Raw genomic sequence first — 46,531 nt, 5'->3', positions numbered from 1 at the left:
CGACTGGCTACACACCTACAATCACCACCGCGGACACACCGCGCTGAAAGGCCAACCACCCGCCAGCCGCGTCCCCAACCTCACGGGTCAGTACATCTAGCCCGGGCCCCGAGGCTCCCCCGGCTCTCAGCCGCTTCCCTACGGGCGAGTACAGTAGCCAGGTCGTCATCACATGCCGTACGGGGGGAAGCCGGTGCAATTCCGGCACGCCCCCTCCCCCAGTGCCCCTAGGGCCCTTCTGATGGATCTCCGTGGAAGACGGAGCGGCGTTCGGTGCGTGCGATCGGCGTGCGGCGTGGAGGGTCATGTGGCGGAGCCACCTGGCCCTTCGCGCCGTGCGGTGAGCGTGCGTGCCGGGCGGCGCGACGCCGCGGAGATCCATCAGAAGGGCCCTAGGGCCTGGGAGACCGGCCGGTGCGCGGCACCGTCGAGGTATACGGAGCCGAGCCGCCCGGGGGTCCTCCCGCGCTGCCCGGCTCCCCGCAGGGAGAAGGGCATCCGCCGATCATGAACGTCCGCCGCAGCGCCGCGGTCCTGGCCGCCACCGTCGTGATCGGCACGGCCACGCCCGCCGTCGCCGCCTCGCCGTCTCCGTCGCCGTCCCTGCCCTCGGGGCTGTACGGCAGCAGCGACCCCACGTACGACGGGGTCTGGCGGCAGTCCCTCGCCCTGATCGCCCTGCACCGGGTGGACGTGGAGCCCGCCGCCGCGGCCGTCGGCTGGCTGGCCGGGCAGCAGTGCGCGAGCGGGGCGTTCCCGGCGTTCCGCGCGGACCCGGCCAAGGCCTGTGACACCAAGTTGATGGTCGACACCAACAGCACGGCAGCCGCCGCGCAGGCCCTGTCCGCGGTCGGCGGGCACGGCACCGCGGTCACGAAGGCGGTGACCTGGCTGAAGTCCGTCCAGAACAAGGACGGCGGCTGGGGCTTCTCCTCCGGCGGGGCCAGCGACGCCAACTCGACGTCCGTGGCGATCGGCGCGCTGAAGGCTTCCGGCGACGATCCCGCCAAGGCCCTCAAAAGCGGCAGGTCGCCGTACGACGCCCTGCTGAAGCTGGCCCTGCCGTGTGCCGACGGGGGCGCCTTCGCCTACCAGCCGGACAAGAAGGGCAGGCTCGCGGCCAACGCAGACGCCACCGCGGCGGCCGTCGTCGGCGTGCTGGGCCAGGACATGGTGTCGGCGAAGGCCGACGGCAAGGCGGCCGCCACCTGCGCCGACGCGGCTCGCCCGACTCCGGGGCAGGCGGCGGCCAACGGCGCGGCCTACCTGGCGAAGGCGGTCGCGAAGGACGGCCACCTGACCTCCGCCCTCCCTGGCTCCGAGAACCAGCCCGACTACGGCAACACGGCCGACGCGGTCGTCGCGCTCGCCGTCCAGGGCGGTTCCGCGGCCGCGCGCGAGCCCCTGGCGTGGCTGGAGCGGAATTCCGCGAAGTGGGCCGAGCAGAACGGCCCGGCGGCATACGCCCAGCTGATCCTGGCCGCCGAGGCGGGTGGCGCCGACCCGCGCGACTTCGGCGGCACGAACCTGGTCGAGCAGCTGACCGCGACGGGACCGGCGCCGGTCACCGCGTCCCAGGACGACTCCGGCATCTCCGTGTGGTGGACGGTCGGCGCGGGTCTCGCCGCCGGCGCGGGGATCGGCTTCCTGCTCAGCAGCCGCAACAAGAGGAAGCAGCCGTGACCCGCAAGGCGGTCCTCCTCTCCCTCCTGACGGGCCTCCTCCTGGCCGCCGTGAGCCCGGCCCACGCCGCCGGGTACCGCTACTGGTCCTTCTGGGACCGCACCGGCACGACCTGGACGTACGCCACCCAGGGCCCCTCCACCGCGGTCCCCTCCGACGGCGACGTCCAGGGCTTCCGCTTCGCGGTGAGCGAGGACTCGGCGGACGCGGACAAGCCCCGCGGGACGGCGTCGTTCACGGCGATCTGCGGAGACACGGCGGCGCGGGACGGCCGTAAGCGCGTGGCGTTGGTCATCGACTTCGGTACGGCCTCGGACGCCCCGTCCGGTGCGAAGCCCCCGGCGAGCCGCACCGCGTGCCCGGTGGTACCCCGCGACGCGACCACGGCGGAAGCCCTGGCGACGGCCGCCAAGCCGCTCCGCTACAACGCCAACGCGCTGTTGTGCGCGATCGCGGGATATCCGGAGACGGGCTGCGGGGAGCAGGTGGCGGGGAAGAAGACGGGCTCGGAGGAGAGCGGGTCGGACGGGTCGGACAGCGAGCCGTCCGTGGGCCTGTTCGCGGGCCTGGGGGCGATCGCCGTACTGGGGGCGGCGGCGTGGCGGGCGAGGGCGAGGCGGCGCGGCAATGCCGCATAGCTCAGCCGGCCGGCCCGTCCCCCTGCACCCCGGCGCCTGGTGGCTCTGGTCCCTGGGCCTCGGCACAGCGGCCACCCGCACCACCAACCCTCTCCTCCTGACCCTGCTCGTCGTCACCTCGGCCTACGTGGTCGCGACCTGCCGCCGGAACACACCCTGGGCCCGCTCGTACACCGCGTTCCTCAAACTCGCCCTCGCCGTCCTCCTCGTCCGTCTCCTCTTCACGATCGTCCTCGGCTCCCCCATACCCGGCACCCATGTGCTCGTCGCCCTGCCCGAACTCCCGCTCCCCGACTGGGCGCAGGGCATCCGCCTGGGTGGCCGGGTGACCGCGGAGTCCCTCGTCTTCGCCCTCTACGACGGCCTCAAGCTGGCCACCCTCCTCATCTGCGTGGGCGCGGCGAACGCCCTCGCCAACCCGCACCGGCTCCTGAAGTCCCTGCCCGGCGCCCTCTACGAACTCGGCGTGGCCGTGGTGGTGGCCCTGACCTTCGCCCCCCATCTCATCGCCGACGTCCAGCGCCTGCGCGCCGCCCGCCGCCTCCGAGGCCGCCCGGACTCCGGGATGCGCGGCCTCCTCCAGGTCGGACTCCCGGTCCTGGAGGGCGCGTTGGAACGCTCGGTCGCCCTCGCCGCGGCCATGGACGCCCGCGGCTACGGCCGTACTGCCGAGGTCCCGCCCGGAGTCCGCCGTACGACCACCGCACTCACCCTCGGCGGACTGCTCGGCGTCTGCGCGGGGACGTACGGACTACTCACCGCCGAGGGCGGCACGTACGGCGTCCCGGTGCTCCTCGCCGGCCTCGCCGCCGCCCTCGCGGGTCTGCGTCTGGGCGGCCGCCGCACTCCGCGCACCCGTTACCGTCCGGACCGCTGGACCGCCCGGTCCCTCCTGGTCGCCGGTTCCGGCGCGGCCGTGGCGGCGGGGATGTTCCTCGCGAGCGCCACCGATCCGGCCGCCCTGCACCCCGGTGTGGTGCCCCTCGTCGCCCCCGCCCTCCCCCTGTGGCCGGCCGCGGCGGTCCTCGTGGGCCTGCTGCCGGCCTTCCTCGCCCCCGCCCCCGCCCCAGCCCTCAAGGAGCCGTCGTCGTGATCCGCTTCGAGGACGTCTCCGTGATGTACGACGGGGCGCCCGAACCCACCGTGCAGGGCGTCGACTTCGAGGTGCCGGAGGGTGAACTCGTGCTGCTCGTGGGCCCGTCGGGGGTCGGCAAGTCCACGATCCTCGGCGCGGTCAGCGGGCTCGTCCCGCACTTCACCGGCGGCACCCTGCGCGGCCGGGTCACCGTGGCCGGCCGCGACACCCGCACCCACAAGCCACGCGAACTGGCCGACGTGGTCGGCACGGTGGGCCAGGACCCGCTGTCCCACTTCGTGACGGACACCGTGGAGGACGAACTCGCCTACGGCATGGAGTCGTTGGGGCTGCCGCCGGCGGTGATGCGCCGCCGGGTGGAGGAGACCCTGGACCTGCTGGGGCTGGCTCCCCTGCGCGACCGGCCGCTGGCCACCCTCTCCGGCGGCCAGCAGCAGCGCGTGGCGATCGGCTCGGTCCTCACCCCGCACCCCCGGGTCCTGGTCCTGGACGAACCGACCTCGGCCCTGGACCCGGCGGCGGCGGAGGAGGTCCTCGCCGTCCTCCAACGCCTGGTCCACGACCTGGGCACCACGATCCTCATGGCCGAACACCGCCTGGAACGCGTCATCCAGTACGCCGACCAGGTGGCCCTCCTGCCCGCCCCCGGGGAAGCACCGGTCTTCGGCACCCCGGCCGAGATGATGGCCGTGTCCCCGGTGTACCCGCCGGTGGTGGACCTGGGCCGGCTGGCGGGCTGGTCCCCACTACCCCTGACGGTCCGCAACGCCCGCCGCCAGGCAGGACCTCTACGAGACCGACTCGCCGCACAGGCACCCGCAGCCGCCGCCGGCGAGACCGGCCCCCAGGTGCAGCGGGCCCGCCGGTTCACCCGCCGCGAGCGCCCCACCCCTGCCGCCACACCCCACCTCGCCGAAGTCACCGCCCTCTCCGTCCGCCGCGCCCACGTCCAGGCCCTGACCCACATCGACCTCACCGTCCGCCCCGGCGAGACCATCGCCCTCATGGGCCGCAACGGTGCCGGGAAGTCCACGCTCCTCAACACCCTGGTCGGCCTGGTGGAGCCCTCCGCGGGAACCGTCCACGTCGGCGGTGCCCAGCCCCACCGCACCGCCCCGCGGGACCTCGTCCGCCGAGCGGGCCTCGTCCCCCAGGAACCCCGGGACCTCCTGTACGCCGACACGGTCGCCGCCGAATGCCGGGCCGCCGACCAGGACGCCGGCGCGGCACCCGGCACCTGCCGTGCGCTGGTCGACGGCCTCCTGCCGGGCGTGACCGACGACACCCACCCCCGCGATCTCTCCGAGGGCCAGCGACTCGCCCTCGCCCTCGCCGTGGTCCTGGCCGCCCGCCCGCCCCTCCTGCTCCTCGACGAGCCGACCCGCGGCCTGGACTACGCGGCCAAGGCCCGTCTCGTCGATCTACTGAGTGAACTCGCCGCCACCGGCCACGCGATCGTGCTGGCCACCCACGACGTAGAACTCGCCGCCGAGCTCGCCCACCGGGTGGTCCTGCTGGCGGAGGGCGAGGTGATCGCCGACGGCCCGGCGACGGACGTGATCACGTCCTCCCCCTCCTTCGCCCCGCAGGTCAGCAAGATCCTCGCCCCGCAGCGGTGGCTCACGGTCGCCGAGGTGAGGAAGGCCCTGTCATGACCCGAGCCGTACCCCTGGGCCCCCGCTCCCTCCTCGCCCTCGCCCTGGTCAGCGCCGTGGGCGTCGTCGCCTTCGGCTGGCCCTTCCTCGCCCCGCCCACCTCCCAGGTCGGCACCCACACCCAGGACGCCCCCTGGCTCTTCGCCGGACTGCTCGTCCTGCTCGTCGCCGTGGTCGCCGCGGCGCTCGCGGAGTCGGGCCTCGGCCCCAAGGCCGTGGCGATGCTCGGCGTACTCGCCGCGACCGGCGCCGCGCTCAGGCCGATCGGCGCCGGCACCGCCGGTATCGAGCCGATGTTCTTCCTCATGGTGCTCAGCGGCCGGGTCCTCGGCCCGGGCTTCGGCTTCGTGCTCGGCAACGTGACGATGTTCGCGTCCGCCCTGCTCACCGGTGGGGTGGGGCCGTGGATGCCGTTCCAGATGCTGGCGATGGGCTGGTTCACGATGGGCGCGGGCCTGCTGCCGGTGCCCGCCCGCGCGCGGGCCCGTACGGAGGTCCGGCTCCTGGCCGCCTACGGTTTCCTCGCCGCCTTCGCCTACGGCACCGCCATGAACATGGCCGGCTGGCCCTTCATGGGCGCCCTCGCCTCGGGCATCGCCTTCGACCCGCACGCCGGTGTTCCCGCCAACCTGTCCCGTTTCCTGGCGTACTGCCTGGCCACGTCGCTCGGCTGGGACCTGGGCCGGGCCCTGGTGACCGTCGTCCTGACGCTCACCCTCGGCCCGGCCCTCCTCAGGGGGCTGCGCCGGGCCACCCGCCGTGCGGCCTTCGAGACCCAGGTCACATTCGAGGCGTCCGAGCGGTGAAGCGCCCCACATGACCCAGCTCACCTACTAACGGGAACAGTAGGAACAATTCCGACATAACGCCCAACCCGCACCCCTCCTGACCTGCGCATTGAGAGCCGGATCACACAGATGCCCTTTCCCGGCGATTCGACCACAACTAGTAAAAGGGGTCATTGCGGACGCCTGCCGAGCCTGTTTCTGTAGACGACGTCGCACGGCGCCGACAAGCCCACGGGCCTCGGCGCCGACGCATGTCCCCCGGGACCGCGAGCGGCACCACCGTCCCCGAAGAAAAGGTTCTCCGTGTCCGTCTCCCGCATCGCCCGCCGCATCGCTTCTCCGAAGAAGGCCATCACCACCGTCGCGATGGCCGCCGCCACCGCCGGCCTGGTCCTGACCGCGGCGCCGGCCCAGGCGGCCACGACCAACTCGTCCGCCCAGGCCAAGGCCATCGCGCACAAGATGATCCCGAACGCCGCGCAGTACAACGCGTTCAGCAAGATCGTCGAGCACGAGAGCGGCTGGGACGTCAACGCCACGAACTCCTCCTCCGGCGCCTACGGCCTGGTCCAGGCCCTGCCCGGCTCCAAGATGGCCTCCGTCGGCTCCGACTGGAAGTCCAACGCCAAGACCCAGATCAAGTGGGGCCTGGACTACATGAACTCCCGCTACGGCAGCCCGACCGCCGCCTGGGCCTTCTGGCAGGCCAACGGCTGGTACTGAGCCGCGTGCATCACCCCCGGACGCCGTCGAAGAACCGCACCACCTGCGGGGCCGACACGGCGAGGGAGCCGAAGTGATCCACGGCTCCCTGCTCGACCACCCGCACCCTCGCTCCCTGACCTGCGAGGGTGCGGGCGCATGTCCGGGTGTTGCCGATGGGCACGTCGGTGTCGCCGGCAGCGGCGTACAGCCTTACCGGCACCTCCGGCTTCCCGTCGCAGGTGTGGTCGGCGGCGCGCATCGCGTCCAGCACGGCGCCGGACGGGTGCCGCAGACGCTCGTAGAAGGCGGGCGTGAGCAGCTGTTTCACCGAGGGCGCGAGCCCTCTGACGACGTCCTCCTGCTCGTGGCTCCCGTCGAGCAGGCCCTCGACCCGGCTCGCGTAGGGCGCGCGGAAGGCGTCGGACGGGTCCTTGTAGAGGGGATGCAGACGGTTCTGGGCGACCAGCCAGTACGCGATGTAGAGGACTCCGCTGGTGTCGTTGACCCGGCCGTCGAACAGCGCGGGCATCTCCTGGCCCTCCAGGTCGTACGGGCCGCTGACCGGGGCGAGTGCCCTCAGCCGGAAGTGCCGGTCGGCGCCCGCGTCCAGCGCCGTGCCGAGCGCCATCGCGACCTGGCCGCCCTGTGAGAAGCCCGTCGCGTACACGTCCCCGGTGAGCGGACGCCCGAGCCGGTCCGCGGCCGTCCGGGCGGCGCGCAGCATGTCGAGGGAGGCGGTCACCGACGAGGCCGTGTCCATGTACGGGTGCCGGCCCGGGCCCCTGCCGAGGCCGAGGTAGTCGGGGGCGGCCACGGCCCGGCCCGCGCTCGCGTTCAGATACGACGGCACCCGCCCGAAGTCCTCGCTCGCCGAGGGCGCGTAGTCGCGGTGGACCATCGTGCCGTGGGTGTCGGAGACCAGGTCAAGTCGGTGGCCGCCGCCCTTGGGGAGCGTCAGCAGCCCGGTCGCGGTGGTGGGCCTGCCGTACGGATCGACGGTCCGGTACGTCAGCCGGTAGGCCCGTACGCCGTACCGCACGGAGCCGGTGGCGACGTCCTGGCCGCCCAGGAACGCCCGGACGGCCCCCGCGTCCCGGTCGGCGACCGGGGTGACGGCGACCAGGTCGCCGCGCCCGGCCTGATGCGTCCGCCCGGCCTGATGCGTCCGCCCGGCCTGATGCGTCCGCTCATCGGCGGCCGCTGCCGCCGGGACCGCCGCGAGCCCGGCGAGCAGCAGGGCCGCCGCTGCGGCGAGCCCCCTCCGGGTGCGCCGACTCGCCCTTGTTCCACAGGGTTTGCGCGTCTCATCACTCATGTCCTCGACGCTACGGACGCGCGGGTCGCCCCGACATCCGAGAATCCCCCGCCTCCGTGGTGGACTTGGGTGCACCCCGTCCGTCCGGCCGTCCGGAGAATCGATGAGCGAACAGAGCGGCACCGACACGAAGGCGGCCGGCGATCCCGAGGCGCGCGGGCTGCGCCTGGTGGCCGTGCTGCTGGGGCTGACGGTGGTCAGCGGACTGATCGACGCCGTCAGCTATCTCGGCCTCGAACACGTCTTCACCGCGAACATGACCGGCAACGTGGTCGTGCTCGGGTTCGCCGCGGCCGGGGCGCCCGGCTTCTCGGTGGAGCACACCCTGACCTCGCTGGCGTCGTTCGTGGTGGGCGCGGTGGCGGGCGGCCGGGTCGCCGTACGGCTCGGCTCCGGATCCCGCCGCACCTGGGCCCGGCTCACGCTCGCCGCCGAGGCGGTGCTCCTGGGGGTGTCGGCCGTGGTCGCCTTCGCCGCGCCCGGCGCCACGGCCACCGCCTACACCCTCATCGCCGTCACCGCCTTCGCCATGGGCCTGCGCAACGCCACGGTCCGCAGGCTCGGCGTCCCTGACCTGACGACGACCGTGCTGACCATGACACTGACCGGCCTCGCCGCCGACTCCCGGGCCGGCGGCGGCCCCGGCACCCGCTCGCCGCGCCGTACGGCGTCCGTGATCGCGATGGTCGCCGGGGCCGCACTGGGCGCGTGGCTGGTGCTCCACCACGGCCTCGGCATTCCGCTGGCGATCGCGGCGGGGCTGGTGGCCCTGCTGGCGGTGACCGCCTCGGGGCGCGAGTGAGCCCCCGCTTCTCCAGGGACCCTCCAGGGGCTACTTGGCCAGGAAGGCCAGCAGCGCCGAGGTGACCTCCTCCGCGTGGGTCCACAGCAGGCCGTGCGGGGCGCCCTCGATCTCGACGTACTCGGCGGCGGGCAGCAGGGCGTGGAAGGGCCGGCCGGTCGCGTCGATCGGCAGGATGCGGTCGCCCGTGCCGTGCAGGATCAGCGCCGGTACGTCGATCTTCGCCACGTCGGCCCGGAAGTCGGTGATCCAGGTCGGCACGCAGGCCACCGACGCGTGCGCCGAGGCACCCGCGGCCACGTTCCAGCTGCCCCGCACGGCCGCCTCGCTGATCCGGCTCCCGAGCGTCTCGTCCAGGTTGTAGAAGTCCTGGTAGAAGGCGTCGAAGTAGGCGTACCGGTCCTTGGTCACGGCCTCCAGGATGCCGTCGAAGACCGACTGGTCCACGCCGGTCGGGTTGTCGTCGGTCTTCAGCAGGAAGGGCTCCAGGGAGGCCAGGAAGGCCGCCTTCGCGACCCGGCCCGAGCCGTACGTGCCCAGGTAGCGGCCCACCTCGCCGGTACCCATCGAGAAGCCGACGAGCACCGCGTCGGTCAGGTCCAGGGTCGTGAGCACCTTGTCGAGGTCGGCGGCGAAGGTGTCGTAGTCGTAGCCGGTGGTGGGCTGCGAGGAGCGGCCGAAGCCGCGGCGGTCGTAGGTGATGACCCGGTGGCCGGCCTCAAGGAGCGCGGGCAGCTGCTTCTCCCAGGAGTGGCCGTCGAGCGGGTAGCCGTGGATCAGCACGACGGGCTGTCCGGTGCCGTGGTCCTCGTAGTAGAGCTCGATCGGCGCGCTGTTCTCTTCGCCAACGGTGATGTACGGCATGTCGTTTCGTCCTCTCGAAATGGAGTCTCCAGCTCACCACGGGTCGCGGGGGGCCACCAGGCAGAAGTGCAGGCGGAAGTAGAGAGCCCTTGTTCTAATTGTCATGATGACCAGTCACACCTCTCCCCCCGCGACCCCCTTCGGCGGCACGCTCCGCTCCCTGCGCCGGGCCGCCGGGCTGACCCTGGAGGAACTCTCCGCAGCCTCCGGAGTCAGCGTCCGCGCACTCGGCGACCTGGAGCGCGGTCGCAGCCGCGGACCGCAGCGCCGTACCGTCGACGCCCTCGCCGCCGCGCTCGGGCTCGACGACGAGCAGCGCGAGCGCGTACAGCGGCTGGCCGGCACCGGCCGGGAACGCGGCGGGGCACCGACGCCGCCGTACCTCCTGCGGACCGTCCCGGACTTCACCGGCCGGGAGCAGGAGCTGGCGGAGCTGGAGTCGCTGGCCACGGGCACGCGCACCCGTGCGGCGGTGCTGTTCGGGCCGGGCGGACAGGGCAAGACGACGCTCGCGGCGGAGGCGGTACGACGCCTGTCCGGCGCCTTCCCGGACGGCAGCGTCTGCGTCCAGCTGCACGGCATGAGCGACTCCCCGCTGCCGGCCGCCGAGGCGCTGGTCCTCCTGCTGACGGCACTGGGGCACCCCCCGGACCGGATCCCGGTGGACCCCGTCGCCCGCGAGGCCGTCTACCGGGCCGCACTCGCCGGCCGGCGGGCCCTGGTCGTCCTCGACGACGCGGCCGACGAGACCCTGACCAGGCCGCTGCTGCCGGACGCCGAGGGCAGTTTCGTGCTGGTCACCAGCCGGCGTCCGCTGGCCGGTCTCGAAGGCGTACGCCGGATCAGACTCGGCGGCCTCAGCGGCGGGGAGTCGACGAGGCTGCTGGAGCGCATCCTCGGCACCCCGCGCACCGACGGCCAGTCCGAGGCGATCACCCGGCTGACCGAGCTGTGCGGCCACCTGCCGCTGGCCCTGCGCATCGTCGGCAACCGCCTCTCCAGCCGCCCGAGCTGGACCCCGGCCCACCTGGTGGACCAACTCGCCGACGAGGGGCGCCGGTTGAGCGGGCTGGTCGCGGGCGACCTCGCCGTACGCGGCGCCCTCGCCCTCTCCTACGGCCAACTCACCGAACCGCACCGGCTGCTGCTGCGCCGGCTCTCGCTCACCCCCGGCCATGACACCGGCCCCGACCTCGCCGCCGTGCTGACCGGCGGGGACCCGCTCACCACCGGGGATGTCCTCGACCTCCTGGTCGACCGGGGCCTGCTGGAGGAGACCGCACCCGGCCGGTACGCCCTCCATGACCTCGTACGGCTCTTCGCGCGCGAGCGACTCGACGCCGAGGAGCCCGAGTCGGTGGCCGGGGAGGTTCACCTGCGCATGGCGGACTGGCTGTTGCGGTCGGCCTCGGCGGCGGGCCGCCTGTTCGAGGCACCGGGCGCGCCCGAGCCATGGGCGGGGACGGTCCCCGCGTTCGCCCCCGGGTCCGCCGAGGCGGCGGAGGAGTGGCTCATCGCCGAACGGTCCAACTGGGCCGGCGCCCTGCCCCTGATGTACGCGGCGGACCGGCACGCGGAGATCCTCCACACCTCGCGCACCCTGTACTGGTTCTCCGACCGCTGGAGCCAGTGGCCCGAGTGGCGGACCCTCTTCTCGTACGGCGCCCGGTCCGCGGCGGCCGTCGGTGACCGGGCGGCCGAGGCCCACCAGCTCAACTGTCTGGCCTGGGCCCACGGGGTCGGCGCGTCCCAGTACGAACAGGCCGAGCAACTCGCCCGCCAGGCCCTGGAGTTGGCGATCGAGACCGGTGACGAGGGCCAGCAGGCCTGGGCCTGGTCGTACATCAGCGGGGCCTGTCTGGGTCTGCGTCCCGCGGAGGCCGCGGAGGCCGCCGCCAAGGCCACCCGGCTCTTCGAGGCCGTCGGCGACAGCGCCGGGAAGGCGGTCTCCCAGCGGGTCCTCGGCAGGGCGCTGCGCGAGTCCGGCCGTGCCGAGGAGGCGCTGGCCCTGCACCGGGCCCTGCTCGACACCTCCGCCGGGGATGTTCCCGGCCTGAACGAGTTCATCCAGGTCCTTCTCCGCCAGGAGATCGCGCATGATCTGCTGGCCCTCGAACGATGGCCGGAGGCGGTGGCGGCCTACCGCACCGTCACCACCCCCCTCGCCCGCGGCGACCTCGACCGCTTCCTGCCCCGGGCGCTCACCGGTCTCGCCACGGCCCTGCGCCACTGCGGCGAACTCCCCGAGGCCCGCGCACACCTCACCCGGGCACAGGAACTGTTCACGGCAGCCGGCGACACGGCGTCCGCGGCGGAGGCGACGGCGGCGATCGAAGGCCTCGGGTAGCTCCGCGCCGCCGACAGTGTTCTCGGCGACACCTCGACGTGGCGGCCTGGACGGCGAAGGCCCAGCCCTCGACCGTCCCGGCGCGCACCACCGCGTCCACCGAGCGCCGCAGGAAGCCGAGTTCCTCCACCGCCTCGACGTCCAGGTCGTCCAGGCCGAACTCCGTCAACCGCCTTCGTCAACTGGACGTCGACTACAACCGCTGAATGATCGTCCCGGTGGCCAGCGCCCCGCCCGCACACATCGTGATCAGCGCGAACTCCTTGTCCGCGCGCTCCAGTTCATGCAGGGCCGTCGTGATGAGCCGTGCCCCCGTCGCCCCCACCGGGTGGCCGAGTGCGATCGCGCCGCCGTTGACGTTGACCTTCTCCAGGTCCTGTTCGAAGACCTGGGCCCAGCTGAGCACCACCGACGCGAAGGCCTCGTTGATCTCGACGAGGTCGATGTCCTTCAGGGACATGCCCGCCTTGCCGAGCACCGCGCGGGTCGCGTCGATCGGTCCGTCGAGGTGGAAGTGCGGGTCGGCGCCGACCAGCGCCTGGGCCACGATCCGGGCCCGCGGCCTCAGCTTCAGCGCCCGCGCCATCCGCTTCGACGCCCACATGATCGCCGCGGCGCCGTCACTGATCTGGGAGGAGTTGCCCGCCGTGTGGATCGCCGCCGGCATGACCGGCTTGAGGCTCGCCAGTGCCTCCATGGACGTGTCGCGCAGTCCCTCGTCGCGGTCGACGAGCCGCCACATGCCCTGCCCGGCCCGCTGTTCGTCCTCGGTGGTCGGCACCTGGACCGCGAACGTCTCCCGCTTGAAGCGCTCCTCGGACCAGGCGACGGCCGCCCGCTCCTGCGAGATCAGACCGAGCGAGTCGACGTTCTCCCGGGTCAGCCCCCGGCGCCGCGCGATCCGTTCGGCCGCCTCGAACTGGTTCGGCAGGTCGACGTTCCACTCGTCCGGGAACGGTTTGCCCGGCCCGTGCTTCGAGCCCGACCCCAGCGGCACCCGGGACATCGCCTCGACACCGCAGCTGATGCCGACGTCGATGACCCCGGCCGCGACCATGTTGGCGACCATGTGGGAGGCCTGCTGCGAGGAGCCGCACTGGCAGTCGACCGTCGTCGCCGCGGTCTCGTACGGCAGCCCGACGGTCAGCCAGGCCGTGCGCGCGGGGTTCATGGACTGTTCTCCGGCGTGGGTGACCGTGCCGCCGACGATCTGTTCCACCGCGTCGGCGGGGATGCCGGCGCGGCCGAGGAGCTCACGGTAGGTCTCGCCCAGCAGATAGGCGGGATGCAGATTGGCGAGCGCGCCGCCGCGCCTGCCGATGGGGGTACGGACGGCTTCGACGATCACGGGTTCGGCGGCCATGGGTGCGGGTCCTCTCCTCCGAACGGATCCATGGAACTTCCGTGGAACACGCAGAACTGGGCAGAACTAGTACGTGTTCTACTTCGCGCTGCTCTGCAGTCTGCGGACGGGCCGCCCACCACCGCAAGGGGCGTGCACACAATTGAGGGCTCCGCGCCCCTTGCCACTTGTAGAACCCGTTACTACCTTCACGACAGCTCTGTTCCTGATGGACCGTCAGAAAGCTTCCAGTCGGAAAGCTTCCAGAGAGCTGGAGTGAGTTGCCGATGACCTGTCCAGCGTTCCCCGACGGGTTCGACTTCACCGACCCCGACCTGCTGCAAAGTCGCGTACCGCTGCCGGAGTTCGCCGAACTGCGCCGGGCCGAACCGGTGCGCTGGATCCCCCAGCCGGCCAATGTCGCCGGCTTCCAGGACGAGGGGTACTGGGCGGTCACCCGGCACGCGGACGTCAAGTACGTCTCCACCCACCCGGAGATCTTCTCGTCGTACCTCAACACGGCGATCATCCGGTTCAACGAACGCATCGAGCGCGACGCGATCGACGCGCAGCGCCTGATCCTCCTCAACATGGACCCGCCGGAGCACACCAGGGTCCGCGGGATCGTGCAGCGGGTGTTCACGCCCCGGGCCATCCGCGCCCTGGAGGAACGCCTCCGCAACCGCGCCCACTCGATCGTCGAGACCGCCCGCGCCCTGCCCGGCGCCTCCTTCGACTTCGTCACCCAGGTCGCCTGCGAACTGCCGCTGCAAGCCATCGCCGAGCTCATCGGCATCCCGCAGGACGACCGGGCGAAGATCTTCGACTGGTCCAACAAGATGATCTCGTACGACGATCCGGAGTACGCGATCAGCGAGGAGGTCGGCCAGCAGTCGGCCATGGAGCTCATCGCCTACGCGATGAACATGGCGGCCGACCGCAAGCAGTGCCCGGCCAAGGACATCGTCACCACGCTGGTGGCAGCCGAGGACGAAGGCAACCTGAACTCCGACGAGTTCGGCTTCTTCGTGCTGATGCTGGCGGTCGCGGGCAACGAGACGACCCGCAACGCCATCACCCACGGCATGCACGCCTTCCTCACCCACCCCGACCAGTGGGAGCTCTACAAGGCCGAGCGCCCCTCGACGGCCGCGGAGGAGATCGTCCGCTGGGCCACCCCGGTCAACTCCTTCCAGCGCACGGCCACCCAGGACACGGAGCTGGGCGGCAAGCAGATCAGGAAGGGCGACCGCGTGGGCATCTTCTACGCCGCCGCCAACCACGACCCCGAGGTCTTCGAGAACCCGGACGTCTTCGACATCACCCGCGACCCCAACCCCCACCTCGGCTTCGGCGGCGGAGGCCCGCACTACTGCCTCGGCAAGTCCCTCGCGGTCCTGGAGATCGACCTGATCTTCAACGCCATCGCCGACGCCATGCCCACGCTCCGCGCCTCCGGCGACCCCCGCCGTCTGCGCTCGGCATGGATCAACGGCGTCAAGGAGCTCCAGGTCACCCTGAGCTGACGCCCGCCCCGGTACCCGGGCCGACGGTCCTTGCAGACCGCCGGCCCGTCCCGGTGCGGGCGGCCACCCCAGGGAGCACACACCGGCCCGGCCAAAGTTCGGGGCGGGCGGCGGGAGTCGGCTGGCGGGTCGGTGCGCAGGTGGCCGACGTGGCGCGGTGCACTCGGCCCCCGGGCGAAGTCCCTCACCGCTTCGCCGGCACCCGTTCCTCATCGACTTCCGCGGCAGCAGCCACCATCCGGGCCCGCGGCCCCTGGAAGAGATACGACAGCCCGAACCCGCCCGCGACGACAGCCGCGCCCCCCACCGCGTCCAGCACCCAGTGGTTCCCGGTGGCCACGATCGCCGAGACGGTGAAGAACGGATGCAGCAGGCCCAGCGCCTTCATCCACCACCGGGGCGCGATGATCACGATGACGACCCCGCACCACAGCGACCACCCGAAGTGCAGCGAGGGCATCGCCGCGTACTGGTTGGTCAGCGCGGTCAGGGTGCCGTAGTCCGGCTTGGAGAAGTCCTGCACCCCGTGCACGGTGTCGATGATCCCGAGCGCCGGCATACGGCGAGGTGCGCGACAGGAAGGGGATCACCGTGGCGGCGGCGAGCGCGGCCAGCAGCACCAGGTTGTCCCGCAGGGTGTACAGCGCCGAGATGTGCGGCAGCATCATCGTCGCCGGGAGGGTCATCACCACGACGACGGCGACCGGCCAAGCGCGGGCGGCGACGAGACCGAGGGCGACGACCCGGAGCAGGGTGCCGAAGGTTCAGCTCCAGCCGAGGGCCTGTTCGGCGGCGCGGGTGAGCGGCTTCAGGACGAGTCCCCCGAACGGGGTACCGGTGAACTGCGTCGAGTCGTACAGCGAGCCCTTCACATGCAGGACACCGTCCGGGCCGACCCGGGTCTCCAGGTCCGTCAGCCGCTCGCCTCTGGGGGTGCGGAGGACGACCCTCTCGTGCGGCGAGGACGGCCGCCACCAGCCACAGGACGAACCTGGCCGCGAGCAGCCGCGCCTGGACCTCGGTGGTCCCACTGTGCTCCGCGTTCGCCACGCCTCGTCGGCCTCTCGTCCCGTTCGTGCCATGCGCCCGAGAGGAAGGACGCAGGCAACCCCAGCCTCACCTAACCTGTCCCTTTTGTCCGAATGGCGATAGTCCGCCGGTAGGCTCCTCGCGCAGCAGGGCGCGAGATGGATCACACGCGTCGGGGGAAAGGGCGTCCATGATCGGACGCAGGGTACCTGCATACAGCACGTTTATGTACGCTCCGTGACCGGACTCGAGCATGACGTAAGCCCGGCAAGTCCGCCTATGGTCGCTTTTTGCCCTGGTCCCCGTCGAAAGGCAGGCGAGCGAAGTTTTGCCGAGTGCCCCCGCCCCCGTTCACCCCGTCCACCCTCCTCGCGACCCCGGGACCCCCGAGGCGGTCGGCGTCGACCCGGCCCTCGTGAAGCGTGCCGTGAAGGCCGCCGCGCTGGGCAACGCGATGGAATGGTTCGACTTCGGCGTCTACAGCTACATCGCCGTCACCCTGGGCAAGGTCTTCTTCCCCTCCGGCAATCCGACCGCCCAGCTCCTGTCGACGTTCGGCGCCTTCGCCGCGGCCTTCCTGGTCCGCCCGCTCGGCGGCCTGGTCTTCGGCCCGCTGGGCGACCGCGTGGGCCGCCAGAAGGTCCTCGCCGTGACCATGATCATGATGGCCGCCGGCACCTTCGCCATCGGCCTGATCCCGTCGTACGCCACGATCGGCGTCGGCGCCCCGCTGCTGCTCCTGGCCGCCCGTCTGGTCCAGGGCTTCTCCACCGGCGGCGAGTACGCGGGCGCCTCCACCTTCATCGCCGAGTACGCGCCCGACAAGAAGCGCGGCTTCCTCGGCAGCTGGCTGGAGTTCGGCACACTCGCCGGCTACATCGCGGGCGCCGGTCTGGTCACGGTGATGACGGCACTGCTGTCCACCGAGGACCTGGTGTCCTGGGGCTGGCGGATCCCGTTCCTGATCGCGGGCCCGATGGGTGTCATCGGCCTCTATCTGCGGCTGCGCCTGGAGGAGACCCCGGCGTTCACGGCCGAGACCGAGAAGGCCGAGGCCGACCGCCGCAAGGTCCCGCTGCGCGAGATGATCACCGGCCAGTGGCAGGCCCTGCTGCTGTGCGTGGGCCTGGTCCTGGTCTTCAACGTCACCGACTACATGCTGCTGTCGTACATGCCGAGCTATCTGACCAGCGAGCTCAAGTACGACGAGACGCACGGTCTGCTGGTCGTCCTCGCCGTGATGGCGCTGATGATGATCGTCCAGCCCTTCGCGGGCGCCCTGAGCGACCGTGTCGGCCGCCGCCCGGTGATCGCCGCGGGCTGCGCGGGCTTCCTCTTCCTGTCCGTCCCGGCCCTGCTGCTGATCCGCCAGGGCAGCCTGTTCGCGATCGCGCTCGGCATGGGCGCACTGGGCCTGCTCCTGGTCTGCTTCACGGCGGCGATGCCGGCCGCCCTCCCGGCCCTCTTCCCGACCCGGGTGCGCTACGGCTCCCTCTCGGTCGGCTTCAACATCTCGGTGTCCCTCTTCGGCGGCACGACCCCGCTGGTGGTGACCGCACTGATCGGCGCGACCGGGAACATGATGATGCCCGCCTACTACATGATGGCCGCGGCCGTGATCGGCGGTGTGGCGGTGTGGTTCATGACGGAGTCGGCGGGCAGGCCCCTGCCGGGCTCGCCGCCGCAGCGGTAATCCGCTGACAGGGACCGGGTGCCGGACTATATTCGTTAGCGCAACTAGTTAGCTGCTCTAACTAGCCATACGAAAGGCACAGGTGCATGAGCGAGTCGCAGTTCTGGGACGACGTCGACGACTACTTCACCACCCATCTGGCCCCGGAGGACGACGTGCTCCGGGCGGCCTTGCGCGACAGCGAGGCCGCCGGCCTGCCGTCCATCGCCGTGACGGCACCACAGGGCAAGCTCCTGCAGCTCCTGGCCCAGATCCAGGGCGCCCGTACGATCCTGGAGATCGGGACGCTCGGCGGCTACAGCACGATCTGGCTGGCCCGCGCCCTGCCCGCCGACGGCCGTCTGGTCTCACTGGAGTACAGCCCGGTCAACGCCGAGGTCGCGAACCGCAACGTCGCCCGCGCGGGTCTCGACAAGATCGCCGAGGTGCGGGTCGGCCCGGCCCTGGAGTCGCTGCCCCGACTGGCCGACGAGAACCCGCCCCCCTTCGACCTGGTCTTCATCGACGCCGACAAGGCCAACAACCCGCACTACGTGGAGTGGGCGCTCAAGCTCACCAGTGCGGGCAGCCTGATCGTGGTGGACAACGTCGTACGGGGCGGCCGGGTCGCCGACCCCGGCAACTCTGCCCCCGATGTCCAGGGCACCCGCACCGCGCTCGAACTGATCGGAGGGCACCCGAGGTTGAGCGCCACGGCGATCCAGACGGTCGGCAGCAAGGGCTACGACGGCTTCGCGCTGGCCCGCGTCCTGCCGTAGCCCGTCCCGCTCAGGCCTCGTGATAGAAGCCGACGTTGACGCTGCGCGGGGCGGTGCGGTCGCGGATGACGATCTCGCCGTTGCCGCCCCGGGGCAGCGTCACGGAACCGCCGTAGACCAGGGGCTGCGCGTAGGCCCCGGCCACCAACTGCACCTCGGACGAGGGGTCGGGCTGCGAGCCCTGGAGCCAGGTCACCTGCCAGACGCCCTCGGGCCCGCACAGGAACTCCAGGTGCACCCGGGAGACGAACAGCCAGTCGTCGGGGGTCGCGAGCCGGCACACGGACTTGTCCCGGCCCACCCGCAGCACGGTGCCCGGGTCACTGGGCGCGTCGGCCATCTGCATCCCGGCCGTGGCACCCTCCTCCGCCGCGGTGACGACGGCCATGGTGAGTTCGAGCACGTGCGCTCCTCCTGAAAGGTTCCATGCGCGGCAACCCCGTTGACCTGCCGCCGCCGCATGATAATTCGCCCGGCACGGCGGTGTCCGGCGCAAGCAACCCAAGACCGGCCCGTAACCCAAGACCGGCCTGCCACCCGAGTCCGGGCGACAGGCCGGTCGTACGTACGGACGACGGGTCAGCTGTGCAGCAGCCGCTCCGTCAGCTCGCGGTAGTCCCGCAGCGCCAGTCGGAGTTGCTCGGTGTCGCCGGCGCCGACGCCCTTGTCCTGGCCGCCGTCGCCGGTCTGCCAGGAGTTGCGCAGCGTGCGCCGACGCTGCTTCACGGCATCGGCGAACCGGGCGGCGACCTCCTCCAGCACCTGGTCGGCCTCCTCGACGGCGGACCGGGGTTCGTCCACGAACCCGGCGACGGCGTGCTGGAGCCGTGTGCTGAGCTTGTCGCTCTCGTCGTGCGGCAGCAGCCGGGCCTCGTGACCCGAGACTCCGCCCACACCCGGACCGACACCGCCGACGGCGTCGGAACCGGCGCCCCGCTCCCGCTCGGTCTCACGGCCGAGTCCGGAGATCTTGTCGTGGCCGACAGCCGAGTCTCGACCTCGACCGAGGCCACCTTGGTCACGGGACTGCTCACCGGAGCCGGTCGTACCCGCCGGACGTCCGGCCACCGGGTCCAGACCCGGCGCCTCACTCTCGGTGGGAGTCACCAGGGGACTGTGCGACCCCGCGGGGTCGCCGGCCGTGCCCCTGCCGGTCTTTCCTTCCCCCCGGGTGCCGTCGGCGCCCGGCCTGCTCGTGGCATCCGTCATGTCACTCAACTCCCCTTCGCGTGACGCCTGTTGAATGCCCACGGCAGATGTCCGCGGCTGTCGCTGCGGCCGTCGCGGGCTTGGCCCGCGCGCTCGTGGGACTCATGGGTGGGTGTCCGGGACTCCTCGCGGCTCCGCGGCGGGCCGACGAGCTCCTCGAAGAGGGCCCGCGCCTCCACCATGGCGGCGCGCATGTCCTCCGTGTCCGTCCGTCCGTCGCCGTCCTGCCGGGCGTCCGTGCGGGCACTCGCCACCGTGTGCACCCGCCGGTAGCCGTGCACACGGTGCGCGTGGTGCACGGACAGCGCGTTGTACTGCTCCTCGTACTGCCCGCCGCCCGGGAAGCCCCGGGCCTCGGCGAGCTCGGCGAGCAGCCGGTCCGCCTCGGCGACGGCCTCCCGAGGGGAGTCGACGAAGCGTTCCTGGGCGGCCGTCCAGCGGTCCTCGTACCGCTGGCGCTCCGCCGCTTCGAGGGGCTGCTCGCGCAGGGATCCATGCCGCTCCACGCGCTCGGTGAGTTCACGTTCGGCGGCCTTCTCGTCCCCGTTGTGCCGGGCCACGGTACGGTCGTACTCGGGCCCGAAGCGTCGCTTCAGGCCCCGGCCGTGCTGCGGACCCCGGCCACGCAGAGTCAGGACGGCCGCCACGATGATGACGGCCGCCACGATCACGATCAGAGCGATGATCAGGCCAGTTGACATATCTGTCGGGTTGCCTCGAACGTTTTATTCAAACCGTCTCCGCATATGTGTAGGCGACAATCAGGCCATGACCTGGACCGTCACTCCCGAACACCCCGGCTCCCCCACAGCAGCGGCTCTCTGGCGCGCGTACTACACAGAGGTCAGCGACCGCTACTACCTCCTGCACGAGAACCGCAGAACAGATCCGGCCGAGCTGGAGAGGGAGGTGGCGAAGGACACGGGCAGCGAACTCGCCCCTCCGACCGGCCTGTTGCTGGTGGCCAGCTACGCGGGCGAGCCGGCCGGCACGGCGGGCATACGTCTGCGCCCGGACGGGAGCGCCGAGCTCACCAGGGTCTACCTGCACGACAAGATGCGCGGCAAGGGCGGCGCGGTCCTCCTCGTCGAGGCGGCGGAGTCCGCGGCCCGAGCCCTCGGCGCCACCCGCCTGATCCTCGAAACCCGCGCGGACCTGACCGAGGCCCTCTCCCTCTACGCGAGGCTCGGCTACCAGGAGATCGCCCGGTACAGCGACGACATCTACGCGGACCACACACTGGGCAAGTCCCTGTAACGACGACGGGCGGGGCGGGGGGTGTCCGCCTGCGACGCCGGCCGCAGGCATTCAGGGGTGCGGGGAACTGCACAAAGCCCCCCACCGAACCCGCACAGGCATCCAGGGGCGCGGGGAACTGCGCAACACACCCGCGCCCCCACCGACGAGCAACAGGCCGCCGCAGGCACCCCCTCAAACCGCCGGAGGCACCGGCTGTTCCCGATCCGATCCGCACAGCTCGTCGGTCAGCTCCTTCACCAGCTGGGCGAGATCCGTGGACCGGTCGGGGCCCCACCAGTCCCCCAGCAACTCCCCCAGCGACTCCTCCCGCGCCGCCGCGAGCCGCACCGCGACCTCCCGCCCCGGCTCGGTGAGCAGCAGCCCGACGCCCTCCCGTGTCGCCAGCCCCCGTTCCTCGACTTGCCGCGCCGCCGCGATCACCGCGCCCAGCGGCACGGACGTGCGCTCGGCGAGCAGCGCCGGCTCCACCCACCCGTACTTCCGCAGGCGCAGCATCAGCCAGCTCGACGCGGGCAGCAGGTCGTACCCGGCCCGTGCGGTGATCTCCCGGTAGATCTCCCGCCGCCCCTCCCGCGTCCCGAGCAGCGACAGTGCCCGGCAGACCTCGTCGTGCGACGACCGTTCCACGGGATTGCTGGCCAGCGTCTCGGTGACGTCGGGCGCCGTGACCGACCCCCGCAGCCGGTCCTCCTTGAGGAACCACGCGAGCACGAACCCGAGGAACGCGACGGGCGCGGCGTAGAGGAAGACGTCGGTGATCGACGAGGCGTACGCGTGCAGTGCCTCGGGCCGCACCGAGCCCGGCAGCTGAGCGAGCCCCCGGGAGTCGGCCTCGATCCCCGACACCGAGACGCCGGGCGGCAGTTGCGCCCCTTGCAGGGCCTCGGCCAGCTTGTCGCCGAGCCGGTTGGCGAAGACCGTCCCGAAGATGGCGACCCCGAAGGACGCCCCGATGGACCGGAAGAAGGTCGCGCCGGACGTGGCGACGCCGAGATCCTCGTACGAGACGGCGTTCTGCACGATCAGCACCAGCACTTGCATGACCAGACCGAGCCCCAGCCCGAACACGCAGAAGCAGATGCTCATCACCCAGGTGGAACTGCTCTCGTCGAGCCGGTGCAGAAGCAGCAGCCCCAGCGTGGTGACCGCGGTACCGGCCACCGGGAACACCTTCCACCGCCCGGTACGGCTGACGATCTGCCCGGAGACGGTCGAGGACAGCAGCAGCCCGAACACCATGGGCAGCATGTGCACACCGGACATGGTCGGCGAGACTCCCTGCACCACCTGGAGGAAGGTGGGCAGATAGGTCATGGCCCCGAACATCGCGAACCCGACGATGAAGCTGATGACGGCGGCCAGGGTGAAGGTCCGCACCCGGAAGAGCTTCAACGGCAGCACGGGCTCGGCGGCCCGCCGTTCGACCCCGACGAACGCGACCGCCAGCAGCACGCCCAGCACCGCGAGCCCGACGATCTGGGGCGATCCCCAGCCCCAGGTGTTCCCGCCCAGCGAGGCGACCAGCACCAGACAGGTGGCGACGGCGGCGATGAGGAAGGTCCCCAGGTAGTCGATGACGTGCTTCGTCGACTTACGGGGAATCCGCAGCACCACGGCGATCACGGCCAGCGCGACCACACCGACCGGAAGATTGACGTAGAAGACCCACCGCCAGCTCAGATGTTCGGTGAACAGGCCGCCCAGCAGCGGGCCGAGCACGCTCGTCGCCCCGAACACCGCCCCGAACAGCCCCTGGTACCGTCCCCGTTCGCGCGGCGGGACGAGATCGCCGACGATCGCCATCGACAGCACCATCAGCCCGCCGCCGCCCAGCCCCTGCAGAGCCCGGAAGGCGATCAGCTGGGTCATGTCCTGGGACATGCCGCACAACGCCGACCCGATCAGGAAGATCACGATCGCGGTCTGGAACAGCCGCTTGCGCCCGTACTGGTCACCGAGCTTGCCCCACAGCGGGGTCGCCGCCGTGGAGGCCAGCAGATAGGCGGTGACCACCCAGGACAGGTGCTCCATGCCGCCGAGGTCGCTGACGATGGTGGGCAGCGCGGTGGACACGATCGTCTGGTCCAGCGCGGCGAGCAGCATGCCGAGCAGCAGGGCCCCGATCGAGACGAGGACGTTTCCGGACACGTGGCGTTCTCTCGTGTCCCGCACGTCCTTCGTCATACCGTGCGCATCCGCGGCCATGAAAGACCTCCCGAGGCTGTCGTTACTTCTCCATCGTGGTCGGTGTGACCGCTTACGGCCTGTTGAGTCCTGTTGGAAGCCGACATTCCGGGGGCTTCCGAAAGTCGGCTGTGGAGGGGGTCTGCATAATCTCTGGAGTTTGTGAGGGGAGGGACGAACACCATGGCGGAGTCGAACGGTCATCGCTGCCCGGAGTGCGGGGCACCGAGAGGGGCCGACAACACCCCGTCCTGCGGGTGCACCCAGCGCGCGTCGGACGCCCTGCGGGACGCACGTACGGCGGAGGCGGCCGCGGCGGAGGACTTCGATCCGCTGCGCATACGGCCGTACGTGGAACTGGACGACGAGACCGCGCCGGTGCACCGGGTGCCCGCATCGGACGCCACGATGCCGCTGCGCGCGCTGACACCGCCCCCGGCCACCCCGAGCCCCACCGACCTGAACCTGTTCGCGGCGGAGGTGAACTCCTCCGCACCCCGCTCGACCACGCACGCTCCGCACCCGAGCCGCGTCCGACGCCGTACCGCCCTGCTCTCCATCGCCGGGGCGGTCGTGACCGTGGTCGCCGCGGCCGGGTTCGCCAGTGGGCTGTTCGCGTACGAGTCGCCGTCGCGGGACGAGGCGGCGCCGCGGGACGTACGGCCGGCGGTCCCGGACGCGACGACGACCGCGGCGTCGGCGCCCCCCTCCACGGCTTCGACGTCGGTACGGCCGTCCTCCGTGCCCCCGTCCGTCACGGCGAGCGCGAGCCCGTCGGCCTCCCCCTCCCCGTCGAGGTCCAGCGCCTCCCCGAGCCCGTCCCGGTCGGCCGGCCCCTCGGCGACCCCGTCGGCCCCCGCCACGTCGGATGTGGCGGCCGGATCCGACGCGGCGCGCGAGGCGGACCCGCCGGTCCTGCGCCGGGGCTCCGAGGGCCCCGAGGTGGTCGAACTCGAACTACGGCTCACCCAGGTCGGCCTGTACTCGCGCAAGGCGAGCGGGCACTACAACGAGGGGGTCGAGGACGCGGTCGCCACGTATCAGTGGCAGCGGGGGATCCAGGCACCGGAACACGGGGTGTACGACCTGACGACCCGCCAGCGCCTGGAGTCGGAGACGACGCAGCCGTAGGCGGTTCTCCGGACACGGATCCGGGGAGGCCGGTCACGCCCACACGGTCGCGCCCCACGCGACGGAGCCGCAGGCGTAACAGAGCACGAACCCAGGCGGGGCTCCACCTGGAGATCCTGGAGAGGCTGATCACACCCACGGTCACGTCCCGCGCGGCGGAGCCGCAGACGCAACAGAGACCCTGGCCCCGGAAAGGCGGGCCCTGCCGGACGGCCCGGCAGCGGCTGGAGCCGAAGACGACAAAACCCCGGGCAGTTCCCCGGACACGGATCCGGGGAGGCCGGTCACGCCCACACGGTCGCGCCCCACGCGACGGAGCCGCAGACGCAACAGAAGCCCTGGCCCCGGAAAGGCGGGCCCTGCCGGACGGCCCGGCAGTGGTTGGACTCGGGGACGACAGGGCCTCAGGCCGTTCCTGGGGCACAGATCCTGTGGAGGCCGGTCACCCCCACGCGGTCGCATCCGCGCGGCGGAGCCGGAGACGGTGGGGGTCGCGTCCATGCGGCGGCAGCCGCACCGGACCCCTCGCCACCGGGGACATCTACCCGATGTGGATCCCCAGCGTGCCGTCGTTCCTCGGCTCCACCCTCACCTGGGTCAGGTCCCGCACCACGACGTCCGGCCCGTGCGCGCCCGCGCGGGGACCGACTCCCACGACCCGCATCCCGGCCGCCCTGCCCGCCGCGATCCCCGCCCCGGAGTCCTCGAAGACCACGCACTCCGCCGGTGCCACACCCAGCTCCGCCGCACCCTTGAGGAACCCCTCGGGGTCGGGCTTGCTCGTCCCCACGGACTCGGCGGTGACTCGGACATCGGGCAGTTCGAGACCCGCCGCCGCCATCCGGGCCGTGGACAGCGGGACGTCGGCCGAGGTCACCAGCGCGTGGGGCAGCCCCCGCAGGGAGGCCAGGAACTCCGGCGCCCCCGGTATCGCCACCACGCCGTCCATGTCCGCGGTCTCCTCGGCGAGCATGCGCGCGTTGTCCGCGAGGTTCTGCTCCACGGGCCGGTCGGGCAACAGGACCGCCATCGACGCGTGCCCTTGACGGCCGTGGACGACCTTCATGACCTCGTCGCCGTCCAGCCCGTGACGTTCGGCCCAGCGGCGCCAGATGCGTTCCACGACGGCGTCGGAGTTGACGAGGGTGCCGTCCATGTCGAGCAGGAGGGCGCGGGCGGTGAGCACGGTGGGGGCGGCGGTGGCCGTCATCGGCAGCTCCAAGACGCGGGACGTGGGGCATCGGAGGTGTCTCCCCCGCACCCCCCGGGAGGGACAAGGCGGCCCCGCCCGCCGGTCAGGGAGAACGGGCGGAGGCCACTTTGTTTCTCTACGGTACAAAACCGGGCCGGTTCCCGCCACCACCACCCGAAGATCGCCCGGAGATCGCCCGGAACAGTTCACCCGGCGTTCAGCTCATCCGGACACGGCCTCCCACAGGCTCCACAGCCCGAGCCCCAGCATCAGCAGCGCCGCGACCTTGGTGATCAGCTTCAACGGAACCCGCTTCATCAGGGCCTTTCCGCCGACGATCCCGAGACCCGCCACCGCCCACAGCGCGAGCACCGCGCCGAGACCGACGGAGAGCGGGTCGTCGTTACGGGCCGCGAGGTTCGCCGTCATGATCTGGGTCAGATCCCCGAACTCGGCGACCAGGATGAGCATGAACCCGGCGCCGGCGACCTTCCAGAAGGACTGGTCCCGCGGCTGGCGGATCTCCTCGTCGCCGTCGTCCTTCTTGAACAGCAGCACGGCCGCGCCGCCGAGGAAGAGCACGCCGGTCACCGCCTGCACGATCTGGTGCGGCAGCAGGGTCAGCACGCTTCCGGCCGCGACGGCGAGCACGACATGCAGCGCGAAGGCGGCGGCGACGCCGGCGAAGACGTAGGAGGCACGGTAACGGGTGCCGAGGACGAGACCGGCGAGCGCGGTCTTGTCGGGCAGTTCGGCGAGGAAGACGACGCCGAACACGACGGCCGTCACGGTCAGGCTGATCAAGGGTCCTCAATCGGTCGGGGCCGCCCCACCGAGAGTGTTCCTGGAAAACGACGCCTCGGCACGGCAGCACACAGTCAGTGCACTACTGGCCGAAGGTCTCGCTGGCCGATCCCTGAAGACCTGCCTCCGGGCGCCGGCTCAGACGAGCTGAGCAGTATGTCGACGGTCCGGCGAAGAGCTACTCCCCTTCAACGCCGTCCATCGTACGTGATCGTTTCGCCATAAATCTTGTCGTGTCATGTACGCGTCACTAACTTCTCACCGTACGCACATCTCCCCGCAACACGGAGCCGCGAGCATTCGACCGCTCGCACTCCAACGCCCCCGCCCCCCAAGGGAGTTCGCATGCCGAAGTTCTACGCGCGTCGACGGCTCAGCATACTCGGGGCGCTCACCGCGCTCATAGCCTCCGTCGCGGTCCTCAACGGCCCGACCGCCTCCGCCGCCCTCCCCACCCCGGTCAGCGCCGCCACCGCCCGCACCTACCTCGCCTCGCTCACCGTGGCGACCGAGAACCGCACCGGCTACGCCCGCGATCTGTTCCCGACGTGGATCACCATCAGCGGCACCTGCAACACCCGGGAGTACATCCTCAAGCGGGACGGCTCGAACGTCGTCACCAACTCCGCCTGCACCGCCACCAGCGGCAGCTGGTACTCCCCGTACGACGGCGCCACCTGGACCGCCGCCTCCGACCTCGACATCGACCACCTGGTCCCGCTCGCCGAGGCCTGGGACTCCGGCGCGAGCGCCTGGACCACCGCCCAGCGTCAGGCCTTCGCCAACGACGTCACCCGCCCGCAGCTGATCGCCGTCACGGACAACGTGAACCAGTCCAAGAGCGACCAGGACCCGGCCGAGTGGATGCCGTCGGTCACCTCGTACCGCTGCACCTACGTCCGCGCCTGGGTCCAGGTGAAGTACTACTACGACCTCTCCGTCGACTCCGCCGAGAAGAGCGCGCTCACGAGCTACCTCGCCAACTGCTGACCGATTCCGGGCCGGAATCTCCCCGCAGGCCTCGGTCGTTCCGTACCGTACGGGGCGACGGAGGAGGATCACGTGACGGATCTGCGGGTCGGACCACTGCTCAGGTACGTCGACGGCTCGTCCGCGACCGTGTGGGTCGAGACGAGCCGTCCGTGCACCACGGAGGTGCGCTGCTCGGACGGCACCGGGGGTGAGGCCCCCACCTTCCAGATCGAGGGCCACCACTACGCCCTCGTCCCGGTCGACGGCCTCGCCCCCGGCACCGAGCGGTCGTACGAGGTGTTCCTGGACGGCACACGCGTGTGGCCGCTGCCCGACTCGCCCTTCCCGCCCTCCGTGATCCACACGCCCACGGAGGAGACGCCCGTCCGCGTCGCCTTCGGCTCCTGCCGCTGGGCCGCGCCCCCGGAGGGCGAGAAGGACCCGGTGGGCCCCGACGCCCTGGACACCCTCGCGGCCCGTCTCGCCGCCGAGCCGGAGGGCGAACGGCCGGACGTCCTCGTCCTGCTCGGCGACCAGGTCTACGCCGACGAGACCTCCCCGGCCACGCAGAGCTGGCTCGCCGCCCGCCGTGATCTGAGCGACCCGCCGGGCAGCCAGGTGGCGGACTACGAGGAGTACACCCACCTCTACTACGAGTCCTGGCTCGATCCCGAGGTGCGCTGGCTGCTGTCCACCGTGCCCAGCTGCATGATCTTCGACGACCACGACGTCATCGACGACTGGAACACCTCCGCCGCCTGGGTCGAGGACATGCGCGCCCTCCCGTGGTGGCGGGAGCGGCTGCTGAGCGGGCTGATGTCGTACTGGGTCTACCAGCACCTGGGCAATCTCGCCCCGGCCGAGCTGGCCGCCGACCCGCTCTACGCCGCCGTACGCCGATCGCCCGACGGCACCGACGAGTTGCGCGACTTCGCCTGCCGGGCCGAGGCCGACGCGGCCTCCGTGCGCTGGAGTTACCGGCGCGACTTCGGCCGGGTGCGGCTGATCATGGTGGACTCCCGCGCGGCCCGCGTCCTCGACGAGCAGAACCGGTCGATGCTGGACCCCGGCGAGGCCGAATGGCTGCGCGGACAGGCGCTGGAGGAGCGCGCCTCCTACGACCACCTCCTGATCGGCACCTCGCTGCCCTGGCTGCTCCCGCATCTGGTGCACGACGCCGAGGCGTGGGACGCCGCGCTGTGCCGGGGGGACCGCGGGGCGCGCTGGGCCCGGTTCGGGGAGGATCTGCGGCGCAAGGCGGACCTGGAGCACTGGGCGGCGTTCCCGGAGTCCTTCGCGGCGCTGGCGGATCTGATCGCCGAGGTGGGTTCCGGTCCCGAGGCGCCGGCGACGGTGCTGGTGCTGTCGGGGGACGTGCACCACGCGTACGTGGCCGAGCCGAAATGGCACTCCCGCGGACCGGACGCCCGCGTTCTCCAGCTCACGTGTTCCCCCGTCCACAACTCCGTGCCCAGTTACATGCGGTTCGGCTTCCGCTTCGGCTGGAGCGCGGTGGCGCGGACACTCGGTCGGGGGCTCGCCCGGCACGGAGGCTGTGCGCGACCGCCGGTCTCGTGGCGGCACACGGGCGGCCCCTGGTTCGGCAACCAGCTCATGACGCTGACGCTGAAGGGCCGTTCGGCCCGGCTGCGGCTGGACCATGCGCGGGAGTCGGGCGAGGGACAGGCGCGGCTGGTGACGCTCTCGGAGTCCGAACTCACCGGTCGGAGCGGACGCGAGGCGTCCCGGCTCACCCGCTAGCCGGGCCCCCGCAGAACGGCGCCAGGTGTGGATTCGGACACGCTTTCGGACGCCGATGCGGTGACCCACAAGCCGCTTCACGTGCAGGTGGGAGTGAAACGGAAGGGGCAGCAGAGGCAAACCGATGGCTAAATGTTGAACTTGAAAGCATTGCTGGGGCGCCCCTACCGTGGATGGCTTCACTCGGTTCCATCCCCCTGGGGAGACCCCCCTGTGGGACCGACCCGACCGAAGGAGTCCCCCACAATGACCGGACGCCTGAACAGCGCCCAGCCATACGCCCTCGGCCTTTACCGCATCGTCGTCGGCCTGCTCTTCCTCTGTCATGGCGCCGCCTCCCTCTTCGGTGTCCTCGGCGGTGCCGCCGGTACCAACGGCGGCACTCTCGAAGCGGGTACCTGGCCCGGTTGGTACGCGGCCGTGATCCAGCTCGTCTGCGGCGCCCTGGTGCTGCTCGGCCTGGGCACGCGTGCCGCCGCGTTCATCGCCGCGGGATCCATGGCGTACGCGTACTTCAAGGTCCACCAGCCGGTGGCCCTGTGGCCCATGGAGAACGGCGGTGAGGCCGCGGCGATGTTCAGCTGGGCCTTCCTGCTGCTGGTCTTCACCGGGTCCGGCGCGTTCGGCCTGGACCGGCTGTTCGCGAAGCGCTCGGCGGACGAACGGAAGCCGGCGGCGGAGCCGGTGGCCGTCTGAGGCGAAGCAGCCGGGTGAACATACCGAGTTCATCCCATGCGCCCCCCGTGAATCTCCTGTCCCGGCCCACGCGTACGCTGTATGGCTGTCTACGGGGGAATCACGGGGAGTCGCGGTGTCGGAGAGCCTGGGGTCACTGACCGGCAGTCCATGGATCTACGCCATGGTCGCCTTGTCGGTGATCCTCGACGTGTTCGTGCCGGTGCTGCCCAGCGGGGTGCTGGTCATCACGGCCGCGACGGCCGCGGCCGCGGGCAGCGCGGCGACCGGACAGGTCCCCGACGTGATGACCCTGATCCTCTGCGCGACCACCGCCTCCGTGCTGGGCGACCTGGCGGCGTACCGCCTCGCCTTCCGGGGCGGTGCGCGCCTCCACCGCGCGATCGCCCGCTCACGCCGACTCACCACGGCGCAGGAACGTCTCGGCGACACGCTCTCCGCGGGCGGCGGGGCCCTGGTCGTCGTAGCCCGATTCGCGCCCGCCGGCCGCTCGGTGGTCTCCCTCCTGGCCGGCACCGCCCACCGCCGAGCCCGCGACTTCCTCCCCTGGTCCGCCCTCGCAGGCCTGTCCTGGGCGGCCTACAGCGTGGCCCTCGGCTACTTCGGCGCCCACTGGCTGGGAGCGACCTGGCTGACGACGGGGGTGTCGGTGGCAGCACTCTTCGGCGCGGGCGCGGCGGCGGCCTATGTGATGCGGCCACGTCCGGGGGCGGCGGGGGCGCGGTGACGGTTGGCTGGGGCGGCGGTTGCGGGACGTGCGTCGGCTGCGAGTCGGCGGGGACTGGTCGCATCCGCGTGGGGAGCCGCGTATCGATACGGCCCCGCCGCCGATAGGTCTGGCTGCGACAGCGCCCGGAGGAACAGGTGACGACGACCGCGGCGACGGCAGGACGTGCGTCGGGCGGGGTCGGTGATGCGGCCACGCCCGGAGACGGCGGAGGCACGCTGACGACGACCGCGACGGCGTCCGGGGCTGCGACGGCGGGACGCGCGTCGGCTACGGGCCGGCGGGGACTGGTCGCATCCGCGCGGGAGAGCCGCATATCGGCACGGGCTCGCCCCCCCCATTACCTTCTTGGTCGCCCCGCAATGGGGCGCCCGGCCTCCGGAGTTGGCATGACTTTCTCCCCCTGTCGAACGTATGGCCTGGGGGGTGGTGTCACCGGCTCCGGAGGCATCGACAGACCGCTGATTAGGGGCATGACCACCGGCCTTTCCGCAGGTCGGGAGGCTCTTCGTAATGTGGATGTGGCGATCGGTGCCGTGGGACGGGCGGGCAGGCGTACAACCGGAGGACGCGCGTGATCGACGTCAGTGAGATCGGCGCCTTCCTCGGCCTGGACGTCGGCAAGGGCGAACACCACGCCACCGCCGTCACCCCGGCCGGGAAGAAGGCGTTCGACAAGCGGCTGCCCAACAGCGAACCGAAGCTCCGCGAGGTCTTCGGGAAGCTGAAGAGCAAGCACGGAACCGTACTCGTGGTCGTCGACCAGCCCGCCTCGATCGGCGCCCTGCCGCTCGCCGTGGCCCGGGACATGGGCTGCCCGGTCGCCTATCTGCCCGGACTGACGATGCGCCGGATCGCTGACCTCTACCCAGGTGAGGCCAAGACCGACGCCCGCGACGCGTTCGTCATCGCGGACGCGGCCCGCGTCATGCCGCACACGCTCCGCTCGGTCGACCTCGAAGACGAGACCATCGCCGAACTTGAGATGATCGTCGGCTTCGACGACGACCTGGCCGTCGAGGCAACGAGGATCAGCAACCGGCTGCGGGGCCTGCTCACGCAGATCCACCCGTCGCTGGAGCGGGTCCTGGGCCCGAGAGTGCAACACCCGGCCGTGCTCAAGCTCCTCGACCAGTTCGGCTCTCCGGCCCAGATCCGCAAGGCCGGACGACGCAGGCTGGTGACACTGATACGTCCGAAGGCGCCGCGGATGGCCGAGCGGCTGGTCGAGGACATCTTCACCGCGCTGGACGAGCAGACCGTCGTCGTCCCGGGCACGGACGCGGCCGCGCTGATCGTTCCCAGCCTCGCCGGCTCGCTCCAGGCAGTGCTTGACCAGCGGAAACTGCTGGCCGCGAGGATCGAGGAACTGCTGGAGGCACACCCTCTTTCCAAGGTCCTGACGTCCATGCCGGGGATCGGCGTCAGGACCGGAGCCCGGATCCTCATCGACGTCGGCGACGGATCCAGCTTCCCGTCCGCCGCCCACCTCGCCGCCTATGCCGGACTCGCTCCAGCGACCCGCAGCTCGGGCTCGTCGATCCGCGGCGAACAACCGTCCAGGAGAGGAAACAAGCAGCTCAAACGGGCTTTCTTCCTCTCCGCGTTCGCCGCCCTGGGCGACCCGACCTCCAGGGCCTACTACGACAAGAAGATCGCCCAGGGCAAACACCACACCCAAGCCCTGCTCTGCCTCGCCAGGCGCCGGGCCGACGTCCTCTTCGCCATGCTCCGCGACGGAACCTTCTACGAACCCCAGCCAGCAGCTTCGGGCTGAACCTCAGCACCCTCGCCACACACCGGGCAGTCACGCTCGTCGACCGAGTCGATCACGACCGGGTGACCACAGAAGTCGCACGGACGCATGCCCTCACCAGCCGACCCCCGAACAGGCACGTCATCGCTCACAACAGCCACACTGCCAGACCCACCCGACACCGACCCGACCACCTTGACCAAAGACATAGGGCCCCCCATCCCGGCGCTCGGCCGCTACGACGGTCTCGCGATCCCCGCCAGACCACGCCCAGCGGGGAAGTGAAGCTGCCCGGGGGCTGCCGCGCCCAGCCTTGTACGCCCGCCTGACCCGGGCGTCGTCCCGTCGCCGGGGATCCCGCAGCGAGCGATGTCCAGGCCTTCGACGGGCCCCGACCGCCGGGGGGCGTAGCTGGCTCTGCTGCAAGTCAACGTCGGAACAGCGGTTTCCGCCGTAGTGGTGGTTTGCCGACCCGGCCGCCGTTCTGCCCGGTGCGCCGGCAGGACACTGGCATGGTGCGGCCGGGGCGCCGCCGAGGAGGGCGGGAGAGAGCATGGCCGACAGCAGGATCCTGGTGGCGGTACCGGAACACCCTCATGGCGAGGGCGCCGGACCCCAGCAGTTACGGATGATCCGGGACGCGATCGAGGCAGGCGGCTTCGAAGTCCGGTGGGCGGTCACGGCGGAGGACGCGGACGCCGTACTGCGCACCGACGCTGGTGTCGCTGCCGCGCTTGTGGCCTGGGACCTTCCCGAAGTCTCCGGTGACGGGCCCGGCACCGCGCTCGCCGCGCCGACCCGCTTGTTCGCCCCGCCGGGCCGCACCCTCGACGGGACGCCGGGCGGCAGCGCCGTGTTGCGGCGGATCGGCCGCCGTTTCAGGGACCTGCCGGTCTTCTTGGTGATGGCCGACGAGGGCCTGGGGGACCTCCCGCTGTGGGTCTCGGAGTCCGTCGTGGGCTACGTGTGGCCGCTGGAGGACACCCCGGGCTTCATCGCGGGCCGCATCACCACCGCCGCCCGCGCCTACCGGGAATCCGTGCTGCCGCCGTTCTTCCGGGCACTGCGCCGCTTCGACGACGCCCACGAATACTCCTGGCACACCCCGGCCCACTCCGGCGGTGTCGCCTTCCTCAAGTCGCCGGCAGGACGCGCCTTCCACGACTACTTCGGGGAACGGCTGCTGCGGAGCGACCTGTCGATCTCGGTCGAGGAACTGGGCTCGCTGTTCGAGCACACCGGCCCGATCGGCGAGGCGGAACGCAACGCGGCACGTGTGTTCGGCTCCGACCTGACCTACTTCGTGCTGCACGGCGACTCCACGTGCAACCGCCTGGTCGGCCATTTCAGCGTCACCCGCGACGAGATCGCTCTGGTGGACCGCAACTGCCACAAGTCCGTGCTGCAGGGCCTGGTCGTCTCGGGCGCCCGGCCCGTCTACTTGGTCCCTACCCGCAACGGCTACGGCCTGGCGGGACCGCTGCCCCCGGCCGAGATCGCCGCGGACGCGGTGGCGGCCCGGATCGCCGCGAACCCGCTCACCGAGGACGCGGTGTCCCCCCACCCGCAGTACGCGGTGTTCACCAACTCCACCTACGACGGCCTCAGTTACGATGCCGTAGCCACCGCTCGCGCGTTCGCCGCCAGCACGCCCCGGTTGCACTTCGACGAGGCGTGGTTCGCGTACGCCCGTTTCCACCCGCTCTACGCCGGCCGGTACGGCATGTCGGTGGACGAGGAGGCATTGCCCGGCCCGGACCGTCCGACCGTGTTCGCCACCCAGTCCACACACAAGCTGCTGGCGGCGCTGTCGCAGAGCGCGATGGTGCACGTGCGGCCCGCACCGCGGGCACCGGTGGAGCATGACCGGTTCAACGAGGCGCTGATGATGCACGGCACCACCTCACCCCTCTACCCCATGATCGCCTCGCTCGACGTGGCGACGGCGATGATGGACGGCCCGCAGGGCGAGTGGCTGATCGACGAGGCGGTGACCGAGGCGATCCGCTTCCGTCAGGAGATGGTGCGCCTGCGACGGCGGATCGAGAGCGCCGGAGACAGGCCGCCGTGGTTCTTCGGGGTGTGGCAGCCGGACACGGTCACCGACCCGGTGACCGGCGAACGGCTGCCGTTCGAGGAATCTCCGCCGGAACTGCTGCGCAGCGAGCAGTCCTGCTGGCTGCTGGAGCCTGGCGCCGACTGGCACGGTTTCCCCGGGCTGGCTGAGGGCCACTGCATGTTGGACCCCGTCAAGGTCACGCTGACCTGTCCGGGGATCAACGCCACGGGCGAGATGGCCGAGGAGGGCATCCCCGCCCGGGTGCTCACCGCCTATCTGGCCACCCGGAAGATTGTGGTGGAGAAGACCGACAGTTACACCACACTGATCCTGTTTTCCATGGGCATCACCAAGGGCAAGTGGGGCACGCTGCTGGACGCCCTGACGGATTTCAAGGCCCTCTACGACGTCGACGCCCCACTGGAGCGCGTCCTGCCGCAGGCCCTCGCCGCGCATCCCCGCCGGTACGCGGGCCTGACCCTGCGCGGGCTGTGCCAGGAGATGCACGAGCAACTGCGCTCGGTGCGCCTGGTGGAGCTTTTGGACACGGCCTTCCAGCAGCTCCCGCAGCCGGTGGCGCCCCCTCAGCACTGTTACCAGCGGCTGGTGCGGGGTGACACCGAACGGGTCCGGCTCTCGGAGGCGCCGGGCCGGGTGGCGGCCGCCATGGTGACGGTCACCCCACCCGGCATCCCGGTCCTGATGCCGGGCGAGTCCGTCGGCGCACTCGACGGCCCGCTGCTGCGCTATCTCACCGCTCTGGAGTCCTTCGACCGCCGCTTCCCCGGCTTCCGCAGCGAGACCCACGGCGTGATCATCGACGAGGGCACGGGCGACTACCTGATCGAGTGCCTGATCCAGGGCGCGGAGCAGCGGCCGGGGCACTCGCCCGGGCGTGCCGGTTAGGGTCGTTGGGAAAGCGCTGGTCGCAGGGCACTGGCCTGTGACGGTCCGGAGCAGGAGCGCGGCAGGACCTGGGCGTTCGAACAGCCGATGGGTGTTTGTCCGGTTCTACGTCGAATGCAATCCGGCGATGAGCGACATGGGGCGCCGGACACTCGACCGATTCCGGAGTCGACGGAGTGATGTCGCCTCGAGACGGACAGGCGCGCAAGTCGCACCTGACCCGGGGTATCGGCGGTGAAGTCGCGGAGTGCGGAGTCCGGTACGACCGCCTGCCTGGCGGATCGCGCTCGCGTCCGACCTCGTCGTGGACAACACCGCCGTGACCACCAGCTGACCCTCCCGAGGCAGGCACCCGAAAGCTGACGGTCACCGCGGGCTCGACCACCCGGGACCGCGGGACCGACCACCGCGGCCACCGCCGCCGTGAACTGGTGCCTATACGACGACAGGTCGAAGGACTTCTGGGCGTTTGCCGGGTTCGATGACCTGGGCAGCCCCGGCGTGGCATGCGCGGCAGCCGCAGTGACCGGTGCGCTCTCGTCTCGTTGCCACTTCCTTGGTCGGGGTCCTCGGCCCGGCTGACCGGTGTGATGGACCTGCACCAGGTGGGCATGTTCGGGCGTGCGAGGGGTTGTTGCGGCGGCCGCAAACTGTTCACCGCAGGGCTTGCGGGTACCGGTGGCGTAGTGGCACGGGGAGCAGGCAGTGTGAGTGTCGTGCCCTTTTACCAGGCGTGTCACACTTCGGGTAAGCCCTGCTGCAGGGCCCTCAGAAGACGGTCACCTGCCGGTCGGCGGCTTCTACGATCCGTCCCGCTCGTTCGCCCTCAAGAGCCGCGAGCGCGCCTGTCGTCGACGAGCCGCAGGGCCGACTCGCGGCACGCGGAGACCGTCCGCGTGCGGGACACCCGTGATTCACTCAGTCGGACACCGCCAGCGGTCCCGGGCGCGCAGCCGAAGGGAGTCAGGTCGTGCTGCGGACATTCAAGCTCGGTGTCAGCACAATAGGGGGCGGCAGTTCGCCCATCCGCTTGCGGGCGAGAACTCCTTCAGGAGCCCGCTCAGCAGCCGGTGGGCAAAGCCCAACGGTGACCGCCGGAAGACCGGATCCCTGGATGCCGGGCCGGTCGTCCCGCGAGCTGATGACCAGCGTCAGAAAGCCAGCCGCCCAGAATCACACCGGTCAAGCCGGCGAGTCCAGCAACGACCGTACCGATCATTCCGCGTCCCCTCGCCCTGATCGTTCGTACGAGGGTTGTTCCCACAGAAGGAAGATCACGACCGCATCGGCTAGACCGACGCCCCGGGGCACGCGCGCCAGCGTCCGAGGGGTCGGCTGGTGCCATCGCGCTCTTGCCGCCAGGCCAGACTCCACAGGGCAGGCGCACCTGGCGTGCAATTGCATGTTTCGCGTCACCCCCGCTTTGCTCCGATCAGGCGGAGCTGGGTCACCGCCTGCGTCAACTTCCCCGGTAATCGGTGACGGAGTCCTTAAGATCTCCGCTGACCGCATCGGTGGACACGGAGAAGATGCATGAGGCACTGCCTCGGATGGATCGCGCGCATCGCCGTATGCACGGCCTGCCTCAGCATGATCGCCGCCTGTGGGTCAGAAAGGGGCCCCGACAAGGACGGGGCCTCCCCCACGCCGTCGTGCCCGTCACCGTCGTCCTCAGCGCTGTCGTCCCCAACACCCTCATGCCTGACGCCGTCGTCACCCACGGCGTCGTCCGCGGCCGCGTCGTCACTGTCGCCGACCGGGGCCCAGTCCAAGGGCTCCCCCAGCGGGGGCGGCGAGCCAGTCCCGCCGCCCCCGCCCGTCCCGACGAACACCGGACCGTCGAAGAGGGATGGCAACGGCATTACGCCAACGGGTACTCCCCCTCCCCCATGCCCTGGCGATCCCACGTGCCCATCGGCTCCCAAGAACGGTGTGTCTCCGTGATTCCGGCACCGGACGGTACATGAGGCAACCGCGGCCCAGCCTCGAACAGCAGGACCGACGAGCGGACTCCGCAAGCCAGGTGCCCTGGACCAAGGTCGCCAAGGTGGTGATCGCTCAGGCGTCGTTCATCGCGGCATTGATGTTTTACCTGGGTGCGATCTACACGAGTGCGTATTACGGCCACTTCCACCTCTCCCCCTTCTTTCTCGGCTTCAGTTTCGCCGAGTTCGCCCTGCAGAGCCTGAATCTGCTCACGTTCCCTGTTCTGGTGGGTGCCGTCGCCTTGCTCGTGGCCATCGCCCTTAGCGGACCCCGATCGCGTCAGGCTCTGCCCGGCGCGCTGGTGCGGGGCTTGTCGCTGAGCGCAGCGGCACTGGCCCGCCGGCACCTGCTCGTCGTGGCGGCAGGCACGGTCCTGCTCATCCTCTGGTGGCAATGGCAACTGCTCCTGCCGTACCGCTGGGCCGGCCCCCTTCTCATCGCCCTTGGCCTGCTGCTCGGTGTGGTACCGGGCGACGGTGCAGATCGCCCAGATGGCCTGCGGGACACAGCTGTACCGATCTTCGCTGGCGGAGTGTTCCTGTTCTGGACCGTCACCCTGGTCGCCGGTCAGCTCGGCGAGCAACACGCCGAGCACGACGGCCGGAACGTGGTTCAACGCACCGGCCTGGTGGTCTTCAGTGCCGAGCGGCTCGGCCTCAGCTCCCGATCAACGGAACTCCACTTTGAGGACCTCGGTGCCGCCGTGCGCCTTCGCTACCGCTACACGGGCCTGCGGCTCATCGTGGCGCGCGACGGACGTTATTACGCCGTGCCCATCGGATGGCGGGCGCGGACCGACCCCGTCTACATCTTCCGGGAAAGCGACGCCGTGCGCGTCGAACTGACGCCCGGCGTCCAGTAGCCACCATCCACCTGTCCGCACTGCGGTCGCAGGCATGCGCATCTGGTCTGCTCGGTGATCGCAAAGAAACGCCCTAGGCTAGGCGCTGCAGGGCGTGCGCCCCGTCTCCTTCGCAGGTTGCGGCGTGGTCTTCCGGCTCCGCCGAGGGGCCTCCCGCGGGCCCAATCTCTGACATCTGTATCGCGACGGCCTTGCTCGCCCCACGAGCGAGCAGGCAGCGCCAAGTACGCCCCCCCGTTACCGTTTTCGCGGCTCCGCAACGGGGCCTCCGGCCTTCGGGTCCGGCATGACTTCCCCCTCCTGTTGTTGATGATCCGGGGGGTGGTGTCACCGGGTCCGGAGGCATCGACGGACCGCTGATGAGGGGCTTGAGCACCGGCTTCACCAAGGCCGGAAGAGCTCTCCGTAACGTGGATGTGGCAGCTCGGTGCCCTGGCACGGCCGGATGAAAGCGTGATGGAGAGGCCTGCACGTGATCGACACCGGCGACATCGACGTCTTCCTCGGTCTGGACGTCGGCAAGGACGAAAACCACGGCACCGCCGTGACCCCGGCCGGGAAGAAGGCGTTCGACAAGCGCCTGCCCAACACCGAGCCCAAGCTCCGCGAGTTGTTCGCGAAGCTCCAGGCCAAGCACGGAACGGTGCTGGTCGTGGTCGACCAGCCGGCCTCGATGGGGGCCCTGCCGTTGGCGGTCGCGAGGGACATGGGGCGCCCCGTCGCCTACCTGCCCGGGCTGACGATGCGGCGGATCGCCGATCTCTTCCCGGGCGAGGCGAAGACCGACGCGAGGGACGCGTTCATCATCGCCGACGCCGCCCGCGCAATGCCTCACACGCTGCGGGCGATCGACGGCGAGGACGAGACGCTCGCCGAGCTGGAGATGATCGCGGGCTTCGACAACGACTTGGCCGGCGAGGCCACCCGGGTCGCCAACCGGCTGCACGGCCTGCTGACCCAGATCCACCCCTCGCTGGAACGGGTTCTGGGGCCGCGACTGCAACACCCGGCCGCCCTCACGCTGCTGGAACGGTTCGGATCTCCGGCCCAGATCCGCAAGGCCGGACGGCGCCGGCTGGTCACACTGCTGCGGCCGAAGGCGCCGAGGATGGCCGAACGGCTGGTCGACGAGATCTTCGCCGCGTTGGACGAGCAGACCGTGACCGTTCCGGGGACCGAGGCCGCCGCGCTGATCGTCCCAAGTCTCGCGACTTCGCTGACGGCCGTCCTTGACCAGCGCACGCTGCTGGCCGGGCGGATCGAGGAACTCCTGGAGGCTCACCCTCTTTCGAAGGTCCTGACGTCGATGCCAGGGGTCGGCATCAGGACCGGAGCCCGGATCCTGATCGAGGTCGGCAACGGCAGCACCTTCCCGACCGCAGGCCACCTCGCCGCCTACGCGGGTCTCGCCCCGGCGACTCGGAGCTCGGGCTCATCGATCCGCGGCGAACAGCCCTCCAGACGAGGAAACAAGCAGCTCAAACGGGCTTTCTTCCTCTCCGCGTTCGCCGCTCTGGGCGACCCGGTCTCCCGGGCCTACTACGACAAGAAGATCGCCCAGGGCAAGCACCACACCCAGGCACTGCTCTGCCTCGCCCGACGACGAGCCGATGTCCTCTTCGCCATGCTCCGCGACGGCACCTTCTACGAACCCCAGCCAGCCACGGCAGACGGAGTCTAGGGGGAAGTGTCGTCCCCAGCCGGAAGGTGAACAGCCACGTCATAGTTAGCAATCCGCCCCGCCAGCGTCCTCGGGCTCAGGCCATGAACGTTGTCCCGGTTGGGGTCAGCACCGGCTGCCAGAAGGAGCCGAATCGTCCCGCCTTCGCCCCGCGAACAGAACACCGCTCTCCACAACGGCGTATTGCCATGACGGTCCACGACATCGACCGCCGCACCCGCCGCCAGCAGGACTTCGACGGCAGCGGGCGCCTGCGCCTGAGCAGCAAAATGCAGCGGCGTCCAACCCTCGGCATCGGCAGCCCCCGGGTCGGCGCCCTCAGCCAACAGCGCCCTCAGGCCATCCACGTCCCCGCCGCCAGCCGCATAGTGCACCGCGGCCCGCCCCAACCGATCCCGATCCGTCATGCCGACCATCCTCACCCGGCTTGACGAAAGAGATAGGGGCACCCCCCGGCAGGTCCGGCTGGGACCACGCCCGGAGGCACAGTGACGACGACCGCGACGGCGGGACGCGCGTCGGCTACGGACCGGCGGGGACTGGTCGCATCCGCGCGGGAGAGCCGCATATCGGCACGGGCTCGCACCCCCCGGCAGGTCCGGCTGGGACCACGCCCGGAGGCACAGTGACGACGACCGCGACGGCGGGACGCGCGTCGGCTACGGGCCGGCGGGGACTGGTCGCAGCCGCGCGGGAGAGCTGTGTATCGGGACGGTCCCGCATCCCCGGTAGGTGCAGCTCCGCCCGGTCGGTGGCCGTCGGATCTGCCCCCGGTCGCCCCCGCACCAGGCCCGTCCCCGACGCCGGCCCCGGTCAGCTCGCCTCGCGTCGAGCCGTTCCCCGGATTTCCAGTCCCTCCAGCAGCTCCGCCGTCGCCTCCGCGATCACCTCCACGGCCCGGTCGAAGACCTCCTGGTTGTGGGCGGCGGGGGCCCGGAAGCCCGACACCTTGCGCACGTACTGAAGCGCGGCGGCCCGAATCTCTTCCTCCGTCGCCTCCTCGGGCAACACAGGCGGACGAAGCGTCTTGATACTGCGGCACATACCGACAGTCTCCCTCCCCGAGCGGATCGGCGCTTCCGCCCGCCCGTTCCAAATGCCATGATCCTCGCCGAGGCGGCCACCGACCCCGGGGCCGACCGACGAGAGGAACACCCCGACATGGCGCACGACTCCGCGCACCGTAAACCCACCGTGGCCGTCCTGGGCCCGGGCGGCACCGGCGGCCTCCTCGCCGCCCTCCTGGCCCGCGCCGGACACCGCGTGATCTGCCTGGCCGGCGAGGCCACGGCGAACACCCTGCGCACAGCCGGCATCCAGGTCCGCAGCAGCACCTTCGGCGACTTCACGACCCCCGTCGAGGCCGACACCGAGCTGCGCGAACCGGTCGACGCCTGTGTGATCGCCGTCAAGCACACCTCCCTGCACTCCGCCCTCGACCGCGTCCCGCCCACCGCCCTCGGCGACGGTCTGGTCGTCCCCCTCCTGAACGGCGTCGAACACCCGGCGACCCTGCGCACCCGCTACCGCCCGGACCGGGTCGCCCCCGCGGTGATCCGCGTCGAGTCGACGAGGCTCGCACCGGGCGTCATCGAACACGGCAGCCCCTTCGCCGAGCTCGACCTGACCGGCGACGGCGTCCCCCGCGAGCGCCTCGACGCACTGGCCTCCGCCCTGGCCGCGGCCGGCCCCGCGACCCGTGTCCTGGACGACGAGACGGCCACCCTGTGGGCCAAGATGTCCTTCCTCGCTCCCTTCGCCCTCCTCACCACCCTGCACGCCCTCCCCCTCGGCGAGGTGCGCACCCGCCACCGCGAGGAGCTGACCGCGCTGGTCGAGGAAACCGCCGCGGTCAGCGCGGCCTGCGGCGGCCCCGCCGACGCCGCCCAGGCACTCGCCCGCTACGACGCCTTCCCGCCCGGCACGAAGTCCTCGATGCAGCGTGACGCGGAGGCGGACCGCCCCCTAGAACTGGACGCGATCGGCGGGGCGTTGCTGCGCGCGGCCGACCGGCACGGCGTGAAGGTGCCCGTCGCGGCCCGGGTGGTACGGGAGTTGGCGGACGCCGCCCGCTGACGCCCCACCCTCAAGTGCCCCCCTCAGCCGCCGTCCCCGCCCGTCAGGTCGAACCGCCAGTCGTTCGACTTGATCCAGTTCCCCTTCGGATACTCGAACGCGGCCTGTCCGAGCAGCGTGAAGCCCGCCCGACGGCAGACGCCGTTCGACGCGGTGTGCTCCACGCCCGGGAACGCGTGCAGATACCGGTGTCCACCGGCGGCCCGTGCCTCCTCCACGACGGCGCGGGCCGCCTGCGCGGCCAGCCCCCGCCCCTGGAACTCCGGCAGGATCCCCCACCCGGTCTCCCATATCAGGGAGTCCCGCCACTCACGCTGCCAGAACCCCACCGAGCCGACGGTCTCCCCGCCGTCCGCGAGCGTGACGCGGTACATCCGCCCGGACGACAGCCCGACGTACCGCCGGTGCCGCGCGACGAGCTTCTCCTCGCTCTCGGGCCCGCCCAAGTGGTCGGTCATCTCAGGGCTGTTGATCCGCTGAAGCAGCCAGAAGTCACCCTCCGCCCAGGCCACCAGCCGCACCTGCTCCGTATCCATGCCGACCACAGTAGGCGTCGGGTCTGACAACGACTCCGATCTGCGGACTTGCCGAACCGGCAACAGACCTCGCGCGACACCGTCGCCGCCCCGCATGCTCGTCGTGACCCATATCCGTACGTACGGAGGACACATGTCGCACCTCACCCACCGTCTGGTCCCCGGTCCCGCCGGCCGGATCCACCTTGTGGAACAGGGCAGCGGCCCCCTCGTCCTGCTGCTGCACGGCTTCCCGGAGTCCTGGTACTCGTGGCGGCACCAGCTGCCGGTGCTGGCCGCGGCCGGATACCGCGCGGTCGCAGTGGACGTGCGCGGATACGGCCGTTCCTCGAAGCCGGAGGCGGTGGCGGCGTACCGGATGACCGAGCTGGTGGAGGACAACGCGGCCGTGGTGGAGGCGCTCGGCGAGCGTGCCGCGGTGGTCGTCGGACACGACTGGGGCGCGACGATCGCCGCGCACTCGGCGCTGCTCAAGCCAGAGGTCTTCCACGCGGTCGCCCTACTGAGCGTGCCGTACACCCCGCCCGGCGGCCCCCGCCCCAGCGAGGTCTTCGCCGGGCTCGGCGGGGAGGAGGAGTTCTACGTCTCCTACTTCCAGGAGCCCGGCCGGGCCGAACGGGAGATCGAACCGGACGTACGCGGCTGGCTGGCCGGCTTCTACGCCGCGCTCTCGGCCGACACGATGCCCGCGGCCGACGCCCACCTCCCGGCCGCCGATCCGCACTTCGTCACACCCGGCGGGCAACTGCGCGACCGTTTCCCCGACGGCCGCCTCCCGGCCTGGCTCACCGAGGACGATCTCGACGTCTACGCGGGGGAGTTCGAGCGCACGGGACTGACCGGGGCCCTGAACCGCTACCGCGCGATGGACCGGGACTGGAAGGACCTGGCCGCCTACGCGGGCGCGCCGATCCGCCGGCCCTCGCTCTTCCTGGGCGGCGCCCTCGACGCCTCCACCACCTGGCTGTCCGACGCCATCGACGCCTTCCCCACCACGCTGCCCGGTCTGCACGCCGCCCACCTCCTCGGTGGCTGCGGCCACTGGATCCAGCAGGAACGCCCCGAGGAGGTGGGCCGTCACCTGACCGAGTGGCTGGGGTCGGTCGCGAGCGGGCGGTAGCGCACGTTCACCGCGGCCGTGCGGTCGCCGCCGTCGAGGCGGGCGAGGCGGACGGGAGCGCCGCCGGGGTTCTCGAACAGTCGGATGCCGTCGCCGAGCAGGACGGGCACGATGTGCAGGTCGATCTCGTCGATCAGCCCGCGTTCGAGGAGCTGCCGGCCGATCGTGGGCGAGAAGACCTCCACGTTCTTGCCGCCGGCGGCTTCCAGGGCGATCCGGACGGCCTCGGCGGCGTCGCAGCTCAGGAAGGTCACCCCGGTGGCCGTCGGCGCGTCCTCGGGGTGGTGCGTGAGGACGAAGAGCGGCCCCTGCCACGCGCCGCCGTAGACGGCACCGACGTCGGGGAAGGCGTCCCAGCCGTCCCGTCCGCCCAGCACGGCCCCGGTGGTCGCGGCGTACTCCTCGACGAGGCCGGGCCGGAACGAGAACCCCGTCATCCAGTCCATCGTGTGCCCGGGACCGGCCACGAACCCGTCCAACGACATCGTGAAATGCCAGAGCACCTTGCCCGCGGCGGCCTGCGGTGCCATGTCCGCCGCTGACGCCGCTGACGTCATTTGCGCGTGTGTGCCCTGGGGGTTCTCCATGGCTGTTCCTTTCTCACGGCGCTCCTCGTCCTCCTTGAGACCGGCCCAGCGCGCGGAAGTCATCGCGGGGCGCCGACTCGCGGTCCTGCCCAGCGGCCGCCCCTGCTCCACGCGCGGCCACGGCCATGACGGCGACGGCGGTGAGCACCATGCCCGCGCCGACGTAGAGCGGTGCGGTGTAGCCGAGACCCGCGGTGATGGCGAGGCCCCCGGCCCAGGCACCCAGTGCGTTGCCGATGTTGGACGCGGACACGTTGGCGCCTGCGGCCAGTGCGGCGCCCTGCGCGTGGTCGGTGACGCGGGTGATCATGCCGGGCACGCCGGCGAACCCGAACACCCCCATCAGGAACACCAGCACCACCGAGGCCGAGGCGCTCTCGGCGAGCAGTCCGAATACGCCCAGGGTGACGGTGAGACCGGCCAGGGCTAGGAGCAGCGTACGGTCGCGGTCGTGGTCGGCGGCCCGACCGCCGATCAGGTTGCCGACGACCAGGCCGACGCCGTACACCATGAGCAGCCAGGCGACATCCGCCGGGGAGAAGCCGCCGACCTCGGTGAGCGTGTAGGCGATGTAGCTGAACGCGCCGAACATCCCGCCGTAGCCGAGTGCGGTGGCCACCAGGGTGAGCCAGACCTGCTGGGACCGGAACGTGCCGAGCTGGGCGCGCAGGGCGGTGGGAGCCGTCGGTGTCTCCCTGTGACCGCTCGGCACGAACGCGACGATCCCCGCGAGCGCGAGCAGGCCGACCGCGGTGACCGCCCAGAACGCGGCCCGCCAGCCCCAGCGCTCCCCCACCAGCGCGCCGAACGGCACACCGAGCACGTTCGCGACCGTCAGCCCGGCGAACATGACGGCCACCGCGCGGGACTTGCGCTCCGGCGCGACCAGGCCGCGCGCGACGAGGGAGCCGATACCGAAGAACGAACCGTGGCACAGCGCGGCGACGATCCGCCCGAGCAGCATCACCGGGTAGCTCGGTGCGACGGCGGACAGCAGGTTGCCGAGGACGAACAGGACCACCAGGCCGACCAGGACGTGTTTGCGGGGCAGTCGCGCGGTCGCCGCCGTCAGGGCGATCGCGCCGACCGCGACACTCAGCGCGTATCCGGAGATCAAACGTCCCGCGGCCGCCTCGGACACCGCGAAACTCGACGCCACCTGCGGCAGCAGCCCCGCGATCAGGAACTCGGTCAGCCCGATGCCGAACCCACCGAGGGCCAGCGCGAGCAGCCCACTTGCCATCCGTGGCCGTTCGACCGCCGGGCTATGCACGACAATCCTCAAGATCCGCGTCCATGAACCGACCCTCGCGTCCCGGCCACGGCCCGGTCCATGGACAAAGCACCTACGACGCTTGGACGAAAACGGGGCCGATGTTCACGGTCGAGGAACGGGACCGCCTGCGGGAGCGTTTGCTCGCCCGCGCCGAAGCCGACGACAACGTCGTGGGCGCCGCCTTCACCGGCTCGCACGCCGTCGAGGAGGGTGACCGATGGTCGGACACCGACCTGGTCCTGGCCGTGCACGGCGACCTGACGCCGACGCTGGAGCGGTGGACCGGCTGGCTCTACGACGATCTCGGCGCGCGGCACCACTGGGACCTGCGAGTCGGGGCGGCCGTCATCCGCGTGTTCCTTCTGCCGGGCTGGCTGGAGATCGACCTGACGTTCGCCCCGGAGGCCGAGTTCGGCCCGCGGGGCCCGCAGTGGCGGACCGTTTTCGGGCGGCCCCGCCCCCTCGAACCCTTCGCTCCCCCGGACGGCGACACCCTGGTCGGCCTCTTGTGGCATCACGCCCTCCACGCGCGCGCGTGCGTCGAGCGCGCCCGCCGGTGGCAGGCCGAGCACTGGATCAGCGCCCTGCGCGACCACGTGATCGCCCTGGCCTGTCTGCGGCTCGGCCACCCCGCCGCGCACGCGAAAGGCGCCCATTTCCTACCCGCCGACCTCTCGACCGCGCTGGAGTCGACGCTCGTCCGCTCGCTCACCGTTGCGGAACTCAACCGGGCCCTGGGCGCCACGATCGACGTCGTCATGGCCGAGCTCGAACGTTCCCGTCCCGAACTCGCCCCCCGACTCGCCCCGATGCTCGCCGAGCTGGCGAACAGGCCGCCGGGCACATGCCGTTGAGAAGCCGACGTAGATCGACAAGGCTCTGGGGTCATGGAGTTCTTCTGCTACCACCGTGACCGGCCCGGCTCCCTGCCCCTGCGGGAGGAGCTGACGGAAGCGCACTGGGCCTACATGGACCGGTTTGCGGACGAACTGATCGCCCGTGGGCCGACGTTCGGCGCCGACGGGGAGACACCCACCGGCAGTGTGCACATCGTCGACCTGCCCGACCCCGCCGCGGCCCGCGCGTTCGCCTTCGACGAGCCCAACTACCAGGCCGGCGCGTACCGGGACGTACTACTGCGCCGCTGGCGCAACCTGCTGGGCCGCACCATGTGGGACTTCCCCGGCGGCCGGACCGGCGGCGACCGGTATCTGGTGCTCGGTCTCGGCGCGGGAGAGGCCGCCGACCTCGCCGTGCCGGCCGACAAGGACGACCTGATCGCCTACGGTCCTCTCCTGTCCGACGACGCCGGCGCCTGGCTGGGCACCGCGGCCCTGGTCCGCGCCCCGGATCCGGACCGGGCACGGGCCGTGCTGACCGCGGACCGGTACGCGGCCGTGGAGGTCCACGAGTGGGAGTTCGGCGGACGACGCTGACAACCCGTTCTCGGGGCAACCGCACAGGGACCAGCCGCACGACCAAGGAGCGTCCACGCCATGGGTACCGCCG

40 protein-coding genes and 2 pseudogenes (1 of these 42 only partly in view) are annotated in these 46,531 nt (G+C 71.4%); 27 read left to right on the top strand and 15 right to left on the bottom strand.

What is annotated here, in order from left to right; genetic code table 11:
* From ACIRP7_RS34160 to ACIRP7_RS34130, 7 genes and pseudogenes are all read left to right on the top strand, one after another.
* A pseudogene (locus ACIRP7_RS34160) lies at positions 1 to 100 on the top strand (IS481 family transposase); the annotation flags it as partial.
* A gap of 407 nt (positions 101 to 507) precedes the next feature.
* Positions 508 to 1,683, top strand: a complete 1,176-nt coding sequence (locus ACIRP7_RS34155; RefSeq protein ID WP_403667289.1) for a prenyltransferase/squalene oxidase repeat-containing protein — start codon at positions 508 to 510, stop codon at positions 1,681 to 1,683.
* Complete coding sequence (locus tag ACIRP7_RS34150) at positions 1,680 to 2,321, top strand: SCO2322 family protein (RefSeq protein ID WP_403667287.1); 642 nt, start codon at positions 1,680 to 1,682, stop codon at positions 2,319 to 2,321. The genes ACIRP7_RS34155 and ACIRP7_RS34150 overlap by 4 nt, the downstream gene beginning before the upstream one ends.
* Positions 2,311 to 3,414 (top strand): CbiQ family ECF transporter T component, encoded by a 1,104-nt coding sequence (locus ACIRP7_RS34145; RefSeq protein WP_403667284.1) that lies wholly within the window; start codon positions 2,311 to 2,313, stop codon positions 3,412 to 3,414. Before ACIRP7_RS34150 ends, ACIRP7_RS34145 begins: the two co-directional genes overlap by 11 nt.
* Positions 3,411 to 5,072: an ABC transporter ATP-binding protein gene (locus ACIRP7_RS34140; protein WP_403667281.1), complete on the top strand. Its 1,662-nt coding sequence runs from the start codon at positions 3,411 to 3,413 to the stop codon at positions 5,070 to 5,072. The genes ACIRP7_RS34145 and ACIRP7_RS34140 overlap by 4 nt, the downstream gene beginning before the upstream one ends.
* On the top strand, positions 5,069 to 5,878 hold the full coding sequence (locus ACIRP7_RS34135) for an ECF transporter S component (RefSeq protein WP_403667278.1): 810 nt from the start codon (positions 5,069 to 5,071) through the stop codon (positions 5,876 to 5,878). The genes ACIRP7_RS34140 and ACIRP7_RS34135 overlap by 4 nt, the downstream gene beginning before the upstream one ends.
* Positions 5,879 to 6,163: 285 nt before the next feature.
* Positions 6,164 to 6,583: a transglycosylase SLT domain-containing protein gene (locus ACIRP7_RS34130; RefSeq protein WP_403667276.1), complete on the top strand. Its 420-nt coding sequence runs from the start codon at positions 6,164 to 6,166 to the stop codon at positions 6,581 to 6,583.
* Positions 6,584 to 6,593: 10 nt separating this feature from the next.
* Here ACIRP7_RS34130 and ACIRP7_RS34125 read toward each other — a convergent pair whose 3' ends face one another.
* Positions 6,594 to 7,880 carry an alpha/beta hydrolase family protein gene (locus ACIRP7_RS34125; RefSeq protein WP_403667274.1) on the bottom strand — a complete coding sequence of 429 codons (1,287 nt, stop codon included), beginning with the start codon at positions 7,878 to 7,880 and terminating at the stop codon, positions 6,594 to 6,596.
* Positions 7,881 to 7,983: 103 nt separating this feature from the next.
* Between ACIRP7_RS34125 and ACIRP7_RS34120 the strand changes: the two genes are divergently transcribed.
* Positions 7,984 to 8,682, top strand: a complete 699-nt coding sequence (locus ACIRP7_RS34120; RefSeq protein ID WP_352383322.1) for a YoaK family protein — start codon at positions 7,984 to 7,986, stop codon at positions 8,680 to 8,682.
* Positions 8,683 to 8,712: 30 nt separating this feature from the next.
* Here the strand turns inward: ACIRP7_RS34120 and ACIRP7_RS34115 are convergent, their stop codons facing one another.
* Positions 8,713 to 9,546: an alpha/beta fold hydrolase gene (locus ACIRP7_RS34115; RefSeq protein ID WP_403667271.1), complete on the bottom strand. Its 834-nt coding sequence runs from the start codon at positions 9,544 to 9,546 to the stop codon at positions 8,713 to 8,715.
* Positions 9,547 to 9,649: 103 nt separating this feature from the next.
* On the opposite strand from ACIRP7_RS34115, the gene ACIRP7_RS34110 reads away from it, so the two are divergent.
* Positions 9,650 to 11,893, top strand: coding sequence for an ATP-binding protein (locus ACIRP7_RS34110; protein ID WP_403667268.1), 2,244 nt, complete (start codon positions 9,650 to 9,652; stop codon positions 11,891 to 11,893).
* 193 nt (positions 11,894 to 12,086) lie between these two features.
* Here ACIRP7_RS34110 and ACIRP7_RS34105 read toward each other — a convergent pair whose 3' ends face one another.
* Entirely contained in the window at positions 12,087 to 13,256 is a 1,170-nt protein-coding gene (locus ACIRP7_RS34105; RefSeq protein ID WP_403667265.1) for a steroid 3-ketoacyl-CoA thiolase, read from the bottom strand.
* A 266-nt stretch (positions 13,257 to 13,522) separates the two neighbouring features.
* Here ACIRP7_RS34105 and ACIRP7_RS34100 point away from each other — a divergent pair, with 266 nt between their 5' ends.
* Complete coding sequence (locus tag ACIRP7_RS34100) at positions 13,523 to 14,761, top strand: cytochrome P450 (protein ID WP_403667262.1); 1,239 nt, start codon at positions 13,523 to 13,525, stop codon at positions 14,759 to 14,761.
* Positions 14,762 to 14,945: 184 nt separating this feature from the next.
* Here ACIRP7_RS34100 and ACIRP7_RS34095 read toward each other — a convergent pair.
* Positions 14,946 to 15,811: pseudogene (locus tag ACIRP7_RS34095) on the bottom strand (phosphatase PAP2 family protein).
* Between the two features lie 307 nt (positions 15,812 to 16,118).
* Here ACIRP7_RS34095 and proP point away from each other — a divergent pair.
* Complete coding sequence (gene proP / locus ACIRP7_RS34090) at positions 16,119 to 17,483, top strand: glycine betaine/L-proline transporter ProP (protein ID WP_403667259.1); 1,365 nt, start codon at positions 16,119 to 16,121, stop codon at positions 17,481 to 17,483.
* A gap of 86 nt (positions 17,484 to 17,569) precedes the next feature.
* Positions 17,570 to 18,241, top strand: coding sequence for an O-methyltransferase (locus tag ACIRP7_RS34085; protein WP_403667257.1), 672 nt, complete (start codon positions 17,570 to 17,572; stop codon positions 18,239 to 18,241).
* A gap of 10 nt (positions 18,242 to 18,251) precedes the next feature.
* Here ACIRP7_RS34085 and ACIRP7_RS34080 read toward each other — a convergent pair whose 3' ends face one another.
* The 3 genes from ACIRP7_RS34080 to ACIRP7_RS34070 all read right to left on the bottom strand — a co-directional run bounded on the left by ACIRP7_RS34080 (position 18,252) and on the right by ACIRP7_RS34070 (position 20,151).
* Complete coding sequence (locus ACIRP7_RS34080) at positions 18,252 to 18,644, bottom strand: hypothetical protein (protein WP_037899834.1); 393 nt, start codon at positions 18,642 to 18,644, stop codon at positions 18,252 to 18,254.
* A gap of 176 nt (positions 18,645 to 18,820) precedes the next feature.
* On the bottom strand, positions 18,821 to 19,450 hold the full coding sequence (locus ACIRP7_RS34075; protein WP_403667254.1) for a hypothetical protein: 630 nt from the start codon (positions 19,448 to 19,450) through the stop codon (positions 18,821 to 18,823).
* Between the two features lie 5 nt (positions 19,451 to 19,455).
* Positions 19,456 to 20,151, bottom strand: a complete 696-nt coding sequence (locus ACIRP7_RS34070; RefSeq protein ID WP_403667252.1) for a hypothetical protein — start codon at positions 20,149 to 20,151, stop codon at positions 19,456 to 19,458.
* A 67-nt stretch (positions 20,152 to 20,218) separates the two neighbouring features.
* Here ACIRP7_RS34070 and ACIRP7_RS34065 point away from each other — a divergent pair, with 67 nt between their 5' ends.
* Positions 20,219 to 20,707, top strand: coding sequence for a GNAT family N-acetyltransferase (locus ACIRP7_RS34065; protein ID WP_403667250.1), 489 nt, complete (start codon positions 20,219 to 20,221; stop codon positions 20,705 to 20,707).
* Positions 20,708 to 20,881: 174 nt separating this feature from the next.
* Here ACIRP7_RS34065 and ACIRP7_RS34060 read toward each other — a convergent pair whose 3' ends face one another.
* The gene (locus ACIRP7_RS34060; protein ID WP_403667247.1) at positions 20,882 to 22,915 is read right to left on the bottom strand and encodes a DHA2 family efflux MFS transporter permease subunit; all 2,034 of its coding nucleotides are present in this window, start codon (positions 22,913 to 22,915) and stop codon (positions 20,882 to 20,884) included.
* A gap of 162 nt (positions 22,916 to 23,077) precedes the next feature.
* Here ACIRP7_RS34060 and ACIRP7_RS34055 point away from each other — a divergent pair, with 162 nt between their 5' ends.
* Entirely contained in the window at positions 23,078 to 24,025 is a 948-nt protein-coding gene (locus tag ACIRP7_RS34055; RefSeq protein ID WP_403667244.1) for a peptidoglycan-binding protein, read from the top strand.
* Positions 24,026 to 24,566: 541 nt separating this feature from the next.
* Here ACIRP7_RS34055 and ACIRP7_RS34050 read toward each other — a convergent pair.
* Positions 24,567 to 25,235: an HAD-IA family hydrolase gene (locus ACIRP7_RS34050; protein ID WP_403667241.1), complete on the bottom strand. Its 669-nt coding sequence runs from the start codon at positions 25,233 to 25,235 to the stop codon at positions 24,567 to 24,569.
* A 204-nt stretch (positions 25,236 to 25,439) separates the two neighbouring features.
* Positions 25,440 to 26,021, bottom strand: coding sequence for a TMEM165/GDT1 family protein (locus tag ACIRP7_RS34045; RefSeq protein WP_403667238.1), 582 nt, complete (start codon positions 26,019 to 26,021; stop codon positions 25,440 to 25,442).
* Positions 26,022 to 26,366: 345 nt separating this feature from the next.
* Between ACIRP7_RS34045 and ACIRP7_RS34040 the strand changes: the two genes are divergently transcribed.
* The 8 genes from ACIRP7_RS34040 (at position 26,367) to ACIRP7_RS34005 (ending at position 39,427) form a co-directional block, all read left to right on the top strand.
* Positions 26,367 to 27,011: an HNH endonuclease family protein gene (locus ACIRP7_RS34040; protein WP_007381691.1), complete on the top strand. Its 645-nt coding sequence runs from the start codon at positions 26,367 to 26,369 to the stop codon at positions 27,009 to 27,011.
* A gap of 72 nt (positions 27,012 to 27,083) precedes the next feature.
* Entirely contained in the window at positions 27,084 to 28,754 is a 1,671-nt protein-coding gene (locus tag ACIRP7_RS34035) for an alkaline phosphatase D family protein (RefSeq protein WP_403667235.1), read from the top strand.
* A 246-nt stretch (positions 28,755 to 29,000) separates the two neighbouring features.
* The gene (locus ACIRP7_RS34030; protein WP_403667233.1) at positions 29,001 to 29,450 is read left to right on the top strand and encodes a DoxX family protein; all 450 of its coding nucleotides are present in this window, start codon (positions 29,001 to 29,003) and stop codon (positions 29,448 to 29,450) included.
* A 163-nt stretch (positions 29,451 to 29,613) separates the two neighbouring features.
* Positions 29,614 to 30,177, top strand: a complete 564-nt coding sequence (locus ACIRP7_RS34025; RefSeq protein ID WP_403667313.1) for a DedA family protein — start codon at positions 29,614 to 29,616, stop codon at positions 30,175 to 30,177.
* A gap of 574 nt (positions 30,178 to 30,751) precedes the next feature.
* Entirely contained in the window at positions 30,752 to 31,954 is a 1,203-nt protein-coding gene (locus ACIRP7_RS34020) for an IS110 family transposase (RefSeq protein ID WP_403667231.1), read from the top strand.
* 532 nt (positions 31,955 to 32,486) lie between these two features.
* Positions 32,487 to 34,898, top strand: coding sequence for an Orn/Lys/Arg decarboxylase N-terminal domain-containing protein (locus tag ACIRP7_RS34015; RefSeq protein ID WP_403667228.1), 2,412 nt, complete (start codon positions 32,487 to 32,489; stop codon positions 34,896 to 34,898).
* Between the two features lie 2,023 nt (positions 34,899 to 36,921).
* The gene (locus tag ACIRP7_RS34010; RefSeq protein ID WP_403667225.1) at positions 36,922 to 37,746 is read left to right on the top strand and encodes a hypothetical protein; all 825 of its coding nucleotides are present in this window, start codon (positions 36,922 to 36,924) and stop codon (positions 37,744 to 37,746) included.
* Between the two features lie 472 nt (positions 37,747 to 38,218).
* Positions 38,219 to 39,427, top strand: coding sequence for an IS110 family transposase (locus tag ACIRP7_RS34005; RefSeq protein WP_403667222.1), 1,209 nt, complete (start codon positions 38,219 to 38,221; stop codon positions 39,425 to 39,427).
* Here ACIRP7_RS34005 and ACIRP7_RS34000 read toward each other — a convergent pair.
* Entirely contained in the window at positions 39,424 to 39,834 is a 411-nt protein-coding gene (locus ACIRP7_RS34000; protein WP_403667219.1) for an ankyrin repeat domain-containing protein, read from the bottom strand. The genes ACIRP7_RS34005 and ACIRP7_RS34000 overlap by 4 nt on opposite strands.
* Positions 39,835 to 40,240: 406 nt before the next feature.
* Positions 40,241 to 40,471 (bottom strand): DUF2277 domain-containing protein, encoded by a 231-nt coding sequence (locus ACIRP7_RS33995; protein WP_403667216.1) that lies wholly within the window; start codon positions 40,469 to 40,471, stop codon positions 40,241 to 40,243.
* Positions 40,472 to 40,588: 117 nt separating this feature from the next.
* On the opposite strand from ACIRP7_RS33995, the gene ACIRP7_RS33990 reads away from it, so the two are divergent.
* Positions 40,589 to 41,503 carry a ketopantoate reductase family protein gene (locus ACIRP7_RS33990; protein WP_403667311.1) on the top strand — a complete coding sequence of 305 codons (915 nt, stop codon included), beginning with the start codon at positions 40,589 to 40,591 and terminating at the stop codon, positions 41,501 to 41,503.
* Between the two features lie 23 nt (positions 41,504 to 41,526).
* Here the strand turns inward: ACIRP7_RS33990 and ACIRP7_RS33985 are convergent, their stop codons facing one another.
* Positions 41,527 to 42,039, bottom strand: coding sequence for a GNAT family N-acetyltransferase (locus tag ACIRP7_RS33985; RefSeq protein WP_403667214.1), 513 nt, complete (start codon positions 42,037 to 42,039; stop codon positions 41,527 to 41,529).
* A gap of 133 nt (positions 42,040 to 42,172) precedes the next feature.
* On the opposite strand from ACIRP7_RS33985, the gene ACIRP7_RS33980 reads away from it, so the two are divergent.
* Positions 42,173 to 43,159, top strand: coding sequence for an alpha/beta fold hydrolase (locus ACIRP7_RS33980; protein WP_403667211.1), 987 nt, complete (start codon positions 42,173 to 42,175; stop codon positions 43,157 to 43,159).
* Here ACIRP7_RS33980 and ACIRP7_RS33975 read toward each other — a convergent pair.
* Positions 43,117 to 43,746, bottom strand: a complete 630-nt coding sequence (locus ACIRP7_RS33975) for a dihydrofolate reductase family protein (RefSeq protein WP_403667208.1) — start codon at positions 43,744 to 43,746, stop codon at positions 43,117 to 43,119. The two genes, ACIRP7_RS33980 and ACIRP7_RS33975, sit on opposite strands and share 43 nt — an antisense overlap.
* Positions 43,747 to 43,759: 13 nt before the next feature.
* On the bottom strand, positions 43,760 to 44,989 hold the full coding sequence (locus ACIRP7_RS33970) for an MFS transporter (RefSeq protein WP_403667205.1): 1,230 nt from the start codon (positions 44,987 to 44,989) through the stop codon (positions 43,760 to 43,762).
* Between the two features lie 131 nt (positions 44,990 to 45,120).
* On the opposite strand from ACIRP7_RS33970, the gene ACIRP7_RS33965 reads away from it, so the two are divergent.
* The 3 genes in view from ACIRP7_RS33965 to ACIRP7_RS33955 are tightly spaced (at most 60 nt apart) and all read left to right on the top strand, a layout consistent with a single transcriptional unit that may run on beyond the window.
* Complete coding sequence (locus ACIRP7_RS33965; RefSeq protein WP_403667202.1) at positions 45,121 to 45,876, top strand: hypothetical protein; 756 nt, start codon at positions 45,121 to 45,123, stop codon at positions 45,874 to 45,876.
* 33 nt (positions 45,877 to 45,909) lie between these two features.
* Positions 45,910 to 46,458, top strand: a complete 549-nt coding sequence (locus ACIRP7_RS33960) for a YciI family protein (RefSeq protein WP_403667199.1) — start codon at positions 45,910 to 45,912, stop codon at positions 46,456 to 46,458.
* Positions 46,459 to 46,518: 60 nt separating this feature from the next.
* Positions 46,519 to 46,531: the beginning of a YihY/virulence factor BrkB family protein gene (locus ACIRP7_RS33955; RefSeq protein ID WP_403667197.1), read on the top strand. The gene runs 953 nt beyond the window's last position; only the first 13 of its 966 coding nucleotides appear in the window; its start codon is at positions 46,519 to 46,521; its stop codon lies off the right edge, out of view.

The organism is Streptomyces sp. NPDC102270 (assembly GCF_044766405.1).
Classification (GTDB): domain Bacteria; phylum Actinomycetota; class Actinomycetes; order Streptomycetales; family Streptomycetaceae; genus Streptomyces.
This window is presented reverse-complemented; position numbering and strand designations above follow the sequence as displayed.

Excerpts from the sequence above, each read along its gene's own strand:
- ACIRP7_RS34155 (WP_403667289.1), top strand. The coding sequence starts at position 508 with ATGAACGTCCGCCGCAGCGCCGCGGTCCTGGCCGCCACCGTCGTGATC.
- ACIRP7_RS34145 (WP_403667284.1), top strand. The coding sequence starts at position 2,311 with ATGCCGCATAGCTCAGCCGGCCGGCCCGTCCCCCTGCACCCCGGCGCC.
- ACIRP7_RS34135 (WP_403667278.1), top strand. The coding sequence starts at position 5,069 with ATGACCCGAGCCGTACCCCTGGGCCCCCGCTCCCTCCTCGCCCTCGCC.
- ACIRP7_RS34125 (WP_403667274.1), bottom strand. The coding sequence starts at position 7,880 with ATGAGTGATGAGACGCGCAAACCCTGTGGAACAAGGGCGAGTCGGCGC.
- ACIRP7_RS34120 (WP_352383322.1), top strand. The coding sequence starts at position 7,984 with ATGAGCGAACAGAGCGGCACCGACACGAAGGCGGCCGGCGATCCCGAG.
- ACIRP7_RS34115 (WP_403667271.1), bottom strand. The coding sequence starts at position 9,546 with ATGCCGTACATCACCGTTGGCGAAGAGAACAGCGCGCCGATCGAGCTC.
- ACIRP7_RS34110 (WP_403667268.1), top strand. The coding sequence starts at position 9,650 with ATGATGACCAGTCACACCTCTCCCCCCGCGACCCCCTTCGGCGGCACG.
- ACIRP7_RS34105 (WP_403667265.1), bottom strand. The coding sequence starts at position 13,256 with ATGGCCGCCGAACCCGTGATCGTCGAAGCCGTCCGTACCCCCATCGGC.
- ACIRP7_RS34100 (WP_403667262.1), top strand. The coding sequence starts at position 13,523 with ATGACCTGTCCAGCGTTCCCCGACGGGTTCGACTTCACCGACCCCGAC.
- ACIRP7_RS34085 (WP_403667257.1), top strand. The coding sequence starts at position 17,570 with ATGAGCGAGTCGCAGTTCTGGGACGACGTCGACGACTACTTCACCACC.
- ACIRP7_RS34075 (WP_403667254.1), bottom strand. The coding sequence starts at position 19,450 with ATGACGGATGCCACGAGCAGGCCGGGCGCCGACGGCACCCGGGGGGAA.
- ACIRP7_RS34070 (WP_403667252.1), bottom strand. The coding sequence starts at position 20,151 with ATGTCAACTGGCCTGATCATCGCTCTGATCGTGATCGTGGCGGCCGTC.
- ACIRP7_RS34065 (WP_403667250.1), top strand. The coding sequence starts at position 20,219 with ATGACCTGGACCGTCACTCCCGAACACCCCGGCTCCCCCACAGCAGCG.
- ACIRP7_RS34060 (WP_403667247.1), bottom strand. The coding sequence starts at position 22,915 with ATGGCCGCGGATGCGCACGGTATGACGAAGGACGTGCGGGACACGAGA.
- ACIRP7_RS34055 (WP_403667244.1), top strand. The coding sequence starts at position 23,078 with ATGGCGGAGTCGAACGGTCATCGCTGCCCGGAGTGCGGGGCACCGAGA.
- ACIRP7_RS34050 (WP_403667241.1), bottom strand. The coding sequence starts at position 25,235 with ATGACGGCCACCGCCGCCCCCACCGTGCTCACCGCCCGCGCCCTCCTG.
- ACIRP7_RS34040 (WP_007381691.1), top strand. The coding sequence starts at position 26,367 with ATGCCGAAGTTCTACGCGCGTCGACGGCTCAGCATACTCGGGGCGCTC.
- ACIRP7_RS34030 (WP_403667233.1), top strand. The coding sequence starts at position 29,001 with ATGACCGGACGCCTGAACAGCGCCCAGCCATACGCCCTCGGCCTTTAC.
- ACIRP7_RS34025 (WP_403667313.1), top strand. The coding sequence starts at position 29,614 with ATGGTCGCCTTGTCGGTGATCCTCGACGTGTTCGTGCCGGTGCTGCCC.
- ACIRP7_RS34015 (WP_403667228.1), top strand. The coding sequence starts at position 32,487 with ATGGCCGACAGCAGGATCCTGGTGGCGGTACCGGAACACCCTCATGGC.
- ACIRP7_RS34000 (WP_403667219.1), bottom strand. The coding sequence starts at position 39,834 with ATGACGGATCGGGATCGGTTGGGGCGGGCCGCGGTGCACTATGCGGCT.
- ACIRP7_RS33995 (WP_403667216.1), bottom strand. The coding sequence starts at position 40,471 with ATGTGCCGCAGTATCAAGACGCTTCGTCCGCCTGTGTTGCCCGAGGAG.
- ACIRP7_RS33990 (WP_403667311.1), top strand. The coding sequence starts at position 40,589 with ATGGCGCACGACTCCGCGCACCGTAAACCCACCGTGGCCGTCCTGGGC.
- ACIRP7_RS33985 (WP_403667214.1), bottom strand. The coding sequence starts at position 42,039 with ATGGATACGGAGCAGGTGCGGCTGGTGGCCTGGGCGGAGGGTGACTTC.
- ACIRP7_RS33980 (WP_403667211.1), top strand. The coding sequence starts at position 42,173 with ATGTCGCACCTCACCCACCGTCTGGTCCCCGGTCCCGCCGGCCGGATC.
- ACIRP7_RS33975 (WP_403667208.1), bottom strand. The coding sequence starts at position 43,746 with ATGGAGAACCCCCAGGGCACACACGCGCAAATGACGTCAGCGGCGTCA.
- ACIRP7_RS33970 (WP_403667205.1), bottom strand. The coding sequence starts at position 44,989 with ATGGCAAGTGGGCTGCTCGCGCTGGCCCTCGGTGGGTTCGGCATCGGG.
- ACIRP7_RS33965 (WP_403667202.1), top strand. The coding sequence starts at position 45,121 with ATGTTCACGGTCGAGGAACGGGACCGCCTGCGGGAGCGTTTGCTCGCC.
- ACIRP7_RS33960 (WP_403667199.1), top strand. The coding sequence starts at position 45,910 with ATGGAGTTCTTCTGCTACCACCGTGACCGGCCCGGCTCCCTGCCCCTG.